The organism is Christiangramia crocea (assembly GCF_022410465.1).
In the GTDB taxonomy this organism is placed as follows: domain Bacteria; phylum Bacteroidota; class Bacteroidia; order Flavobacteriales; family Flavobacteriaceae; genus Christiangramia; species Christiangramia crocea.
Map to the genome: position 1 here is coordinate 1 of NZ_JAJSON010000005.1, position 57,671 is coordinate 57,671.

The 57,671-nt window shown below is 40.5% G+C and carries 54 protein-coding genes and 1 tRNA gene; 29 read left to right on the forward strand and 26 right to left on the reverse strand.

The window, feature by feature from the left end:
* Positions 1 to 193 precede the first annotated feature (193 nt).
* Positions 194 to 703, forward strand: coding sequence for a hypothetical protein (locus tag LU635_RS01200; RefSeq protein WP_240095359.1), 510 nt, complete (start codon positions 194 to 196; stop codon positions 701 to 703).
* Between the two features lie 3 nt (positions 704 to 706).
* On the opposite strand, the gene LU635_RS01205 is transcribed toward LU635_RS01200, so the two are convergent.
* The 10 genes from LU635_RS01205 to LU635_RS01250 all read right to left on the reverse strand — a co-directional run bounded on the left by LU635_RS01205 (position 707) and on the right by LU635_RS01250 (position 13,536).
* Positions 707 to 928: a DUF6095 family protein gene (locus LU635_RS01205; protein ID WP_240095360.1), complete on the reverse strand. Its 222-nt coding sequence runs from the start codon at positions 926 to 928 to the stop codon at positions 707 to 709.
* Between the two features lie 2 nt (positions 929 to 930).
* The gene (locus LU635_RS01210; protein WP_240095361.1) at positions 931 to 1,740 is read right to left on the reverse strand and encodes a DUF4249 domain-containing protein; all 810 of its coding nucleotides are present in this window, start codon (positions 1,738 to 1,740) and stop codon (positions 931 to 933) included.
* Positions 1,741 to 4,116 (reverse strand): TonB-dependent receptor, encoded by a 2,376-nt coding sequence (locus LU635_RS01215; protein WP_240095362.1) that lies wholly within the window; start codon positions 4,114 to 4,116, stop codon positions 1,741 to 1,743.
* 42 nt (positions 4,117 to 4,158) lie between these two features.
* Entirely contained in the window at positions 4,159 to 5,385 is a 1,227-nt protein-coding gene (locus LU635_RS01220) for a multidrug effflux MFS transporter (protein ID WP_240095363.1), read from the reverse strand.
* 140 nt (positions 5,386 to 5,525) lie between these two features.
* Entirely contained in the window at positions 5,526 to 7,754 is a 2,229-nt protein-coding gene (locus LU635_RS01225; protein ID WP_240095364.1) for an NADP-dependent isocitrate dehydrogenase, read from the reverse strand.
* A gap of 583 nt (positions 7,755 to 8,337) precedes the next feature.
* A complete protein-coding gene (rplS, locus tag LU635_RS01230; protein WP_240095365.1) occupies positions 8,338 to 8,688 on the reverse strand; it encodes a 50S ribosomal protein L19 in 351 nt (116 codons plus the stop codon).
* 117 nt (positions 8,689 to 8,805) lie between these two features.
* Positions 8,806 to 9,486, reverse strand: a complete 681-nt coding sequence (trmD, locus tag LU635_RS01235; RefSeq protein ID WP_240095366.1) for a tRNA (guanosine(37)-N1)-methyltransferase TrmD — start codon at positions 9,484 to 9,486, stop codon at positions 8,806 to 8,808.
* 43 nt (positions 9,487 to 9,529) lie between these two features.
* The gene (locus tag LU635_RS01240; protein ID WP_240095367.1) at positions 9,530 to 10,123 is read right to left on the reverse strand and encodes a hypothetical protein; all 594 of its coding nucleotides are present in this window, start codon (positions 10,121 to 10,123) and stop codon (positions 9,530 to 9,532) included.
* Between the two features lie 443 nt (positions 10,124 to 10,566).
* On the reverse strand, positions 10,567 to 12,015 hold the full coding sequence (locus tag LU635_RS01245) for a glyceraldehyde-3-phosphate dehydrogenase (protein WP_240095368.1): 1,449 nt from the start codon (positions 12,013 to 12,015) through the stop codon (positions 10,567 to 10,569).
* Positions 12,016 to 12,138: 123 nt separating this feature from the next.
* Positions 12,139 to 13,536 (reverse strand): S1C family serine protease, encoded by a 1,398-nt coding sequence (locus LU635_RS01250; RefSeq protein ID WP_240095369.1) that lies wholly within the window; start codon positions 13,534 to 13,536, stop codon positions 12,139 to 12,141.
* A gap of 133 nt (positions 13,537 to 13,669) precedes the next feature.
* On the opposite strand from LU635_RS01250, the gene dapF reads away from it, so the two are divergent.
* The 4 genes from dapF to LU635_RS01270 all read left to right on the forward strand — a co-directional run bounded on the left by dapF (position 13,670) and on the right by LU635_RS01270 (position 16,878).
* Positions 13,670 to 14,455: a diaminopimelate epimerase gene (gene dapF, locus LU635_RS01255; RefSeq protein WP_240095370.1), complete on the forward strand. Its 786-nt coding sequence runs from the start codon at positions 13,670 to 13,672 to the stop codon at positions 14,453 to 14,455.
* Positions 14,449 to 14,979, forward strand: a complete 531-nt coding sequence (locus tag LU635_RS01260) for a GNAT family N-acetyltransferase (protein WP_240095371.1) — start codon at positions 14,449 to 14,451, stop codon at positions 14,977 to 14,979. The genes dapF and LU635_RS01260 overlap by 7 nt, the downstream gene beginning before the upstream one ends.
* Positions 14,969 to 16,012, forward strand: coding sequence for an endolytic transglycosylase MltG (gene mltG / locus LU635_RS01265; RefSeq protein ID WP_240095372.1), 1,044 nt, complete (start codon positions 14,969 to 14,971; stop codon positions 16,010 to 16,012). The genes LU635_RS01260 and mltG overlap by 11 nt, the downstream gene beginning before the upstream one ends.
* A 197-nt stretch (positions 16,013 to 16,209) precedes the next feature.
* A complete protein-coding gene (locus LU635_RS01270; RefSeq protein ID WP_240095373.1) occupies positions 16,210 to 16,878 on the forward strand; it encodes a DUF2184 domain-containing protein in 669 nt (222 codons plus the stop codon).
* On the opposite strand, the gene LU635_RS01275 is transcribed toward LU635_RS01270, so the two are convergent.
* Genes LU635_RS01275 through dnaA form a run of 3 tightly spaced genes read right to left on the reverse strand, consistent with a single transcriptional unit; the run spans position 16,875 to position 19,505 of the window.
* On the reverse strand, positions 16,875 to 17,603 hold the full coding sequence (locus LU635_RS01275) for an SAM-dependent methyltransferase (RefSeq protein WP_240095374.1): 729 nt from the start codon (positions 17,601 to 17,603) through the stop codon (positions 16,875 to 16,877). The genes LU635_RS01270 and LU635_RS01275 overlap by 4 nt on opposite strands.
* A complete protein-coding gene (locus LU635_RS01280; RefSeq protein WP_240095375.1) occupies positions 17,600 to 18,067 on the reverse strand; it encodes a low molecular weight protein-tyrosine-phosphatase in 468 nt (155 codons plus the stop codon). Before LU635_RS01280 ends, LU635_RS01275 begins: the two co-directional genes overlap by 4 nt.
* Before the next feature lie 10 nt (positions 18,068 to 18,077).
* Positions 18,078 to 19,505, reverse strand: a complete 1,428-nt coding sequence (gene dnaA / locus LU635_RS01285) for a chromosomal replication initiator protein DnaA (protein WP_240095376.1) — start codon at positions 19,503 to 19,505, stop codon at positions 18,078 to 18,080.
* A 202-nt stretch (positions 19,506 to 19,707) separates the two neighbouring features.
* Here dnaA and LU635_RS01290 point away from each other — a divergent pair, with 202 nt between their 5' ends.
* Positions 19,708 to 20,106, forward strand: a complete 399-nt coding sequence (locus LU635_RS01290) for an acyl-CoA thioesterase (protein ID WP_240095377.1) — start codon at positions 19,708 to 19,710, stop codon at positions 20,104 to 20,106.
* Here LU635_RS01290 and LU635_RS01295 read toward each other — a convergent pair.
* From LU635_RS01295 to ribD, 4 genes are read right to left on the reverse strand one after another with little or no spacing between them, the layout of a single operon-like run.
* Positions 20,103 to 20,717 (reverse strand): IMPACT family protein, encoded by a 615-nt coding sequence (locus LU635_RS01295; RefSeq protein WP_240095378.1) that lies wholly within the window; start codon positions 20,715 to 20,717, stop codon positions 20,103 to 20,105. The two genes, LU635_RS01290 and LU635_RS01295, sit on opposite strands and share 4 nt — an antisense overlap.
* Positions 20,714 to 21,586, reverse strand: a complete 873-nt coding sequence (locus tag LU635_RS01300) for an EamA family transporter (RefSeq protein WP_240095379.1) — start codon at positions 21,584 to 21,586, stop codon at positions 20,714 to 20,716. The genes LU635_RS01295 and LU635_RS01300 overlap by 4 nt, the downstream gene beginning before the upstream one ends.
* Positions 21,583 to 22,191 (reverse strand): HAD family hydrolase, encoded by a 609-nt coding sequence (locus tag LU635_RS01305; RefSeq protein WP_240095380.1) that lies wholly within the window; start codon positions 22,189 to 22,191, stop codon positions 21,583 to 21,585. The genes LU635_RS01300 and LU635_RS01305 overlap by 4 nt, the downstream gene beginning before the upstream one ends.
* A complete protein-coding gene (gene ribD / locus LU635_RS01310; RefSeq protein ID WP_240095381.1) occupies positions 22,169 to 23,227 on the reverse strand; it encodes a bifunctional diaminohydroxyphosphoribosylaminopyrimidine deaminase/5-amino-6-(5-phosphoribosylamino)uracil reductase RibD in 1,059 nt (352 codons plus the stop codon). Before ribD ends, LU635_RS01305 begins: the two co-directional genes overlap by 23 nt.
* Positions 23,228 to 23,254: 27 nt before the next feature.
* On the opposite strand from ribD, the gene LU635_RS01315 reads away from it, so the two are divergent.
* The 21 genes from LU635_RS01315 to LU635_RS01415 all read left to right on the forward strand — a co-directional run bounded on the left by LU635_RS01315 (position 23,255) and on the right by LU635_RS01415 (position 47,240).
* Positions 23,255 to 23,740, forward strand: a complete 486-nt coding sequence (locus LU635_RS01315) for a GNAT family N-acetyltransferase (protein WP_240095382.1) — start codon at positions 23,255 to 23,257, stop codon at positions 23,738 to 23,740.
* Between the two features lie 64 nt (positions 23,741 to 23,804).
* Positions 23,805 to 24,653, forward strand: coding sequence for a peptide chain release factor N(5)-glutamine methyltransferase (gene prmC, locus LU635_RS01320; protein WP_240095383.1), 849 nt, complete (start codon positions 23,805 to 23,807; stop codon positions 24,651 to 24,653).
* A 5-nt stretch (positions 24,654 to 24,658) separates the two neighbouring features.
* Positions 24,659 to 25,261, forward strand: coding sequence for an LOG family protein (locus LU635_RS01325; RefSeq protein ID WP_240095384.1), 603 nt, complete (start codon positions 24,659 to 24,661; stop codon positions 25,259 to 25,261).
* Between the two features lie 2 nt (positions 25,262 to 25,263).
* A complete protein-coding gene (locus LU635_RS01330) occupies positions 25,264 to 25,935 on the forward strand; it encodes a VOC family protein (RefSeq protein ID WP_240095385.1) in 672 nt (223 codons plus the stop codon).
* Positions 25,936 to 25,951: 16 nt separating this feature from the next.
* Complete coding sequence (gene ligA / locus LU635_RS01335) at positions 25,952 to 27,946, forward strand: NAD-dependent DNA ligase LigA (protein WP_240095386.1); 1,995 nt, start codon at positions 25,952 to 25,954, stop codon at positions 27,944 to 27,946.
* Between the two features lie 8 nt (positions 27,947 to 27,954).
* Complete coding sequence (locus LU635_RS01340) at positions 27,955 to 28,632, forward strand: M15 family metallopeptidase (protein ID WP_240095387.1); 678 nt, start codon at positions 27,955 to 27,957, stop codon at positions 28,630 to 28,632.
* A gap of 152 nt (positions 28,633 to 28,784) precedes the next feature.
* Positions 28,785 to 29,483 (forward strand): hypothetical protein, encoded by a 699-nt coding sequence (locus LU635_RS01345; RefSeq protein ID WP_240095388.1) that lies wholly within the window; start codon positions 28,785 to 28,787, stop codon positions 29,481 to 29,483.
* Between the two features lie 120 nt (positions 29,484 to 29,603).
* Complete coding sequence (locus LU635_RS01350) at positions 29,604 to 30,116, forward strand: DUF6913 domain-containing protein (RefSeq protein ID WP_240095389.1); 513 nt, start codon at positions 29,604 to 29,606, stop codon at positions 30,114 to 30,116.
* Positions 30,116 to 30,991: a 4-hydroxy-tetrahydrodipicolinate synthase gene (dapA, locus tag LU635_RS01355; protein ID WP_240095390.1), complete on the forward strand. Its 876-nt coding sequence runs from the start codon at positions 30,116 to 30,118 to the stop codon at positions 30,989 to 30,991. Before LU635_RS01350 ends, dapA begins: the two co-directional genes overlap by 1 nt.
* Before the next feature lie 139 nt (positions 30,992 to 31,130).
* Positions 31,131 to 31,940 carry an outer membrane protein assembly factor BamD gene (locus LU635_RS01360; protein ID WP_240095391.1) on the forward strand — a complete coding sequence of 270 codons (810 nt, stop codon included), beginning with the start codon at positions 31,131 to 31,133 and terminating at the stop codon, positions 31,938 to 31,940.
* 11 nt (positions 31,941 to 31,951) lie between these two features.
* Positions 31,952 to 32,278: a DNA-directed RNA polymerase subunit omega gene (locus tag LU635_RS01365; RefSeq protein WP_240095523.1), complete on the forward strand. Its 327-nt coding sequence runs from the start codon at positions 31,952 to 31,954 to the stop codon at positions 32,276 to 32,278.
* A 14-nt stretch (positions 32,279 to 32,292) separates the two neighbouring features.
* Entirely contained in the window at positions 32,293 to 33,501 is a 1,209-nt protein-coding gene (coaBC, locus tag LU635_RS01370) for a bifunctional phosphopantothenoylcysteine decarboxylase/phosphopantothenate--cysteine ligase CoaBC (RefSeq protein ID WP_240095392.1), read from the forward strand.
* Positions 33,494 to 34,381, forward strand: a complete 888-nt coding sequence (gene porD, locus LU635_RS01375; protein WP_240095393.1) for a type IX secretion system protein PorD — start codon at positions 33,494 to 33,496, stop codon at positions 34,379 to 34,381. The genes coaBC and porD overlap by 8 nt, the downstream gene beginning before the upstream one ends.
* 58 nt (positions 34,382 to 34,439) lie before the next feature.
* Positions 34,440 to 36,092 (forward strand): DNA repair protein RecN, encoded by a 1,653-nt coding sequence (recN, locus tag LU635_RS01380; RefSeq protein WP_240095394.1) that lies wholly within the window; start codon positions 34,440 to 34,442, stop codon positions 36,090 to 36,092.
* Between the two features lie 235 nt (positions 36,093 to 36,327).
* A complete protein-coding gene (locus tag LU635_RS01385; protein WP_240095395.1) occupies positions 36,328 to 37,149 on the forward strand; it encodes an enoyl-ACP reductase FabI in 822 nt (273 codons plus the stop codon).
* Between the two features lie 99 nt (positions 37,150 to 37,248).
* Positions 37,249 to 38,265: a glycosyltransferase family 2 protein gene (locus LU635_RS01390; protein ID WP_240095396.1), complete on the forward strand. Its 1,017-nt coding sequence runs from the start codon at positions 37,249 to 37,251 to the stop codon at positions 38,263 to 38,265.
* Positions 38,266 to 38,290: 25 nt separating this feature from the next.
* Entirely contained in the window at positions 38,291 to 39,199 is a 909-nt protein-coding gene (locus LU635_RS01395; RefSeq protein ID WP_240095397.1) for a YbbR-like domain-containing protein, read from the forward strand.
* Positions 39,196 to 39,801 (forward strand): dephospho-CoA kinase, encoded by a 606-nt coding sequence (coaE, locus tag LU635_RS01400; protein ID WP_240095398.1) that lies wholly within the window; start codon positions 39,196 to 39,198, stop codon positions 39,799 to 39,801. Before LU635_RS01395 ends, coaE begins: the two co-directional genes overlap by 4 nt.
* 52 nt (positions 39,802 to 39,853) lie before the next feature.
* Positions 39,854 to 41,431 carry a sensor histidine kinase gene (locus LU635_RS01405; RefSeq protein ID WP_240095399.1) on the forward strand — a complete coding sequence of 526 codons (1,578 nt, stop codon included), beginning with the start codon at positions 39,854 to 39,856 and terminating at the stop codon, positions 41,429 to 41,431.
* Between the two features lie 4 nt (positions 41,432 to 41,435).
* On the forward strand, positions 41,436 to 42,158 hold the full coding sequence (locus LU635_RS01410; protein ID WP_240095401.1) for a response regulator transcription factor: 723 nt from the start codon (positions 41,436 to 41,438) through the stop codon (positions 42,156 to 42,158).
* A 210-nt stretch (positions 42,159 to 42,368) separates the two neighbouring features.
* The gene (locus tag LU635_RS01415; RefSeq protein ID WP_240095402.1) at positions 42,369 to 47,240 is read left to right on the forward strand and encodes an Ig-like domain-containing protein; all 4,872 of its coding nucleotides are present in this window, start codon (positions 42,369 to 42,371) and stop codon (positions 47,238 to 47,240) included.
* Here LU635_RS01415 and miaA read toward each other — a convergent pair.
* From miaA to LU635_RS01450, 7 genes are all read right to left on the reverse strand, one after another.
* Positions 47,230 to 48,138, reverse strand: a complete 909-nt coding sequence (gene miaA, locus LU635_RS01420; protein WP_240095404.1) for a tRNA (adenosine(37)-N6)-dimethylallyltransferase MiaA — start codon at positions 48,136 to 48,138, stop codon at positions 47,230 to 47,232. The genes LU635_RS01415 and miaA overlap by 11 nt on opposite strands.
* A complete protein-coding gene (locus tag LU635_RS01425; RefSeq protein ID WP_240095406.1) occupies positions 48,131 to 48,958 on the reverse strand; it encodes an ion transporter in 828 nt (275 codons plus the stop codon). Before LU635_RS01425 ends, miaA begins: the two co-directional genes overlap by 8 nt.
* Before the next feature lie 32 nt (positions 48,959 to 48,990).
* On the reverse strand, positions 48,991 to 50,364 hold the full coding sequence (locus LU635_RS01430) for an exonuclease domain-containing protein (protein ID WP_240095408.1): 1,374 nt from the start codon (positions 50,362 to 50,364) through the stop codon (positions 48,991 to 48,993).
* A gap of 15 nt (positions 50,365 to 50,379) precedes the next feature.
* Entirely contained in the window at positions 50,380 to 51,039 is a 660-nt protein-coding gene (locus LU635_RS01435; RefSeq protein ID WP_240095410.1) for a YggS family pyridoxal phosphate-dependent enzyme, read from the reverse strand.
* A 69-nt stretch (positions 51,040 to 51,108) separates the two neighbouring features.
* Positions 51,109 to 52,344 (reverse strand): DUF1015 domain-containing protein, encoded by a 1,236-nt coding sequence (locus tag LU635_RS01440; RefSeq protein WP_240095412.1) that lies wholly within the window; start codon positions 52,342 to 52,344, stop codon positions 51,109 to 51,111.
* A 120-nt stretch (positions 52,345 to 52,464) separates the two neighbouring features.
* On the reverse strand, positions 52,465 to 53,355 hold the full coding sequence (locus tag LU635_RS01445; RefSeq protein WP_240095415.1) for a 3-hydroxyacyl-CoA dehydrogenase family protein: 891 nt from the start codon (positions 53,353 to 53,355) through the stop codon (positions 52,465 to 52,467).
* A gap of 142 nt (positions 53,356 to 53,497) precedes the next feature.
* On the reverse strand, positions 53,498 to 54,463 hold the full coding sequence (locus LU635_RS01450) for a Gfo/Idh/MocA family protein (protein WP_240095417.1): 966 nt from the start codon (positions 54,461 to 54,463) through the stop codon (positions 53,498 to 53,500).
* A gap of 134 nt (positions 54,464 to 54,597) precedes the next feature.
* Between LU635_RS01450 and LU635_RS01455 the strand changes: the two genes are divergently transcribed.
* Positions 54,598 to 55,239 carry a protein-L-isoaspartate(D-aspartate) O-methyltransferase gene (locus LU635_RS01455; protein WP_240095419.1) on the forward strand — a complete coding sequence of 214 codons (642 nt, stop codon included), beginning with the start codon at positions 54,598 to 54,600 and terminating at the stop codon, positions 55,237 to 55,239.
* Between the two features lie 133 nt (positions 55,240 to 55,372).
* Here LU635_RS01455 and LU635_RS01460 read toward each other — a convergent pair whose 3' ends face one another.
* Both LU635_RS01460 and LU635_RS01465 read right to left on the reverse strand, forming a co-directional pair.
* Positions 55,373 to 56,395 (reverse strand): M28 family metallopeptidase, encoded by a 1,023-nt coding sequence (locus tag LU635_RS01460; protein ID WP_240095421.1) that lies wholly within the window; start codon positions 56,393 to 56,395, stop codon positions 55,373 to 55,375.
* 94 nt (positions 56,396 to 56,489) lie between these two features.
* A complete protein-coding gene (locus tag LU635_RS01465) occupies positions 56,490 to 57,113 on the reverse strand; it encodes an SGNH/GDSL hydrolase family protein (RefSeq protein ID WP_240095423.1) in 624 nt (207 codons plus the stop codon).
* Between the two features lie 235 nt (positions 57,114 to 57,348).
* On the opposite strand from LU635_RS01465, the gene LU635_RS01470 reads away from it, so the two are divergent.
* Positions 57,349 to 57,433 (forward strand) — tRNA-Ser (locus tag LU635_RS01470).
* Positions 57,434 to 57,671 lie beyond the last annotated feature (238 nt).

The window sequence follows — 57,671 nt, forward strand, 5'->3', positions numbered from 1 at the left end:
GTGGGAGAGTATGTCGCCGCCTTCTTCTTGAAAACCCCTTCAGTAATCCTGAAGGGGTTTTTTATTGGGGTAACTTGAGAATAAAATATAGACATACTAAATTGTAAATCAAATAATTAGGGTATTTTTCCCCATGGTGCTGTATTCTTTTTTGAGGTAAATTGACAACTTATCAATCAAAAAAATATGCATCATGAATTACTTTACAAAAACCACCGTTTACTGTCTCTTCGCTTTATTCCTTTTAATAGGATGTAGCGATGATGATAATCAAGACTTTTCGAATGAAATCTTTATGAGTGCAAAGATAGATGGAATAGACTATCGCATGGATTCTAAATCATCTATACTTACAGCAACCCGTATCATCGGACCGGCCGGTATTTTAAAATTAAAAGTGGAAGCGGTTACAGCTGATGGTCAGCGCCTGAGTTTTATCATACCAAAGTATTCAGGGCAAAATTTGTATATGATAGGGGATAATCCTATGCTTCCAAACATTATTGAATACGAAACTGCTGAACCTTATGGACACTGGTTTTGTAACCATCCCGGTCCAAACCAAGTGGAAAAAAACTATGTGGAAATTATTAGTGATGATGGAAAGATAGTCCAGGGCCTTTTCAATTTTGCCGGTCAGAACTTTGAGGATAATAGTATCCGGAGGATTACAGATGGAAGGTTTAGATTAATTACTGATTAATATTTAATCGAACATTGACTTTACCACAGTAAGTATGCCTTTGAACATTAGAAAAACAGCGGCACCTGAGGCGAGAATACCAAGAATCAGCACTGCAATATAGAGTGGTTTATCCTGATTATTGAATGCACTGAAAAGAATCGACGGACCAATCATTGCCAGAGGTAGCGCTCCGGCCAGATATTTGATCCCTTTTGAAAGTACTTTTTTGTTTGTATGCTTCATTATTATTCCACTGTATAGGTTGTAAAATCCATTTCAGATAACCTGAAATAACCAAAAGGATAATTATCACGATCAGACTGGTTGATAATATTTCCTTTTACGGTAGCAGGCATGGTTTCAAAGGGGCCTCCCTCATTTGTTCCAATTTGTGATCGCAAGATAAAAAGATATTCATAATAACTTTTAGAAATTCCCTGTAACTCAATTTCAATGAGATCACCAGGCTCAATGTCTTCAGTAGAATAATATCCAAAGATCTGGTTGCCATTCGTGAACTCATCTTCATAGAATTCAAGGCTTAGGTTTCCATTGCGAAATTTGAATAAATAATAGTTCTCTTCATCTGCAGGATCAGTATAATAAGCTTTGACCTCAATATCTTCGCCTGAAAAACCTCCTGTCTCTGCCTGTTCTACATAATCAATGTCTGTAACAGGAATAAGGCTTTCTGAAGCGGTATAGATCTCATTATTATGTACTACCTGGAGATTATATCCCATATTCAATTCAGGTTTAAATTGATTATTGGCATAAATACCGTTTTCAACATGAATAAAAGTGAACATTTCTCCATCATCAGAGGTTATCGTAACCTGGGCATCTTCAATACCTTCTGTCTCTTCTTCGTAGAAGGCCGTTGTTTCTGATATACGGATATTTTGATTTGCTCCTGTAGTCCCTTTTTCCCAGATAATGGATGCCTCAATTACCAGCCTTGGGTTACTCTTCTCCAGATCTACTTCAACTATGTCCTCACAAGATGTAAGAAGAATTATGGCAATTAAACTGGTATACTTCAAAAGTTCTTTCATCTAAAATTTGAAATTATAGGTGACCGACGGGATGATTCCAAATAGTGATAATCGTACCGCCTCATTTTTATTGGTATCGGCATTTTCCCTAAAACTAATAGAATAGGCGTTTTTCCTGTTATAGACATTGTAGATCCCGAAATTCCAATATGACCTGAAATCCCTGCTTTTATTCCTTTTTGGTTCGAAGGTAGCCGAAATGTCCAGACGGTGATATGACGGCAGGCGGTCTCCATTTCTTTCTCCATAAACCGGTATGGTTACACCTTCATATTCATACTGAGCGGTAGGATAGGTTGTTGCCAGTCCGGTTTGAAATATAAAATTGGTATTTATCTGCCATTTATCATTGATATCATAACTTCCTGTTAGACTTAGATCATGGGTTTTATCATAATTGGAATTATACCAGTCTCCGTTATTAATACCGGTTTCAAATTCTGTCCTGCCCGGGGTACGTTGTTCAGATCTTGAAAGGGTATATCCCAGCCATCCAGTAAGCCTGCCCGTATTTTTTCTGAATAATATTTCCAGGCCAAAAGCCCGGGACTCTCCGTTGAGTACCACTCGCTCTATGGCATTATTGGCGATAAGGTTAGCGCCATTTATGTAATCTATCCTGTTGTCAATTTGCTTATAGAAAGTCTCCAATTCAAGTGAATAAGTATTCTCCTTAAAATTTTGGAAATAACCTAAAGCATACTGATCCAGCACTTGCGGCTCAATAAATGGGCCGCTGGGAGTCCATACATCCAGAGGAGTGGGTGAACTGGTGTTAGATATAAGATGCAAATATTGTGTCATACGATTATAACTCGCTTTGACTGATTGCCTTTCATTCAGCGTATAGGCCAGAGCGACCCTTGGTTCAAGATTGGTGAAGGATTTAAGTATGTCGCTCCTGGAATAACTTCGGGTATCCATTATTTCCGCTTCCCTGTAGATTCCGGTATCCTCATTATATTCCACAGGTATATCATTTTCATAGATGTTCAGCTCCTTCTGGCCAAGCCGGAAGAAATTACTCAATCTTAGGCCATATTCCGCGGAGAACCTTTCACTCAAATCATGTTCGGCAGAAATATAAAAAGCATTTTCAAAGGCATATTTATTTATCAGTTTGAAATAATTAATACCAGACTCTTCATTTATAGGTTCAATTTCTCCAGGATTGAATTCATAATATGTATTCTGAATCCCATATTTCAGTTGAAGGGCATCATTGATATAATGATTAAAATCATATTTTAAATTCAGGTTTTTAATTCCGCTATCCCAGTTGAAGCCCACAAAATTTAAGGTTAATCCATAATAATAGTCACTGTATATGGCTGAAAGGTTAGTAAAAATATTATCAGAAAAAATATGGTTCCACCTGAGGTTTAAAACGGCATTTCCATAGGTGTTATCAAAGTTCTGACTGATTCTGAAAACATCACGGCCAAAATATCCGGATAAGAGAAGCTTATTGCTGCTGTTGATTTTATAACTAAGTTTCGTATTCAGATCATAGAAATATGCAGAGTTGGTATTATCTGTAAGTTTTAAGAAAAGGTGTGCGTAAGAACTTCTGCCTCCAATAAGAAAAGAGCCTTTGTCTTTTACTATTGGACCTTCGGCAAGTAACCTGCTTGAGATCGCTCCAATACCACCCTGCATTTTGAATTCTTTACTATTACCATCCCGCTGATATATATCCAGCACCGAGGAAACCCTTCCTCCATATTCCGCCGGGATTCCTCCTTTATATAATTTCAGGTCCTTGATTGCATCCGGATTAAAAACTGAGAACAGTCCGAATAAATGGGAGGAATTAAAAATGGTAGCTTCATCCAGCAAAATGAGATTCTGATCTACGGCACCGCCCCGAACATTGAATCCTGATGATCCTTCGCCGGCATTCGAGACCCCGGGAAGTAGGAGGAGCGATTTCACTACATCAACCTCTCCAAAAACCACGGGCATTCTTTGAATAGTGTTTATAGATAGCCTGTTCAGGCTCATTTCAGGTTTTCTAATATTCAGACCTTTGTTTTGGCTTGTTATAACCACTTCCTCCAGATCTTCCGATGAACGACTCAGCTGAAAATCCATTTTCTTATCAGCATCAAGATTTATTGTCGTTTGTATATTTTGGTATCCCAGGTATGAGATCTGTAAGTTATACTCGCCTTTGGGGAGCTTTATCGAGTAGTAACCATAATCATTGGAAATAACACCTGTATTTGCTTCAGGAATTATAAGATTCACCCCGATAAGCATTTCGTTGCTGGACGCATCGGTGATCAATCCGTTAAGCGTGAAAAGTTCCTGTGCAATAAGACCGGCAGGAAGACATAACAGAAATAGGAGGAAAGCAAAAAAGCGGAATTTCAATTTTTTATTCAAAAATAGAATTAAGTCCTGTAATATAAAAGTTTATGTTTCAGTAAGCCTAATACTTTTCTTTTCCTTCCGGTTGAAACGAAAAAGAAGCATGAAGCTTATAAGGAGGCATGAAAGCAGGATCAGTGCCAGTGGTACTGAGCTATTTGAATGAAAAAGACTTATCAGAAACGAAGTAAATGCGCCCAGGATCATCTTCAGGCTTCCTATCAGAGCAGAGGCTCTTCCGGCTTTTTTCTCAAATGGTTCCAGCGATAAAGCCGTGGTGTTCGGGTTCTGGAATCCAAGTAGGAAAAGCATCAGAAAAATAAGAACGGCTGTGGGAATGAATCCCATTTCCACTATAGAATTGATCAGGAAAAGAAATGACAGGATAACAAGTACTACACTGTTGAAAAGCGTAATCTGCAAAGCACTGAATTTTCTTAAAAAAAATCGGTTTATCTGGCTTCCCAATATCAATCCCCCCGCATTTAAACCAAACAACAGTCCGAATTCCTTCTGACTAAGATCGAAATTTCCCATAAACAGTTTCGGAGCACCCGAGATATAGGCAAACATGGCTCCTATAGCAAAACTACCGGCGAAAGCAAAACTCCAGAACTTGGAATGGGTAAGAATTCCAAAATATTTAATGGCTACCTGTTTTGGTTTTAGGTCTACCTCTTTATCTGGCACTATGCTTTCCGGCAGGAATCTGGTAACACTGATTATCATGAGAAGGCTAAAGCCTGCAAGAAAGAGGAATATCATTTCCCAGCCAAAGGCATCGATAATAAAACTTCCCACGGTAGGAGCGATGATGGGTGCACCTCCCATGATGAGCATTAGAACTGAAATTGCCCCGGCTACTTCATTAACCGGAAATATATCCCTTACCATGGCTTTGGCGGCCACCATACCAGCGGCTGCTCCAATAGCCAGAAAGAACCGGGAAACTATGAGCCATTCCAGATTAGGGGAATACATGCAACTGATTGCAGACAAAAAATAAATTCCTAAACCTATAAGTAAAGGCCTTTTCCTTCCAAATTTGTCCATTATTGGGCCGTAAGCAAGCTGTCCTATGGAAATACCAATAAAATAACTTGTCAGGGTAAGCCCGATCTGGCTTATGGAAGTGTTGAATTCTACAGCTATGCTTGCAAAACCGGGCAGATAAGCATCTATGGAAAATGGTCCCAGAGCAATAAGAGTTCCCAGAACCAGCAAAATGATATTTTCCTGTTTTTTATTTCTTTCTCCGGAAATCCGATTCATTTTGCAAATTTCACCAAACAGAATATCCTGTTCTAATTTCCCTGAGTGTTTAACGAAAGATTAAACTATTTCGATTTAGTGCTGATAAAATAAAAAGCCCCGCAATAAGCAGGGCTTTTCCATTAATATGTCTGTTAAGTTTAAGCAGATGTATTTAAAATACCATTGAACTTCTCACTTGGTCGCATAGCTTTTTTTGTAAGCTCTTCATCAGGGAAATAATATCCACCAATGTCTACAGGTGAGCCTTGCGCGTCCAGCAGGTCCTGAAGTATTTTCTCCTGATTGTCTTCCATCATTTTAGCAATCCTTTCAAAGTAGATATTCAGGTCTGTATTACGCTTTTGCGTAGATAGAGCTTCTGCCCAGTAAAGTGCCAGGTAGAAGTGGCTGCCACGGTTATCAAGTTCATTCACTTTTCTTGATGGAGACCTTCCTTCATTAAGGAACCTTTCAGTTGCTTCATCAAGAGATTCTGAAAGAGTAAGAGCCTTTTCATTGTCATATTTATTTCCCAGATGCTCCAGAGAAACAGCCAGGGCAAGGAATTCACCTAGCGAATCCCATCTTAAATGTCCTTCCTTCAGGAATTGCTGAACATGTTTTGGAGCCGATCCGCCTGCACCGGTTTCAAAAAGACCGCCACCATTCATCAATGGTACTATGGAAAGCATTTTTGCACTGGTCCCTAATTCCAGGATTGGAAAAAGATCAGTCAGGTAATCTCTCAATACGTTACCTGTCACAGAAATGGTGTCTTTACCAGCTTTAACACGTTCTAAGGTGTATTTTGTTGCTTCAGTAGGAGCCATGATTTTGATCTCTAATCCTTTGGTATCATGGTCAGGAAGGTATTTGTTCACCTTCTTAATCAACTCAGCATCGTGGGCTCTGTTCTCATCAAGCCAGAATACTGCCGGCATACCGGTAGCCTGAGCACGTGTAATCGCAAGTTTGATCCAGTCCTGGATAGGTGCGTCTTTTACCTGGCACATTCTCCAGATGTCTCCCTGTTCAACTTTGTGTTCTAAAACCGTGTCTCCGTTAGAATTGATAACCTTTACAACTCCATTTCCTGGAATTTCGAAGGTCTTATCATGAGATCCATATTCTTCAGCTTTCTGTGCCATAAGCCCCACGTTTGGAACAGTTCCCATTGTGGTCGGGTCAAAGGCTCCATGTTCTTTACAGAAATCGATAGTCGCCTGGTAAAGTCCCGCATAACTACTGTCAGGGATCACCGCCTTTGTATCCTGGGTTTTGCCTTCAGCATTCCACATTTGTCCGGAAGTTCTGATCATCGCTGGCATAGAGGCATCGATAATAATGTCACTCGGTACATGAAGATTAGTAATACCCTGATCTGAATTAACCATAGCGATATCCGGTCCATCTTTAAGGTCCTTTGAAATGGCCGACTGGATCTCATTTCTTTTTTCCGCTGGAAGACTTTCTATTGCATTTAGAACATCTCCAAGTCCGCTGTTGGCATCTGCACCAGCTTTTTCAAGCTCCTCTCCATATTTTTCAAATACATCTTCAAAGAATACTCTTACAGCGTGTCCAAAAATGATAGGGTCTGAAACCTTCATCATTGTCGCTTTCATATGAAGAGAGAAAAGAACATCTTTTTCTTTGGCATCCTTTACCTGTTCACGAAGGAATGATAGTAAAGCCTTTTTGCTCATAACACTGGCATCAACGACCTCTCCATTCAATACTTTCAAATTATCTTTGAGAATTTGCTTTTCACCATTATCTGAAGTGTACTCAATTTTAAGAATATCGTCCTTCTGCAGTGTAATAGATTTTTCATTGGACCTGAAATCCCCGCTGCTCATGGTTGCTACATGGGTTTTAGAATCGGAACTCCATTCTCCCATTGGATGAGGGTTCTTCTTGGCGAAATTCTTTACCGCTTTAGGTGCACGTCTGTCTGAATTTCCTTCTCTAAGAACAGGGTTCACCGCACTTCCCTTTATTTTATCGTAGCGGGATTTGATCTCATTTTCTTTATCGTTTGCAGGCTCATCCGGATAAGTAGGAAGAGCATAACCCTTTTCCTGTAGCTCTGCAATTGCATTTTTAAGCTGAGGAATAGAGGCGCTAATATTAGGTAATTTAATGATGTTGGCTTCAGGTTTTTTTGCCAGATCCCCCAGTTCCGCAAGGTCGTCTGAAACCTTTTGATCGTCATTAAGATAATCCGGAAACTGAGAAAGTATCCTGCCAGCCAACGAAATATCACGTGTTTCGAGACTAACGCCAGCAGCTTTGGTAAAAGCTTCAATTATTGGAAGGAATGAAAATGTGGCAAGCATTGGAGCCTCATCGGTCTTGGTATAGATAATTTTTTCTTTTTGTGACATTATTTATGTTTTTGGTTGCAATATATTTAAAGAAAGCCCCGGAATCACCAGGGCGCGTTATCACCCGCGCAATATACAGTTTTTGGGTCTTTTATCCTAGGTTTGAAGAGAGTCTAAGCTGTTAAGAAATCATAAATTAATAAATAAAAAAGCCATTTCATTTTAATAGCTAAAATGAAATGGCTTCTACTGAAACAGCATGTTATCACTCTGATGGTAGAAAGTAATGAAAACTTTCCGGTGTATGCTGCTTCGTATGATTCAGTTTTAAAGGTATTAAAAAAGAATCAAAGTGGGTTTTTATCTTTCAAACTGATTTTGACGTTGCAAAATATAAGGTGTTATATAGAAGATAAAAACCGTATGTAAAGAACTTGCTCTACAGGAAAAACAGGTCTATCAAGAAATCCTTTTGTCATTCTTTAACTTACCGAATTCCACTGATAAATATAATAAAAACTGTACGGTCCTGTCAGGAATTTAACGTTTAAGTTTTTAAGGAATTTTCAACCGGGGGCTATATTAGTCCATAAAAAAAGCTCCGCGAATCTCGCAGAGCTTTGTTTTATAACAGTTGTGAAAATTATCTTTTCGCTTCCTGAATACGTGCTTTCTTACCAGTAAGCCCTCTAAAGTAGAATATTCTTTTTCTTCTAACTTTACCGCGCTTGTTCACTTCGATCTTTTGAATAGCTGGCAGGTTAATTGGGAAAATTCTTTCTACCCCAACAGTACCACTCATTTTTCTGATGGTAAAAGTTTGAGAAGCACCAGTTCCTCTTTTCTGGATAACTGTACCTCTAAAGAACTGAGTTCTGGTTTTCTGACCTTCCTTGATCTCGTAATAAACTGTGATAGTGTCACCAGCTGAAAACTGAGGTAGGTCCTTTTTGTTTACGAATTCGTCCTGAACGTATTTTACTAACGATTCCATGTTTGAAAGTTTAATGTAAAATCCAAAACAACATTCACGGTTATCGCCAGAGGTTATTTTAGAATGAGTGCAAAATTAATGAATTTATATTACTGTACAAGCCTGTTTTTGAAAAAATTATTCATCTTCTAAAAGGTCAGGTCTCAGTTTTTTGGTTCTCTCATAAGCTTGTTCCTCACGCCATGTTTCGATTTTTGGAAAATTCCCCGATGTAAGTACTTCTGGAACTTTCCAGCCTTTATATTCAGCAGGCCTGGTATAAACCGGCGGCGCCAGCAGATTGTCCTGAAATGAATCGGTTAATGCCGAGGTTTCATTGCCTAATACCCCGGGAAGTAACCTTATAATAGCATCACTAAGAACTGCCGCTCCAAGTTCTCCTCCAGAAAGCACATAATCTCCTATGGAGATCTCTTTTGTGATGAACTGGTCCCGGACCCTTTGATCAACACCTTTATAGTGACCGCACAGAATAATGATGTTTTCGTGAAGGGATAGCCTGTTTGCCATTTTCTGATTAAGCCTTTCCCCATCAGGTGTCATATAAATAATCTCCTGATAGTCTCTCTCAGATTTCAATTTTGAAATGCATTTATCTATAGGTTCGATCATCATCACCATTCCGGCACCACCTCCAAACTGATAATCATCTACCTGCTTATAATTATCTGTAGTGTAATCTCTAAGATTGTGCAAATGCACTTCAACCAGCCCCTTTTTAATGGCCCTTTGGAGAATAGAAGCTTCAAACGGACTTTTAAGGATATCAGGCACAACAGTAATTATATCGATACGCATCTGGATAAGTTAAGGGTTCACAACTTGATTTCAGGTAAAGGAATTAGGAGTTTCCGCCCGACTTGTTGCGTTCATCCTGAAGCATTCTCCCAAGACGCTGTTCTTTTTCGAGGGCTTTGGTACGGTAAGCATCGAATTCTTTTTCTGTTTCCTTGAGTTTTTGCTTTGCATCACGAGTGGCAGCATGTGAGCTCTTGTACCGGAAAAAAAGTATAAGAAGTATTACAACCAGTACTGCTACTATTCCCCACATCATCGCTTTATAACCTCCTTTGCTGAAAGGCATTCCAAGGAACATCAGTGCATCTTTTTCTTCGCTTACTCTTTTCAGGTCTTCCTGGGTGGATTGCAACTGGGTTTTCAGTTGTTCGATCTCGTCATTTTGTTGATCTACTGTATTTTGTTGAACTATGATTTCCTCCTTTAGTTCAGTGACGTAACTCCTGGTAGTATTTCTAAGCTCTATAAGCTTGTCGTAATCTACCACCTTATATCCCTGGTAATTATTGGATTCTTCAATAAGTTTGGTGAATTCGTCCTGTACCGGGGTATCGGTCTTAAGACTGTCTGTCTGGGCATTCATCTGAAATACACTAACAAGAATAAAAACAGCAAAAATGTAATTTTTCTTACTCATTTTCTGGGCTTTGAATTTGTTTGGTTTCATAAACAACAACGAGCGAATGTATAAGTTAGTATTTCAGATTTTCGGGATGAAATTCGCCTTTTGTAGGTTTTTTAATTTGTTTTAAATCAGTTTTTTAATGTCTTAAAAGTGGCGCAAAAATAAAAAAACCTGTTGATATCTACAGGTTTTTCTATGCTTTCTTGGTTGAATTCATAACAAATTTATCTAATAAAGATGGTTAGTCACCTTTTTTATCCTGCTCTCTTTTGGCATCCTCAAATTCTATATTATGATCTTGTTTGCCCATAAAAGCATGGATATTATAGCTTTTTTCTTACCCGGCATAATTTTAATTCTGGGCAGATTAAAATTAGAAATTACATCTTTAAATAATTATAAAAAACCCCAATGTGATTAGCATTGGGGTTTTGGTTTAATGGAATTATTATTAACTAGTAATACGTATACCTTCTAACTTTTGCTATATACTTTGCCAGTCTTATTACCTGGTGGCTGTAACCATATTCATTATCGTACCATATATAAAGTATCACATTTTTTCCGTCTGCAGATACTATTGTTGCATTACTATCATAGATAGCCGGAGCAGAGGAACCTATAATGTCTGAGGAAACCAGTTCATTATCAACTGAATACTGAATTTGTTCAACCAAGTCTCCTTCAAGCGCATATTTTTTCAGTATAGAATTCACATTATCCAGGTTGGTTTCTTTTTCAACTTCCAGGTTCAGTATAGCCAGTGACCCGTTGGGAACCGGAACCCGAATGGCATTAGAAGTCAGTTTTCCTTCAAAGACAGGAAGCGCTTTTGAAACTGCTTTTCCGGCACCTGTTTCGGTGATGACCATGTTAAGTCCTGCAGCACGACCTCTTCTGTATTTGTTGTGCATGTTATCAACCAGATTCTGGTCGTTGGTATATGCATGTATAGTTTCCAGATGTCCATGAACGACTCCCAGAGAATCCTCAATTGCTTTTAGAACAGGGGTAATGGCATTGGTGGTGCAGGAAGCAGCTGAAAAAATATCAATCTCTTCAGGGCTGTATTCCTTTTGGTTCACACCGTGTACTATATTAGGAACTCCTTTCCCGGGGGCGGTAAGTAAAACTTTGGCCGCACCTTTTGAAGCAAGATGCCTGCTAAGTGCTTCTTTATCTCTAAAGGCTCCTGTATTATCTATTATAAGAGCGTCATTAATCCCATATTTAGTGTAATCTATATCTTCTGGCTGATTAGCAGAGATTATATGAACGGTAGTGCCGTTGATAATAAGGGCTGAATTCTCTTCATCGATATTTACAGTGCCGCTGAAAGGACCGTGAACCGAATCGCTTTTAAGAAGGGAGGCTCTCTTTTCAAGAACGCTGCGATCTACTTTTCCTCTTGTAACCACTGCACGGAGTCTTAGTTGATTTCCTTTGCCGGTTCTGGTCATCAATTCCCGGGCAACCAGCCTGCCAATCCTGCCAAAACCATAAAGTACCACATCTTTCGGGGTTACGGCTTCTGTTTTCTTGGCATTGCTTAGTTTATTCGAAACAAAAGCCATCGCATTGCTGTAGTTCTGGTCTTCCAGGTGATATTCGTAAGTTAACTTACCAATATCAAGTTTTGCAGGAGGAAGCTTGAGATCCTGGATCGCTTTGGCGATCTCTACAGAATCAAAGATAGAAATGGGCTTCCCTACAAACTCACCGGCATATTCATGCAGATCAAGTATATCGCTAACATTCCTGTTGATCAACTGATTCCTGAAAAGCACCAGTTCGATTGATTTGTCATACCAAAGGTCACTTACGATATTAATGAATTCTACAGTGGCTTTGCGGCGGTCTGCCTGGAAAGAAAGTTCTTTTTCGTAAACTTTATTAAAGTCCATGTTTAAGATGTGTTGTTATAAATTTCCGGCAAAAGTATATATTTCAAACGTTTTCGTAAAAACTTTTATGCATAAAAAAACCCTTCAGATTTTGAAGGGTTTTTATTCTTTTTAAAAGAATATTTATCTCCAGGCCATTCTTTGTTTTTCCCCATTATGATCATAATAGGTGATCACGATTGGATCTGAAGTCCGTCTTTCCTGGATAACTTCTCTTACATCTCTTATGGAGTTCACCTTTTGGTTATTTATTTCTGAAATGATTCCACCTACAAGATCTGCTGAAGGCAGATTTTCGGCCAGGGTACGGTTTATCTTAACTCCATTAGGAGCATTGAGGGCTTTTAACTCTTCTTCAGTTACATTAGCCACTTCAAGACCTATGGCAGCGATGCTGTAAGTTTCCAGTTTGGTAAGTTCCACATTCAATTCTTTTTCTTCACCGTCGCGAACGATCTTCACAAGAACTTTATCACCGGGTCTTTTCGAATTGATATATCCGGTAAGATCGGAGAATTTTGTGATCCTAATATTGTCTATTTTTTTGATGATATCTTTTTCCCTGATGCCTGCCTTAGCAGCACCACTACCCGGTGTTACATCACTTACGAAAACTCCCTGTGATTCGCTAAGCTCAAGCTCCTGGATTGCAGCCGGAGTAATACTTCCTCCTCTAATGCCGAGTATGCCCTGCTGGACATCACCATACTCCATAATATCCTCAACAATTTTTCTTGCATTGTTGGATGGAACGGCAAATGCGTAACCAATATAGCTTCCGCTAGGGGAGCTGATTGCGGTATTGATCCCAATAAGTTCGCCATTAATATTTACCAGTGCACCACCACTGTTTCCAGGGTTTATAGCGGCATCTGTCTGAATAAAAGACTGTGGCGAATTATCACGTGCGTTCAGGTCCCGGGCCTTGGCACTAATGATTCCTGCTGTGACAGTAGATTTCAAATTAAATGGATTACCTACTGCAAGTACCCATTCTCCCAGCTTTACATTATCAGAATTACCGAAAGGAATGTATTCCAGATCTTCGGCATCCACTTTTATGAGAGCGATATCAGAAATCGGATCACTTCCAATAACCTCTGCTTTATAGGTTTCATTGTTGTTTAAGGTCACCTCAATTTCACTCGCACCTTCAATCACATGATTATTGGTGACTATATAGCCGTCAGGAGTAATAATCACCCCAGAGCCGGCACCCTGTAAGGCACGACCTCCGCTATTTCCATACTGGTAGTATTCCCAGATGTTTCTGGGACCTTTAAAAACAGCCACATTTTTCACGTGAACTACAGCATGTACGGTCTTTTCGGCTGCCTCTGTAAAATCGGCGTTGGTACCATAAATACGATTAGAATTATTTACGGGTATGAAAGACTCCTGAGTTACATTATTTTCAGGAAGAAAATTGGTGGTTTCATCTTCTAAGAATAGCTTATAACTTCCTAATGTTATTATACCTCCCAAGACTGAAACCAGAATTAGACTTGCTATTTTTTTCATTTTCGGATGTTATTTAATTAATAAACCTTTTCTGTTAACTCATTATTATACGAAGCGTATAATTTAACGACCATTTAACAGCCCTTAATTCCTCTTCAAAATTGTATATTTGTGCCACTTTTGAAAAAGATTTATGAAACTGACATTCTATAAATATCAGGGTACGGGCAACGACTTTGTAATGATCGATAATCGGGATCTTAAAATATCCAAAAATGATACCAAATTGGTACGCAGGCTTTGTAACCGCAAATTTGGCATAGGGGCTGATGGCCTTATTCTTCTGGAGAATTCAGAAGATCCTCAGGACGATTTTAAAATGGTCTATTTCAATGCCGATGGAAATGAAAGCAGTATGTGCGGGAATGGAGGTCGCTGTCTGGTAGCTTTTGCCAGGTTTTTAGGTATAGTTGAGAATAAAGCCAGATTTACGGCTATAGATGGCCCACACGATGCTACAGTGAAAGATGGGATAGTAAGCCTGAAAATGCAGGATGTAAAGGATGTTTCTCAAAATAAAGACTTCCTGTTTCTGGATACAGGATCTCCTCACCATGTCATTTTTACTGAGAATATTGCCACAAAGGACATTAAAAGAGAAGGAGCGGATATCAGGTATTCTGATAGATACAAAGATGAAGGCACGAACGTTAATTTTGTAGAAGGTATTTCTGAGGATTCCTTTTCAGTAAGAACCTATGAAAGGGGAGTGGAAGATGAAACGCTTTCCTGTGGCACTGGAGTTACAGCGGTTGCCCTGGCGGCTTATTCTTCAGGGAAGACTAACTCTGAAAGGGTAAAATTGGTTACCCAGGGAGGTGAACTTTTTGTTGACTTCAAAAAAACTGAAGATGGTTTTTCCGATATTTGGTTGTCAGGACCTGCGGAACAGGTCTTTAAAGGGGAGATTATATGCTAACATTAAAAGGCCAAAAAGTATACCTGAGAGCCCTGGAACCCGAAGATCTGGATTTTGTTCATAAGATCGAGAATGATGAGGATTTCTGGGAGATCAGTTCTACGCAGTCGCCGTATTCAAAGTTCCTGATAAGACAGTATATAGAAAATGCACACAGGGATATCTACGATATCAAGCAGTTAAGGCTGGTCATCTGTACTAAAAGAAACAGACGGGTAGGTCTTATTGATGTGTATGACCTGGATCCCAAAGATCGGCGGGCAGCCATAGGTATTTTGATCGCCAGTAAAAAAGATCGTAAAAAAGGTTATGGTTCTGAAAGTTTGTCACTGTTGTGCGACTACTGTTTTACGCATTTGGGCCTTCATCAGGTGTATGCCAATGTTACAGCCAGTAACAGGGAGAGTATGCGGGTTTTTGAAAGTAATGGTTTTAGAAAAGTAGGCCTGAAAAAAGACTGGACACTTTTCAACGGAAAATTCAAAGATGAATGGCTTTATCAATTATTAAATAATGTACATTAAAAAAATACTTGTTGCTATCGCCATTCTCGGTTTGATAGCCCTTGGAATATTCAGTTATTACATTTATAACAGTATATTTTCTTCAAATACTGCTTTCGATGTCAAACAGGAAACGGTTTATATCCCAACCGGCGCTACTTTTCAAACCTTAAGAGATTCCCTCCGGCCTTTGCTGAAGGATATGGAGTCGTTCAGCCTTGTGGCTCAAAAGAAAGGGTATGCCAGTAATGTAAGACCTGGCAGGTATATCCTGAGAAAAGGAATGAACAATAATGAGCTGGTCAATGAATTACGCAGTGGGAATAAGCCGGTAAAGGTTATTTTCAATAATCAGGAAAGGCTGGAAAACCTGGCGGGCAGAATATCAGATCAGATAGAAGCTGACAGTACTGCTTTGCTAAACTCCTTTAAGGACTCTTCTTTTCTGAAGAAGAACAAATTCACAGAAAGAAATGCTCTGGGAATGTATATCCCTAACCAGTATGAGTTCTACTGGAATACTTCGGCTGAGGAATTCCGGGAGCGCATGATAAAGGAGTATGAGCGTTTCTGGAATGAAAGCAGACTTAAAAAGGCCGAAGAGATAGGTCTAACGCCTTATGAGGTTATTACCCTGGCTTCGATAGTTCAGAAGGAGACAGCAAAGGTAGACGAAAGACCCAGGGTAGCCGGAGTCTATATGAACCGTTATAAGAATGGATGGAAACTGGATGCCGATCCTACCGTGATCTATGCCATTAAGGAGAAAACCGGAAATTTTGATACCATCATAAAAAGGGTGCTTTACAAAGACCTGGAGCTGGATTCTCCGTATAATACCTACAAATATCGTCAGCTTCCTCCCGGTCCAATCCATATGCCGGATATTTCTTCCATAGACGCAGTGTTGAATTATGAGGATCATGGTTTCTACTATTTTGTGGCAGATGTGAATAATTTCGGCTATCATAAATTTGCCAAAACCCTGGCCCAGCATAACCGAAATAAGCAGGAATATGTACGCTGGATCAATAAGCAGGGAATAAAAAGATAGATCCCTTTTTCTTTAAGGTTTTTTAAGTATTTGAACCTCAGTAAGTTATTCTTTAGTTAAAAACACAATAACTTTAAAAAAGGATTAACAGGCTGTAGTTCAGATTATTGAAAATTGTTATACATTTGCCGGGCTAATATGAAAGGGGCACAGTCTAAATTTTTTAGGATGCCATTAACCTTTCAAAAACGAAAGCAATGAGAAAGAAAATTGCAAAATTTTCAATCTTGCCTCTTGCAGCGGGCTCAATTTTTTTTAGTTTTTCAACTAAGGATGCTGCTAAATTAAATCTGGAAAATTATTCTACCTATGATCTCGACCTCGAGTATACAGTAGAAGATCTAAAGGAGGAAGTCACACCGGATTTTGAAATTTCACACACCGCTCCCATTCTCGGGAAATCCTATGTTGGTTTTAAAGAAGCGCTTGCCTTTAAAGAGTCAAGAGGGGACTACAAGACCATTAACGAATATGGATATCTGGGAAAGTATCAATTTGGAAAAGGCACCCTGAAACTTGTTGGGATTTACGACACCGTTGGATTCCTTAACTCTCCAGCATTACAGGAAGCAGCATTCTATGCCAATGCTTCCCGGAATAAATGGATATTACAAAGGGATATCAAAAGGTTTGTTGGCAAGACCATCAATGGAGTAGAAGTAACCGAATCTGGTATTCTGGCGGCGGCTCACCTTGCCGGACCCGGAAGTGTAAAGAAATATCTTAGAAGCTGGGGTGCGCAGGCATTCAGTGATGCATTTGGAACCACCATTAAAACCTATATGAAGCGTTTTGGCGGATATGATGTTTCATTTGTGAAGACTGAAAAAAACGCCAGGGTAGATTTCGATAGAATTTCAGCCTAAAGATCTTTTTGAATGATAAATATAGCCGGTCTTTTATGAAGGTCGGTTTTTATATTTTTCCATTCTGATGCAGTAGCGGTCTTAATGAATTCTGACTCTAAAGTCAGATCAGATGCCACACAGATTCTTGTGGCAGGGTGAAGGTTCTGAACGAGGTCTTCCAGGAATTTCATGTTTCTGTATGGAGTCTCTATAAAGATCTGCGCCTGATTCTTTTCTACTGAAAGTCTTTCAAGCTGCTTAATCTCATGCTTTCTTTCCTTTTTATCAATAGGCAGATAACCGTGAAAAGTAAAACTTTGACCATTCATCCCGCTTGCCATCATGGCCAGCAGGATAGAAGAGGGGCCAACTAATGGAACAACCTGAATGTTATATCTGTGCGCAAGTTTTACTATCTCAGCACCGGGATCGGCTACTCCGGGACAGCCTGCTTCACTAAGCAGTCCTATATTCCTGCCTTCTTTGGCAGCATCCAGAAAATTTGGGATCTCAGCAGGATCAGTAAATTTATTGAGTCCTTTTAATCTGAGTTTTTGCTGAGGTTTTTCCGGTAGGATCTGTTTTATAAAACGCCGGGCTGATTTCTCATTCTCTACAATAAAATCATCAATACCTTCAATGATATTTTTGTTTACCGGTGGGAATACTTTTTCCGGGTTTGAATCTCCAAGCCCTACGGGAATCAGATAAAGTTTGCCGTAATTTTTATCGGCCTGACTCATAGTTCGCCATTGTTCAGTTTTTCGGCAATTTCTTCACAGGCTTCATTCAGCATTTGATATACATTTTCGAAGCCCTGCTCGCCTCCATGATACGGATCTGGTACATCAACATTTTCAGATGGGAATATCTCTTCCAGAATTAAACGTACTTTTTGACGGTCTTCGTCATTTCGTGCCATGGAGATAACGTCCCTGAAGTTGGAATTGTCCATCACGAAGATATGATCAAAATGGTCAAAATCCTTTTCTGAAAATTGTCTTCCGCGCTGACTGGTAATATCAAGATCGTATCTTCTGGCTGTAGCTATGGATCTTCTATCGGGTTCTGAGCCTATATGCCAGCTTCCCGTACCTGCAGAATCTACAAATACTTTGCTTTGATCTACTTTAGATTTAAGTATACCTTCGGCCAGGGGTGATCTGCAAATATTGCCGAGGCACACCATCAATACCCTGGTTTTCATAAAATGTATTTTATAATGTGAGCTTCTTGTTGAGGTCTTCAACAAATTTCTTGAATTGCTTATCGGTAGAAGCAAGGTTGTCTACCGTTTTACATGCGTGCAGTACGGTGGCATGATCCCGGCTTCCTATCTGGGAACCGATACTCGCCAGCGATGCTTTTGTGAATTTCTTCGCAAAGAACATTGCAAGTTGTCTTGCCTGTACTATATGTCTCTTTCTGGTTTTGGACTGCAACGTATCTACATCCATCTGGAAGTAATCGCTAACCACCTTCTGGATATAGTCTATTGACACTTCACGTTTTGTGTTCTTCACGTAGTTGTCAACAATCTTCTTTGCCAGTTCCAGTGTGATATCCTTCTTATTGAAAGAAGAGTGGGCGATAAGTGAAATGATCGCACCTTCAAGTTCCCTGATATTAGTCTTGATGTTGTTAGCCAGGAATTCTACAATATCTTCCGGCATTTCCACACCATCGCGATAAAGCTTGCTCTTTATGATAGAAACGCGGGTCTCAAAATCGGGATGCTGAAGTTCAGCCGAAAGTCCCCATTTGAATCTTGAAAGCAAACGCTGTTCAATATCCTGCATATCAACCGGAGCTTTATCACTGGTTAAGATAACCTGCTTTCCATTTTGATGTAAATGATTGAATATATGGAAGAAAACATCCTGGGTCCCTGCTTTGCCAGAGAGTAACTGGATGTCATCCACTACAAGTACATCTATTATCTGGTAGAAATGAATAAAATCATTACGATTGTTCTTCTTTACAGATTCGATATACTGCTGGGTAAATTTTTCAGCAGATATATACAGGACGGTTTTTTCCGGATACTTATCCTTGATCTCAACTCCAATAGCATGAGCAAGATGAGTCTTTCCAAGTCCAACGCCTCCGAATATTAAAAGTGGGTTAAAAGAGGTGCCTCCAGGCTTGTTAGCTACTGCTAAACCAGCAGATCTGGCCAGCCTGTTAGATTCACCTTCAAGGAAATTTTCAAAATTATAGTTGGGGTTAAGCTGAGATTCAATCTTCACATTCCTTATTCCGGGAATGATAAAAGGGTTCTTCAGCTCGGGACTTTTATTTTTAATAGGAACATCAACTTCCTGTGAAGCCATTTGAGATCGTTGAGTACTTGGGATCTTTTCGGTAAATGGAAGCTTGTTACCATAAGTGTTCTCCATCTTTATCACATAAACCAGTTTGGCCTTTTCACCAAGTTCACGTGTGAGAGAAACCTTTAACAGCTTAACATAATGTTCTTCCAGCCACTCGTAGAAAAATTTCGAAGGTACCTGGATGCTTAAGGCACAATCTGTAAGTTTCACTGCTTGGATAGGTTCAAACCATGTTTTGTAAGCTTGAGGGGTAATGTTATCCTGAATAAATGAAAGACAGTTATTCCAAACCGATTGCGCAGTTTTTGACATTATTAGTTAAACTTAATTTAGGTTAGTAGTAAGTTCTTTGGAAGCCAGCTAATTGAAATTTGCTGACTCGAGCGGAACAAATATGTGAACAAAAAATGTAAAAAAAAAACCATTTTGGGGTTGAATTTTAAGAAAAATTTGCGCATACTTACTTCCGAGTCTGAAGATAAAAAACCTTTCTTAAAAAGGCTATTTTTTTTACATGAAATCACACGAAACTTTTGTTAAAGTCCGATATGCCGAAACCGATCAGATGGGTGTGGTGCATCATGGCAATTATCCTCAGTACCTTGAAATAGCCCGGATAGACTGGTTAGAGTCTCTTGGGATCTCGTACAAAAGTATGGAAGAAGAAGGGATAATGTTGCCGGTATTCGAATTAAAATTGAAATATCACAAACCCGTCACTTTTCATGAAAACCTTAAGGTAGAAACCCGTTTGAAGGAAATGCCAAATGTTAAAATTATATTTGACTACTCCGTCTTTAACTCAAATGGTGAATTGGTGACTTCAGCTACTTCAGTTTTGGTTTTCATGGATGCGAAAACAAGGAAACCTATTCGCTGCCCTGAATATATATTAGAAAAACTGAAGGACTAATCTCTGAGTTTTGTTATTTCTACTTTATAAGTATTGTCAAATTTTGAATAGATCTTTTCTGCATCTTTTTTTCTTACCGAAATAAAAACCTTACAGTCTATTTCAAGTTTTTGGTCTATTACATTCAGATTATTCTGTTTTATCACCTGCATCACCTTATTCATTTCAGGATAATCAAATTTCACAACGAAAACTTCATCGATCGTCCTTTTTATGATATCCGATTCTTCCAGAGCCATTTGTGCCGAAGTTTTATAAGCGTTTATGAGTCCGCCAACTCCCAGCTTCACTCCGCCAAAATACCTAACAACAACTATAAGTATATTGGTTAAATTAAAAGACTGTATCTGACCATAAATTGGCATTCCTGCCGAATTGGATGGCTCCCCGTCATCATTGGCGCGATAACGGAAGTTTTCCTCTTCTTTTCCCAGTTGCCAGGCATAACACCAGTGACGGGCCTTATGGTGTTTTGCTTTTAGTTCATCAATATGTTCATTGGCCTCTTCTTCAGACTTTATAGGGAAAGCATATCCAAAGAACTTTGAATTTCTGTCCTTGAAGAGCACCTCGGGAGAAGGTTTGGTGATGCTTTGATAAGTGTCTTTCATATCGCAGAATTTGCAACCAGGATTATACTTATTACAGCTATTGCGAGCCCAATCCAGTTCTTCTTTAAGAGCTTTTCCCGGAACAGAAGGATGCCAGTGAGGGTAGAAAGAGTCACAATGGCTACATGGTTTATGGTGAAAATAGTGGAGCTTTCAAATCCATTGCTCCTCAGGGCCATTACCAGGAAATAAATGGAATAATAGTTTGGGATTCCAAGGGCGATTCCGCCAAGAATATTCCGAAAGCTGATTTTTAGTTTTCCTAAGAATGCCTGTACTATCAGAATCAGAACTCCCAGGGCTCCGGCCGTGGCAAAAATGGTAGAGGAGAAGAGACCTACATCTTCTTCAGCAACATAACTGGTTTCAAGGTATTTTAGACTGGTGTCTATGATCCCACTTCCTAAAAATACGAGCAGTGGAAAAATTAGATTTTTACTCTTTATAGTTAAACCTTCCCTGGTTTTTATGGAGGTGAGGTAAACTGCTGCCAAAGCCAGTACAATGCCTGTTAGTTTCAGGGCTCCTGTACTCTCTTTGTACAGGAAGATTCCGAATAGAACCGGGATGGCAACCGACATCTTTGTAGCTACCGCGACCACCGAAAGTCCGCTTTTTTGTGTGGTGATCGCTGCAAGATTGAAGACGGTAATGAAAAGAACACCAAGCATCAGGGCACCGGGAAACCAGTTTTCTGAAGGGACATGGCTAAAATCTGAACCCTCTATATAACCGAAGAAACCAACCGTACAGGCAATAAAATAATTAACTATAATCGCCTGGAGTGTATTTACGTTAAATCTTGTGTAAAGCCTGAATACCACAAAAATTATGGTAGATGATAATACACTCAGAAGCAGGTAGATCAAAATAAATCACTTTTAGTGGTAAACAGGTCTATTACGTCTTCCCTGGTGGGCTCAATATTCCAGGTGTTAAACCCAAGGCTGGCGGCCGATTCGGTATGCTCAGCGGTGTCGTCAATAAAAAGGCAGTTTTCCGGTTGAAGTTCATGTTGATCCAGGATGAATTCAAAGATCTCAGGATCCGGCTTGCGTAATCCTATTTCATGGGATAAATAGAAGGCGTCAAAACAATTCCTGAAATCTTCAAAAAAAGTAACATTGCTCTTTATATGTTCTATGTGGTTTTCGTTGGTGTTGCTTAAAAGGATAAGTTTATAGTCCTTTTCTTCGGCAAGCTTCTGAATGAATCTGAAACGATATTCCGGAAACTCAAGGATCATTGCATTCCAGGAGTTCAGGAAATCATTAGTTTGCAACTGCGGAAAATGTGCACGATAATGTTCAGAGATCTCATCAGAAGTAATAAAACCCTGTTCATACTCTTTGTTTTTCGCCATTATTGATTCCGGCAGTTTATCGATATCCATTTCCTTCAGCCTTTTGCTGGTTGCATCTTTATCCAGATTGATAAATACGTCTCCAAAATCAAAAATTATTGCCTTGATCATTTCTGTAAATTTTTAAATTATCGTTTGCGATCATCAACTCTTTTTCCAGTTTTCCAGTTAGCAAAGGAGCCTTCAGCCCCTTTTTAAAACGTGACTTTCCGGTAAAAATTCTGGCTTCATCCCAGAGGCCGGTTTCTATAAACTGTTTTAGGGTATTGGTTCCGCCTTCTATGATCACCGACTGCAGCTCATGCTTATAAAGAATTCTGCAGATATCCTGCGCTATATTTTCTGAAAAAACTATCTCTTCAAAGATCAGATTATCTTCTTTTGAGGTTTGGTTGTTTTGCCCGCAAATGATAATGGTTTTTTGTTGGTCATTATATATCGAAGCATCTTTTGGGATCTTGAGGGACTTATCTATAATGATCCTCACTGGGTCTTCACCCGTCCATTTTCTTACATTCAGGTTTGGATTGTCTTCAAGTACAGTACTGGTGCCTACAAGAATGGCTGCCTCTTCACTACGCCATTTATGAACCAGGGTGCCCGAATATTTATTGGTGATCCAAACAGGTTTCTTTTCTGCCTTTGTTTCCGGAGCAATAAAACCATCCTGCGTCTGTGCCCATTTCAGTATTATATAAGGCCGCTTTTTGTTATGAAAAGTGAAAAATCGTTTATTCAGTTCCAGGCATTCTTCTTCCAGCACTCCAACTTTTACCTTACAACCTGAATCCATCAGTTTTTTGATTCCACGACCTGCCACCTTGGCAAAGGGATCCATAGTGCCGATGACCACTTTTTTGATTCCTTTTTCAATAATCAGGTCACTGCAGGGAGGTGTTTTTCCATAATGACTGCAGGGTTCCAGGTTAACATAAATCGTTGCATGTTTAAGCAGGGCCTCATTCTTCACTGAATTGATGGCGTTCACCTCGGCATGGGGCTCTCCGGCCTTTTTATGCCAGCCTTCTCCAATGATCTTTTCTTCATGAACAATTACACTTCCCACCATTGGATTTGGATAGGTAGTTCCAAGGCCGTTTCGGGCAAGTTCTATGCAGCGTTTTATGTATTTTTCGCTTATATTCACCTCACAAAAATAGAATAATTAGCCAGAATGAATACATGGAAAATCCGACAGATAAAACCAGAAGACAATCAGCAGGTTAAAGACCTTATTAGAAGTGTGCTTGTTGAAATGGGTGTTCCAAAGGTTGGTACTGCTTACGAAGATAAGGCGCTGGATGACATGACCCAGACGTATAATGATGAAAGAAGTGCCTACTTTGTGGTTGAAGAGGATACAAAAATTATCGGCGGAGCCGGGATCGCACCTTTAACAGGGTTGGAGGAAAAAGTTTGCGAACTTCAAAAAATGTATTTTCTTCCTGAAGCCCGGGGAAGGGGGATAGGGATGAAGATGATCACCCAGTGTCTTGATTTTGGAAGGAATAAAGGTTTCAGAAAGTGTTATATCGAGACCCTGCCTTATATGGAAAACGCCCGTCGTTTATACGATAAGAACGGCTTTGAGGTAATTGATAAACCGCTTGGTGATACCGGTCATTATAATTGCACGGTTTTTATGACAAAAGAACTCTGAGCTTAGAACAATAAGCCTAAAGCAAGGACTCTAAACTTTTAACTTAAAATAATCAGCTTTAAAAATGCTTCTATCTCATTTAAGAATCCAGTTCATTGAACGGTTAAAGGACGATTATCCCGCCACCGAAATAGAATCGTTTTTCTATATTCTCACCGAGGAATATTTAGGAATGACCCGGCTGGAAGCTGCGTTAGACAGAGATTTTGAAGTATCGGAAGAACAGAAAGCCTGGTTTGAACATGCTCTGCTTCGGTTGAAAGATCATGAGCCCATTCAGCATATCACCGGAAAAGAAGAATTCTTCGGGATGAATTTCAGGGTGAGTAAACATGTGCTTATTCCCCGGCCGGAAACCGAAGAGCTGGTGGAGTGGATAGTAGCTGACTTTGAAAAAGAAGAGAAGAAAATAAGGGTACTCGACATCGGGACTGGTAGCGGCTGTATCGCCATAAGCCTGGCAAAGGCGCTGAAGAATGCTGAGGTCACTGCCTTTGATGTTTCAGAGGAAGCTTTGGAACTGGCAAAAGCCAATGCAGCGGAGAATAAGGTTATGGTGAACTTTCAGAAAATGGATATTCTCGTAACAGAGAGCCTTGCCGGAAAATTCGATATCATCGTTTCCAATCCTCCGTACGTTAGAGAACTCGAAAAGAAGGAAATGGATAAGAACGTCCTTGGCCATGAACCTGAGAAGGCGCTGTATGTAAAAGATGAAAACCCTCTGATATTCTATAAAAAGATCGCCGGCCTGGCCATGGACTTTCTGGAGCCCGGCGGATGTTTATATTTTGAGATAAACCAGTACCTCGCTGAAGAAACAAAAGAGCTGGTGGAAAATTTTGGTTTTGAAACCGGGCTGAAAAAGGATATTTTTGGAAACTTCCGAATGCTTAAGGGTATTAAGAAATAGAGAAAATGAGTAATACATTCAATAATCTCCATAATCTGGCCGTATTCTGTGCCAGTAGTGATGGCAACGATCCAGAGATCTACAGAACCGCTTACAATGTTGGAAAAGTGATTGCTCAAAATAATATCAGGCTCGTGTATGGTGGAAGTAAACTTGGCTTAATGGGGCAGGTGGCCAAAGGAGTGATGGATTATAATGGAAAAGTGACGGGGGTAATCCCTGATTTTTTAAAGACGAAGGAAGTGGTACACCCAGGACTGGACAGGCTTATTACCACCAATGATATGCATGAGCGAAAGCTTTCCATGAACGAACTTAGCGACGCATTTGTTGCTCTCCCGGGTGGCTTCGGTACTTTTGAAGAGCTCTTTGAGATCGTTACCTGGGCACAGCTTGGTCTGCACAGGAAGCCGATTGGATTACTAAACATAGGAGGTTTTTATGATGATCTGGTAAGTATGTTCCAAAAAATGACTTCAAAAGGACTGTTGAAAGAGGATAATCTTGATATACTCCTGGTTTCAGATGATTTTGAAAAGCTTCTGGAGTTGATGAGGAAATTCGAACCGAAGCCGGTCCCTAAATGGATGAATAAGAATCAGACCTGATCATGAAAATAAAAAAGCTTACGGTCTACAGCAGTAATATAAAATCCCAACTTAAATTCTATCGTGATGAGTTGAACTTTAAGGCGAAGAATTACTCCGAGAAAAGCTTCGAGCTGGTCGCGGGATATTCAGTTTTAAGGTTTGAATTTAAGGAAAATGCGACTCCATACCATATTGCCCTTCATATTCCAGACAGGCAGGAGGAAGAAGCCCTGGCCTGGGTAGAGAATAAAATGGTCGCTCTTCAGAATAACAGGGAAAAGATCATCGATTTCAGTAACTGGCAGGCAATGTCAGTTTATTTCTATGATAAGGATAAGAATATAATGGAGTTCATTTCCCGCAGGGATTTCAGTAAACCGGAGTCTGCGATCTTTATGCCTTCCAGTATAGTTGGCATAGCCGAAATAGGCTTGGTGACCCATAATGTGAGGGAAAAATTTAAAGAACTCAACCTGGAATGCGGACTGCATAAATTTGATGGTGATTATGAACGTTTTTGTGCAATTGGAGACCCCTCAGGCCTGATCATTACGATCAATAATGATCTAAAGAACTGGTTCCCTACCGGTGATAAAGCCTGCGTGTCTGACTTTAAACTGGAATTCGAACATGAAGGCGATTATTTCGATCTTAATTTTAATGATAACCAACTGGAAATATCCAAAAAATAATACCAACTGATTATACATGGACGTCGAAAAGAAAATTCAGAGTCTACGAGAAGAACTGCAACAGCATAACTATAATTATTATGTACTTGATAGACCTCAGATAAGTGATTATGAGTTCGATATGAAACTTCAGGAGCTTAAGGAACTTGAAGAGAAACATCCTGAGTTTTATGATGAGAATTCTCCGACTCAGAGAGTTGGCGGGGCGATTACCAAGAATTTCGAGACCGTGGTCCATGAACACAGAATGTATTCGCTTTCTAATTCCTATTCTAAGGAAGAGCTTAAAGACTGGGAAAAGAGGATTAGGAAGATCGTTGAAGGGAAGGTACAGTATGTTTGTGAATTGAAATATGACGGAGCCTCCATAAGCCTTACATACGAGAACGGAAGGCTGAAGAGAGCCCTGACTCGTGGAGACGGATTTCAGGGAGATGATGTCACCAATAATATAAGGACCATTCGCTCTGTTCCTTTAAAACTGAAAGGTGATTATCCTGCAAAATTCGATATCCGGGGAGAGATCATTCTGCCTTATGAGGGCTTTGCTAAAATGAATGCAGAGCGCGTGGATCTCGGCGAAGAGCCATATGCGAATCCAAGGAATACTGCATCCGGCAGTTTGAAACTTCAGGATAGTGCTGAGGTTGCAAAGAGGCCTCTGGAATGTCTCCTTTATAGTATTGCAGGAAATGATACCGGGATCACTACTCAATTTGAGGTGCTTGAAAAAGCCAGGGAATGGGGTTTCAAGGTGCCTGAAGAATCGGAGCTCAAGGATTCCATAGAAGAGGTGCTTCAGTATATCAACTACTGGGATGAGCATCGTCACGATATGCCTTATGAAACCGATGGGGTGGTAGTCAAGGTAAATAACATTCATCAGCAGGAAGAACTCGGGCATACCGCGAAATCTCCAAGATGGGCAATGGCATATAAGTTCAAGGCAGAGCAGGAAAGTACCAAACTGAAAAAGATCACCTTTCAGGTGGGCCGTACCGGTGCTATAACGCCTGTGGCCAACCTGGAACCAGTACAGCTGGCAGGAACCATCGTAAAGCGGGCATCCCTGCATAATGCCGACCAGATAGAAAAACTTGATGTGAGGGAAGGTGATACGGTATTTGTAGAAAAGGGAGGTGAGATTATCCCGAAGATTGTGGGAGTGGATTTCACAAAACGAGATCAGGATTCCGAACCAACTCAATATATTACCCATTGTCCGGAATGTGGAGCCCAGCTGGTTCGTAATAAAGGAGAAGCCCAGCATTACTGCCCCAATACAAATGGATGCCCTCCGCAGATCACCGGTCGTATTCAGCATTATATCTCCAGAAAAGCGATGGATATTGAAGGTTTGGGTGGTGAAACTGTAGCACTTCTTGTAAATAATGAGCTCATTGGAAACTATGCCGACCTTTATACCTTAAAAAAAGAGGATGTGCTACCTCTGGAAAGAATGGCCGAAAAGTCTGCAGAAAACCTTATTTCCGGAATCGAGAAGTCCAAAGAAGTTCCTTTTGAAAGAGTATTGTTTGCGCTGGGAATCAGATATGTGGGGGAGACAGTAGCCAAAAAACTGGCTAAACATTTTAAAAATATTGATGCCCTTATGGCGGCATCAGAGGAAGAGCTGATCAATCTTGATGAGATTGGAGAACGAATCGCCTGGAGTGTGGTGGATTTCTTTAAAAATGAGGAAAACAGGGAAAATGTTGAAAGGTTAAAAGAATATGGTATACAACTTGAGATATCGGCAGAGAAACTTGCAAACCAGACCAACAAACTTGAAGGTAATACTTTTGTAATTTCAGGGGTTTTTGAAAAAGTTTCCCGAAATGAGCTGAAGAAGCTTATAGAAGATAACGGAGGTAAGGTTTCGAGTTCAATTTCTTCAAAGACCAATTACCTTGTGGCCGGAGATAATATGGGACCAAGTAAGCTGGCCAAAGCTGAAAAGCTTGGAACCAATATTATTAGCGAGGACGACTTTCTTGAAATGCTTAATTGAATCTGGGTTTGAAGTTTAAACTTGTTCTTCTTTATTTATTTATAGGTATCGGGATATCTTTTTCACAGGCTAACCCGTTACCGGATGGTTTTGTTTATATCGATGCGAAAATCCCTGGAGTGGTATATGAAATTCGTTATGCAGGCAGTAATAATTTCATTGGAAAACCGGTTAGAGGCTATAAAGCAGCACAGGCTATTTTAAGCGAGCCCGCTGCTCGGGCTCTGGCCAGGGTTCAGCAAGAGTTCATCAGAAAAGATTATATGCTGAAGATCTTTGATGCCTACCGGCCACAAACTGCGGTCAACCATTTTATAGAATGGGCACGGGACAGGAACGATACTCTTATGAAATCGAAATTCTATCCGAAGGTTGCAAAAAAAGACCTCTTTGAATTTGGCTATATAGCTTCTAGATCGGGACATTCCCGGGGGAGTACCGTTGATCTCACAATTATCCATGTTGAAAACTGCGAAGAGGTAGATATGGGAAGTAGCTATGATTTTTTTGGAGAGATCTCCCATCATAATACCAGCCAGATTACAGAAGAACAAAGAAAGAACCGGGAATTGCTGAAAAGCATAATGAGAAAGTACGGTTTTCGATCTTATTCCGAAGAGTGGTGGCATTATACTTTTACTCCTGAACCTTACCCTGATACTTACTTCGATTTCCCTGTAAAATAATTCCGGTTCTTTTCGAAAATGAATCTACGGAATTTGAGAAAATCTCAATTTTTTACTCCATATACTATTTTTATTAACAAAAAAATATGGTTTGTTTGATATATTGGTAATATTTGAAGATATTTCGCCCCCAAAACGCCCTGCATTGAAATATGAAATATAGCCGGATCTTTATATTGGCCTGCCTGCCTATTTTGGCAGTTAATCTGTTCTCTGTGGCCTATGATATTGAATGGATGGTGAACACTACCGAATTTCTGGTTTATTTTCCGCTATTCGTTGGTTTTTACAAACGACTGGATTTTGCCAATTTCAATATTATCGCTTTTCTGGGCCTAAGCCTGGTAGCAGCAATCTTCAATTTTTTCCATGAAGCGAGACCGATCTATTTTATAGCGATGTTCTTCAGCATGACGTCCTATTTTTTTCTGATCAGGGAGGCGGTTAGATATACTCAAAGAGAAACGGCCAATAAGTTCATGCTGTTTTTCTTTTTTATTCTGGTAGCCGTAAACATCTACTTCCTTTTCCAGCATTTGCGGCAAATGGAGATGCATTTAGCTGGAGTAATTGAGGTGGGCTTTTATTCGGCCTACTATATAAACCTGCTGGTTCTTGCCATTGTAGCCCTCATTTATTATCTGAACTCCTATTCCAGGAAGTCGGTATTTTTTATCAGTCTGGTAATGGCAGTGGTAGTTTCTGATGTTCTCAGGGATATGGCAGCTTTCTATCTTCGTGATACCAGTGTCCTTATTATAGAGAGTATTCTAAGGTTTACCGGTGTAATCCTGGCTTTTCAGTTCTATGCGACCGAAGAAAAGAAGCTTAGGTTGATCAATCTGGTATGATACCGGCATTTCACAAAATGTACAAAGCTGTTAAATTCCAATGGTAACCTATGTTCACAGATCTCAAACCTCTTTCTTGTTGTGATAAATTATTTACATTTGCGCCACTAAAATTAATAGATGATCTCCGGTAAGCTGAAAAGTTATTTCTGTTCAAAAAAGATACACCGTGCTTTGACAGCAAAGAGAATATCTTTTGGGGAATATTCAGGAAAAGCCGGTTTGATAATTGATGCTGAAAATTTTGACGAGAACTGGAAATTGGCAGAATTTTACAAGTTGCTTCAGCTTAAAAAAGAGAACTTTAGTATTGCTGTTTGTGGTTCCCGGGAAAGTTTGCCTGAAGATCTGGATGCAGCGATTCTGGATCCTAAAGAGATCTCGGCGATGGGAGAGTTCAAATCTGAAGGGATAAGAAGTTTTGCTGAAAATAAATTTGATTTTATCATCTGTCATTTTTCAAAGAACACTTCGGCTACCGCTTTGCTTTCGGCTGTAGCAATAGCTGGCGTGAAAATTGGTAATACCCCCGATGAATATGGTATCTATGATGTGGAAATAGATTCGGGAGATATTGAAGTTTTTCAGCAGGAAGCATTGAAATATTTAAAAATCTTAAAAAAGAATAACTGATGGAAGCCTTTGTTGGAACTGGAGTGGCTCTTATCACTCCATTTAAAGAGGATTTAAGTGTGGATACTGAAGCTTTGGCCGCTCTTGTCAAAGACCAGATCAAAAATGGTATCGACTATCTTGTGGTGCTTGGAACTACGGCTGAAAGCGCTACCCTTACTTCAGAAGAAAAGGAGCTGATAAAATCTGAAGTGAAAAAGGCGAATGATGGTAAACTTCCTTTGGTATTGGGTATTGGAGGAAACAATACGGCTGGGGTGGTAGACGAGATAAAGTCTGCAGACCTGGCTGGTTTTGATGCCATACTATCGGTTTCTCCATATTATAACAAACCCACTCAGGAAGGCATTTTTCGTCATTTCAAAGCAGTTTCAGAAGCGTCGCCACTGCCGATTATCCTTTATAATGTTCCGGGCAGAACCTCTTCTAATGTTTTACCCGAAACCATTAACCGTATTGCCCGGGAGCTGGATAACGTGATAGGAGTAAAAGAGGCGGCTGGTGATATTGTACAGGCCATGAAACTTATTAGCCTGGTGCCTGAAGATTTTAAAGTGATCTCCGGAGACGATATGATCACCCTCCCCATGACTCTTGCAGGGGGACAAGGTGTGATATCTGTGATAGGCCAGGGACTTCCAGGAGAATTTTCAGATATGGTGAGAGCAGGGCTGGAAGGCAGGGTGAAAGAAGCCTATGAACTTCACTATAGGATAGCTCCTTCCATAGAGCTTATTTTTGCTGAAGGGAATCCGGCAGGGATCAAGGCTTTATTATCAAAAAAGGGAATGATAAGCAATGTTCTGAGACTTCCGCTGGTAGAGGCCAGTGAGTCTTTACAATCAAGAATAAATGCATTTGTGGATAAATTCTGATAGCTCAGGGATCAGAATTTTTCAGAAAAGGACCTCCCGGACTACAATAAACCCTTAAAAACAGGGTTATTTGGCTAGTTCAGGAAAGTTTTTTTTATAGTAACAAAAAATGTATTTTTGCCAGATGTTTTTACGTATCATGAAAAAAGGAATTCTCGTTTTAAGTTTGCTAATGCTAACGCTGTCCTGCGGTGAGTATCAGAAATTACTTAAGAGTGATGAGACCGCTGCGAAATATAGCACGGCAGAGGAATTATATAACGAAGGCAAGGAAGAAGACAGTAATAAGAAGCTGAGAAAGTCTTTAAGATTGCTGGAACAGATTGAGCCTCAATTCCGTGGGAAGCCTCAGGGCCAGAGAATAGTTTTCCTGCTGGCAGATACGTATTACCTTCTTGGGGATTATTACCTGTCTCCTTTTCAGTTTGAAAGATTCCTTCAGCTGTATCCCGATAGCGAAAAGGCTGAAGAAGCGGTTTATAAAAGAGCAGCCAGTTTCTATTACCGATCTCCAAGATATAATCTTGACCAGACAGATACCCATAAAGCAATTGAAGAATTACAGGTCTACCTGAATAAATATCCTGATGGGGAATTTGTAGCGCCTGCCAATGAAATGGCTACCGAGCTCAGGATCAAGCTGGAGAAGAAGGCATACGAGATCGCCAAACAATATCACCATACCGAATATTACAAGGCGGCAATCGCATCCTTCAATAATTTTATCGCTGATTATCCCGGATCTCCTTTTAGAGAGGCAGCATACTACTACAGGTTCGATTCGGCCTATAAACTGGCGATCAACAGTTTTCAGGTTTTGATGGAAGATCGGTTAAAAGAAGCAAGAGAATTTTATAATTCATATAAAAAATACTATCCTGAAGGGGAGTATATTCCGCAACTGGAAGAATCCTTATCAGATATTGACAAAAGGTTACAAAATTTTTAATTTTAGGAATGATGGATTTTAAGAAAATTGACGCACCGGTAAACACTACTACTATCGATAGAAATAAAGTAGATGAGCCAACCGGTAATATTTATGAAGCGATCTCGATAGTTGCGAAAAGAGCTACCCAGATCAATGGGGAGATCAAGAAGGAATTATTGGAAAAACTTGATGAATTTGCAACTTATAATGATTCTTTAGACGAGATCTTTGAGAATAAGGAGCAGATTGAAGTTTCCAAGTTCTACGAAAGACTTCCAAAACCACAGGCTCTTGCGATCCAGGAATGGCTTGAAGACAAGATCTACTGGCGTAATACTAAAGATACCGAAGAATAGAATCGGGCTCGAACATGTCTGTACTTAAGGGCAAAAAAGTTTTGTTAGGCATTACCGGAGGTATTGCCGCTTTTAAGACTGCCGCATTAGTACGTCTGTTTATCAAATCCGGAGCTGAGGTTAGAGTAGTTATGACCACGGCCGCTAAAGAATTTATCACTCCGCTTACCCTGTCTACACTCTCAAAAAATGAGGTTTATACATCATTTACCGATGAGGAAGACGAAAATGCGAAATGGAATAATCATGTTGAACTCGGCCTATGGGCCGATTTCATGCTTATAGCCCCTGCTACAGCAAATACACTGTCTAAAATGGCCTCTGGAAATAGCGATAATTTTCTACTGGCCACCTACCTTTCGGCTAAATGTCCCGTGTTCTTCGCTCCGGCGATGGACCTGGACATGTATAAACATCCATCTACCAAAAATAGTTTTAGGATCCTGCAGGAATATGGTAATATCATGATCCCGGCGGGAGAAGGAGAGCTGGCCAGCGGTTTACATGGTGAAGGCAGAATGGCCGAGCCTGAAGAAATCCTGAAATTCCTGGAAGATCATTTTTCTGAAAATCTGCCACTAAAAGGTAAAAAGGTGCTTATCACAGCAGGTCCTACATACGAAGCTATAGATCCTGTACGTTTTATAGGAAATCATTCTACCGGAAAAATGGGATATGAGCTTGCTGAAACAGCTCATAGACTTGGTGCGGAGGTTACACTTGTCTCGGGCCCCACTCATTTGACCATAGATGAGGAAAAGATCAATTTGGTAAGGGTAACCAGTACCCATGATATGTACGAAGCCGTAGGTGCAAATTTCAATAATGCCGATGTTTTCATCGCTTCGGCCGCTGTCGCCGATTACAGACCTAAAACAGTGGCAAATGAGAAAATAAAAAAGACAGATGATTCGCTTAGCCTTGAGCTCACAAAGACGGAGGATATCCTGGCCAGTATGGGAGAAAGGAAAAAGCATCAAAAATTAATTGGCTTTGCGCTGGAAACGACCAATGAAGTTGAAAATGCAAGAAATAAGCTGAAAAGAAAGAATCTTGATTTTATTGTATTAAATTCACTGAATGATGAAGGTGCCGGGTTTAGGACAGACACCAATAAAGTAAGTATTATTTATCCTGACAGAAAAAAGGATTTTGAACTTAAACCCAAGAAAGAAGTTGCCCGGGATATTTTAAACGAGATCATAGAATTGCTGAATGCGTAAGATTTTAAGTATCATATTTGTTTTTGTGGGATTGCAGTTTAGTAATGCCCAGCAGCTTAATTGTGAGGTGATCATCAATGCCGAACAAACAGGCCAAACAAATCTTTCAGTATTCAAAACCCTTCAAAGGGCTTTGAATGAGTTCGTAAATCAAACCAGTTGGACAGAACAGGATTTTCAGAGTCATGAGCGTATTAACTGCAGCATGTTCATAACCATCTCCAGTTTTGAAGGCGAGAGTTTTAACGGTAGTATCCAGGTGCAGTCTTCCAGGCCGGTTTACGGAACCTCGATGATCACTCCCGTTTTTAATTTTAATGATGAGCAGTTAAGTTTTAACTACAGGGAATACCAGCCATTAAACTACAGTCAGAATACTTATACTTCAAATCTTGTTTCGGTAATTTCATTTTACGTTTATACTATACTCGGGCTCGATGCAGATACCTTCGCGCCTGAAGGAGGAACCCCTTACTTTGAGGAGGCAAACAGGATTGTCACTACTGCCCAGCAGGGTAATTCGCAGGGCTGGCGTGGAGCTGATGGGCAAAGGTCCAGATACAGACTCAACGCAGATCTACTTGCCAATACCTATGCCGAATACCGCGATGCCCTTTACGAATATCACCGGTTAGGACTAGATGTAATGCATGAAGATGTGCTTGCGGGAAAGGAAGGCATCGCCGAAGCCTTGAAAAAGCTTGAAGTGATGAACCGTAGAAGGAATAACTCCCTGTTGCTGCGTGTCTTTTTTGATGCCAAGGCTGATGAGATCTCCCAGGTATATTCGGGAGGACCGGCCATTAATAGTGATGAGCTCCTGCAAACACTCAACAATATTGCCCCAAGGTATTCCAAAAACTGGAGAAATATTCAGTAGCCTTTTTGGTTGATTTCAATTTTTTTCTCCCGTATATTTAGCACAAATTTTAACCGATTTGCTTACATCCCTTTCTATAAAGAACTATGCGCTAATTGAAGATATCAATATAGATCTTCAGTCCGGATTTACCATAATAACAGGAGAGACGGGGGCGGGAAAATCAATTATGCTTGGTGCTTTGGGCTTGTTGCTGGGAGACCGGGCCGATTTTAGTTCTATCAGGAATTCAGAAAAGAAATGCGTGATAGAAGGGAATTTCAGCATTTCTAATTATAAACTGGAGAATTTTTTTAAAAAGGAAGATCTGGATTATGAGCCCGTTAGCATCATCAGGCGGGAAATATTACCTTCCGGAAAATCAAGAGCTTTTATTAATGATACTCCGGTTAAGATCACGGCACTTCAAAAACTGGGTGGCTATCTTATAGATATACACAGCCAGCATGAAACCCTGAGTCTGGGGAATTCAGATTATCAGTTCGAGGTAATAGATACCATCGCTAAAAGTGAGGCTCTTATCATCCAGTATAAGAAGGAGTTAAAGGAATACAAAGCCTTGCTTGCCCGTTGTGAAGAATTGAAAGAGGAGCAATCCCAGGCTGCTAAGGAATATGATTATAATCTCTTCCTTCTTAACGAACTTGAAGAAGCTGGTCTTAAGTCAGGAATGCAGGAGGAGCTGGAAGAAAGGTACGAGGAGCTCAACAATGTAGAGGAACTTACCGAAAACCTCAGTTCAGCCATTAATTATTTGCAGCAGGAAGAGATAGGTAGTCTGGAGAGTTTAAAGTCTGTAAGGACTAATCTATCCAGGATCGCTCAGTTTTCTTCCAATTATGAAAATTTCTATGAACGTATACAGAGTGTGATCATAGAACTCGATGACCTCGAGGCCGAGATGACCAGTGCACTGGAAAGAATAGAGGCTAATCCCGAAGAACTCGAGGTGGTGAATCAGAAACTTCAGCTTATCTATAATCTCCAAAAGAAGCATAATGCGGAGGATGTGGACGAACTCATCAATATCATGAATGAACTTCGTGAAAAGGTGTCGGTAACCGAAAACGCCGAGGCACTCCTTGATGAGGTTCAGGCCGCCATTGGGGAACAGGAATCTGTACTTTCCAGAACTGCGGACGAACTACATCAGAAAAGGGAAAAGATTGTTCCTGCCTTTATTGAACAGACCGAGCAGATACTTAAAGATCTCGGGATGCCAAACGCGAGGCTTAACATTGAACTGGAACAGGGAAAGGATTTCCTTTCCAATGGACGGGACAGGCTGGAATGGTACCTTGCAGCTAACAAGGGAGGAAGTTTTAAAGAAATAAAAAAGGCAGCTTCAGGAGGGGAACTTTCTCGTATCATGCTCGCTGTGAAAAGTATCCTCGCTGCTCAAAGCAACCTGCCTACTATCATTTTTGACGAGATAGACACCGGTGTTTCGGGAGAGATCGCCCAGAAAATGGGAGAGATCCTTCAGAAGATGGGTAATAATATGCAGGTGGTCGCGATCACTCATCTCCCGCAAATAGCAGGAAAAGGAGCTACTCATTTCAAGATCTTCAAGGAAGATAACGAGCAGGTTACACAAACCAAGATCATCAGGCTGGAAGAAAAAGATAGAATAGAAGAGCTTGCTCTCATGCTGGGCGGTAATACCAAAAGCGATTCGGCCAGAGCACACGCAAAGGCGTTGCTAAATTAGTATTGGGATATCACAAATGAGATGTTAACCCGGCACAGCCTTTCAATTTTAAGAATAAGTATCTGAGATTGCCTTGTTTCGCTCCGTCACACTCCGCTCGCAATGACTCTTAGTTATAAAAACTTATTAGTGAAGTTTTTTGATCAGTTTCATTTTCTGATAACTGATAACTGCAAGAAGCCATTTCAAACAACTTTGCTATATTTACAGCCTACAACCACAAAATATAAATCACATGTCATATAACCTGCTTAAAGGTAAAAGAGGAATCATTTTTGGAGCCCTGGATGAAAATTCAATCGCCTGGAAAACTGCCGAAACAGTACACGCTGAAGGTGGAAAATTTGTGTTAACCAATGCGCCTATCGCAATGAGAATGGGAAGCATAAAGGAACTTGCCGAAAAGACAGGCTCTGAGATCATTCCGGCCGATGCGACGAATGTTGAAGACCTTGAGAACCTGGTGGACAAGGCTACAGAGGTCCTTGGCGGGAAGATAGATTTTGTTCTTCATTCCATTGGAATGTCTGTGAACGTTAGAAAGGGAAATCATTATACCAATATGAATTATGATTTCACTACCAAGGGATGGGATGTTTCTGCCGTTTCTTTCCATAAGACCATGCAGGTGCTTTATAAGAAAGATGCCATGAACGAATGGGGTAGCATCGTAGCCCTGAGTTATATGGCAGCCCAGAGGGTATTCCCTGATTATAATGATATGGCAGATAATAAGGCATACCTGGAATCTATTGCACGAAGCTTCGGATATTTCTTCGGAAAGGATAAAAAAGTAAGGGTAAATACCATTTCCCAATCACCAACACCAACTACTGCAGGGCAGGGGGTTAAAGGTTTTGACGGATTCATTTCATTTGCAGAAAAGATGTCTCCGCTGGGGAATGCAACTGCCCAGGAATGTGCCGAATATACCGTGACTATGTTCTCTGACTATACTAAAAAAGTGACTTTACAAAACCTGTTTCATGATGGTGGTTTCTCTAATACCGGAGTAAGCCAGGAGGTGATGGAGGCCTTTATAAAAGACGAAGAATAAATTACCAGAACCAGCTGAAAAAAATCCTTTGTCACTTCGAGCAGAGTCTGGAAGCAAGACAGGATAATTCTTCAGCTGGTTTTTTTATAACTTGCTTTCATGCAGCCCGAATACTCATTCATCATTCCGGTTTATAATCGTCCCGAGGAGATAAGGGAACTGCTGGAAAGCATGCGAAAACTTCCTGCTACAGTTGCTTTTGAAGTAGTGATCATCGAAGACGGCTCCGATCTTAGTTCAGAAGAAGTAGTAAAAGAGTATTCAAACCAGTTGAATATTTCTTATTACTTCAAGGCAAATTCGGGTCCCGGTGATTCCCGTAACTACGGGATGAAAATGGCTGAAGCAGACTATTTCCTTATCCTTGATTCTGATGTTATCCTCCCCGAAGATTATTTGCAGAATGTACATGAGTTCCTTTCTGCTAATTCGTGTGACTGTTTTGGAGGTCCTGATGCGGCGCATCCTTCTTTCAGCAATGTTCAGAAGGCCATAGATTACAGTATGACCTCTTTTTTTACCACCGGTGGTATAAGGGGTGGCAGGAAGGGAGTGAACGAATTTCAGCCACGTAGTTTCAATATGGGTATTAGCCGGGAAGCTTTTGAAAGCAGCGGAGGTTTTGGCCAGATACATCCCGGCGAGGACCCCGATCTAAGCCTGAGACTAAAGAAAGATGGCTTTAGCATTTGTCTTATAGCCGATGCAAAAGTATTTCACAAACGAAGGATAGACTGGAATAAGTTCTATATTCAGGTGAAGAAATTCGGCCTCGTGAGGCCTATATTGAATAAATGGCATCCCGGTTCGGCAAAGATCACCTACTGGTTCCCTACTGTATTTATTTTAGGTTTACTCTTTGCTACTGCTATGGCAGCTTTAGGAGAAGTTTTCTATATTGGTCTTTATCTTATTTATTTCCTAATTATTGGCATGGATGCTGCGATAAAATATAAAAGTATTTATATTGGGCTACTCGCTATAAGGGCTGTGATCGTTCAATTTTCGGGATATGGTGTAGGTTTTTTAAAGTCTACCATTAAAACAGGGATTATGAAAAAACAGCCTGAAAAGGAGTTTCCCCAGTTATTTTTTAAAAAAAGTACAGGTGCTTAAGAGACGAACTTTTAAAAGATCAAGTTTGAAGACCTTCAGTTTTTTTCTGGGGTTTGCAGCTGTTGTATGGGTACTGGTTCAGTTTTCAAAGACCTATACTCAATTGATAGAAGTGCCTCTTAATTATATAAATGCACCGCTGGATAAGAGTATTTCTGATGAAAAACCAGACCATGTGGATCTGCAGTTACAGGACAATGGTTTTAGCATCTATTATTATAAGATATTCAATCCCGGGCTTACCGTAGACCTTTCAAAAGCCAGGGAAACCGAAGATAACCTAGTTTACCGTCTCGAAAATCATCTTTCGGAGATAGAAGAACAGCTGAAGATAGATTTTGAAAAATCCAGGATCATTCAGGAGGAGATTCTGATACCTTTTCAGTTTAAAAAAGAGAAGATGGTGAAAGTGCTTCCCAATATTGAGGTGAACTATGCGGTGGGATATTCAGCCAGCGAGCCGGTTAGACTTGAGCCCGATTCCGTTAAGGTGAGTGGACCCAGGAAGATCATAGACAGCATCATTACAGTTCCCACTAGAACTATAAAACTTAACAGAGTGAACCAGGACCTTAACGGGACTGTGGAGATCGATACTTCAGATCTCGGAATGCTGAGCTTTTATGAGAATACGGTGAATTATTACCAAGAGGTTAGTAAATTTACTGAGGGTAGTGCCGAAATTCCGGTGGATGTCATCAACGTTCCTGAAGGTTTGAATCTTGCCTATTTTCCTAAAACCGTGATAGTATATTACCAGGTTAACCTGAAAGAGTTTGATAATGTAAGCGCTGCAGATTTCAGGGTGGTCTGTGATTATGAGAGTGTCTCTGAAGGGGATGATTACATGATGGCCCAGATAGTGGAAAAACCCGGGTTTATCAATAACCTGAGGCTTAATGAACGCAGGATACAATTTGTTATCAAAAGATGAAAATAGTAGGTCTTACCGGCGGAATTGGAAGTGGAAAAACCACGGTGGCCGGTTTTTTCAGAGACCTGAATATTCCTGTTTATATCGCCGATGAAGCCGGAAAAAGATTGATGAATAATTCTTCACAGATCCGTGAAAGCATTATTTCGCTTTTCGGGGAGGAATCCTACAATGGAAATAGCCCTAACCGTAAACTTATAGCTTCCCGCGTTTTTGGAAATACTGCGCTTTTAGAAAAACTCAATAATATCATACACCCGGCCGTGGAGGCCGACTTTAAAAAATGGGTCCAGGAACAGTCTGCAGATTATGTGATCTATGAAGCCGCCATTTTATTTGAGACAGGCAGTTATAAAAAATGCGATCTCAATATTTTGGTGACCGCTCCACGAAAGTTAAGAATAGACCGACTTCAGAAAAGGGATCATAGCTCTAAAGAAGAAATTCAGCAAAGAATGGACAACCAGTGGAGTGATGAAAAGAAGAGGGGACTTGCCGATTTCATAATAGAAAACGAGGAATTACAGCATACCAGACATCAGGTTGAACATATTCACGGGGAAATCTTAAAAGGAGGCAAAAATTGCCAGAAGTTCTGTTAACATTTGGTTAAACACTTTAATGTCTAAATGTTAAAATACTACTTTTGAACGCATGAATAAGAAGCTTTTTGTCCTTCTCGTTGCCCTGATGAGTTTGTCCCTAATCGGTATCATTTTTGTTCAGGGATATTGGATTAAAAGCACGATAGATGACCGGGAGCAGCAGTTTTCTTATAATGCAAAACAGGTTTTATTAAGTGTTTCGGAAGAGATCCAGAACAGGGAAATCGAAAATTATTATTTTCAATTCAAAAATCCTGACAGCACTAACAGTAAACTTAGTGACAAGACATTAACGGAATATTTTTATTCCCGTAAAGGAATTAACCCAAACGAGACCTATTTTAATTCTGAAACCATATTAGAAGAAGATTATAAAGTCACCTCTGGTTTTTTGCAATTTGCCCAGGACAGTATACAGTTCACCAAAATGATCAATAAGAGGATGACTGATATCGTGAACACTAATCGGCTGGATGGGGATAATCTAAGCGCAAGGCAGCGAATTGAACATATAGAACGTATTTCACGGATGGAAGAGGTGGAAAAGGATATTCTTCGTTCCGCTATTTCTGAACTTGTGGCAAGACTGCCTGTACATAAAAGGGTTTCTAACGAAACTATTAGAGAGTTACTGAAAGATGAACTGGAAGGCAGAGATTTAAAGAGTGATTTTGAATATGGAGTCTATAATAATTCCATAGAAACCAATCTGCATTCAGATAATTTTAGCCTTAATCATCCTGCAACCTATGCTGTGCCATTATTTATGGATAGTGTAAGCAGCGGTAGTTATCAATTATTGGTTAACTTTACTAATAAGAAAGAAGCGGTATTGTCATCAGTAATCCTGATGGCCTGTCTCTCGATTATATTTACACTGATCATCGTGATCGCATATTCAAGTGCACTTTCGCAATTGATCAAACAAAGACAGATATCACAGATAAAGACAGACTTTATAAATAATATGACCCACGAGTTCAAAACGCCTATTGCAACAATCAATCTTGCTCTGGATGCGATCAAGAACCCTAAGATCATGGACGATAAGTCTAAGGTCTCAAGGTATCTGCAGATGATAAAGGATGAGAACAGGAGAATGCATGCACAGGTAGAGAATGTGTTGCGTATCTCCAAGCTGGAGAAGAATGAACTCGACCTTAAAAAGGAAAGACATCAGTTACACGATCTAATTCTGGATGCTATAAGTCATGTTGAACTCATCGTTGATGATCGTGGTGGCTATATACAGACTCATTTTGGAGCTCTACGCTCCTCGGTCCTGGCTAACCAGGATCATTTTACCAATGTGATCGTCAATATTCTGGATAACGCCATTAAGTATTCAGAAGGCGCTCCAAAGATCGATATTTATACGGCCAACGTTAAGAACTATATCTATTGTGAAATCAGGGATCAGGGAGTTGGAATGAGCAAACTGGTTCAGAAAAAAATATTTGAAAAATTCTATCGTGAACACACCGGTGATATCCATAATGTGAAAGGTCACGGACTCGGTCTTGCATATGCAAGGCAGATAGTGGAAGACCATCACGGGCAGATCACCGTGAATAGCGAAAAAGGAAAAGGAAGTACTTTTATTATTAAACTACCACTAATATCTTAAATACATGGAAACTGAAAACAAGAAAATTCTGTTAGTAGAGGACGATCCGAATTTCGGAACAGTTCTTAAAGACTACCTCGCAATGAACGATTATGAGGTGACTCACGCCAAAAATGGAATGGAAGGATTTGAAAAGTTCAAAAAAGACGATTTTGACCTTTGTATCCTGGATGTGATGATGCCTTATAAGGATGGCTTTACCCTGGCAAAGGAAATACGTGATAAGAATGAAGAAATACCTATCATCTTTCTTACCGCCAAGGCGATGAAAGAAGATGTGCTGAAAGGATATAAAGTAGGGGCAGACGACTACCTGAACAAACCTTTTGACAGCGAAGTGCTTCTCATGAAAATAAAAGCTATCATGCAGCGTAAAGCGACTGATAGTGTTGCCGACAGCAAACAATTCGAATTCGAGATCGGTGATTTCCACCTGAACTCAAAACTGAGATTCCTTACCTTCAGGGATGAGGAACCACAAAAGCTTTCTCCAAAAGAGAATGAACTGTTAAGATTACTGGCATTACATGAGAACGATCTTATGCCAAGGGAACTGGCACTTACCAAGATCTGGAGAGATGATAACTATTTTACTTCCAGAAGTATGGATGTGTATATCGCCAAGCTTAGAAAATACCTGAAAAAAGACGAGAATGTGGAGATACTGAATATCCACGGAGAAGGTTTCAGACTTGTTGTTAAGAACAAGGAGGAGACCCAGGCTTAAAAGTTTATTTCAGTTTCCGGGAGAGATACTGCATCGCGGGACAGAACGTGATGCAGTATAGCTTTCGCTATATGCTTTTAAAGCAGGTGATTTTCCCGGTTATTTTTCTTTCCGGTCTGTTAAAGACCAAAAAATCCAATCTTAGCATAATTTTAAGAACGGTTTTCCTACAATACTTATCTTTATGGCGTTCACCAAATAAGCCCGGATTTGATAAGTGCAGCCGAGATATGTTATTCCAAGGGCTTTCCGCTACGGAAGGCTTGCGCTTTTCTATTTCTTTTTTTTACCGTTACATTATCTTTTTCCCAGCAGCCTTCTTACACCTGGGCGGATGGTACTGATCTGGAATTTATAAATGTTAGGTTTTCTGATCTTTTGAATTTTGAAGCCAAGAGTGACAGGTTAATTATTGCAATTGAAACAAATCCGGCGGGGGAGGTGTATTTTCTCACTTATGGAAATGGGATTAAGCATATCGATTCAAATGGTAATATTGAAGACTTTATTAGTGGAGATCGCCTTACTGCACCCATGGATTTTTCTATTAATAGTCAAGGAGAATTTTATGTCGCTAATAATGCTCCATTGGAAAGACAGATTATAGTTTATTCCAGTACTGGGGTTTATCTACCGGGTAAAACAATTGGAAACGGAGAGTATGGAATAGGTCCGGACAGATTCAAAGGGCCGATGAGTGTAGCTTTTGATTCTGAGGACAACCTTTATGTGGCAGATCATTATACGGGAGATAATGAGGAAGCCACTGATAAAAGCCACGTTAAAATATACTATACTGATGGTAATTTTGTTGAATTTGATAATGTGGAAGGAGCAGCAATTAATTTTCCCTATCGGATTGCTGCTGATAATCAGGGAAAAATTTATCTAGCGGATCTAGGATCTGGTAATGGTAGATTACAGGTAATTGGAATAGATAAGAATAGTGACCCTTATATGCCCTATTCAGAAGGAATAATTTCTAGTTCTAACTTAGGTTCTCCGGGTGATATTGTAGTAGATTCTAATGGTTATGTTCACGTTGCAGATTTTGGTAATGATATCAATCTTACAGCGATTCTGGGTGCGGCGGATGATCCATCTCAGCTTGTCGATGCATTTGATATTATCAAAAACGGTATCCAACAAAATAAGTTCGATATTGATGTATTTGCTCCGGATAGAACTTATAAATTTTCAATTACTGAAGAAATTGACCTGGCAATTGATCTGGCATTAGATTCATGCGATTCATTTTATGTGAATAACTTTATTTTGTCAGGAACAAAAGGGACAGCATGGTTATTTTATGCTGATATGAATGCAAATCTGGATTTTGATTTGGAGATTTATAAAAGGTCTCCCAGTAATGATAATGTTGAACCTATCGCCCAATGTGTGGGTAATTTTGACTTGGTACTTGTAGACGGTTCAGCATCGATCAGTGTACCTGATATAAATAATGGTTCTAGTGATAACTGCGGGATAGCAAATATTAATCTTTCTCAAACGACTTTTACAGAAACCGGTGTCTATGATATAATAATGACGGTTACTGATAATGCAGGGAATCAAGATACCTGTCCGGTACAGATTACGGTTACAGGGGGAGAAGAACCTACCCTGGATATTGCCTGTTTAGAAAATAAAGAAATACAGCTTATAGATGACCAACCGGTCACTGTCTTCGCAGAGGACCTTGTTAATAGTGACACTTCTGGTTTATCATTTAGTCCTGCAAGTTTTGAATTTAACTGCTCAGATATTGGAACTCAAAATATCAGTGTTAATGCAACTGATGATGAAACCGGTGCAACCGATTCCTGTGTGGTTGCTATAACAGTGAAAGATGTAGCAGAACCTATAATTTCGAATTGCCCTGACGACAGAACTATTCCTCTCGTGGAAGGTGAAACCTATGTAGTGCCTAATTTTAAATCTGAAGCTACTTTCTCGGATAATTGTTATACAGGGCTTTCTTATTCTCAAGTTCCTGCTGCCGGTAATGAAATAAATGAATCCACACCGGTTACAATTAGGGTCACAGACGACTCTGGCCTTTTTGATGAGTGTACTTTTCAGATTACTATAGAAAGACAGCAACCACCTGTTGCAGAATGCAATGACTTTGAAATTGTGCTGGATGAAAACGGAAATGCAAACCTAACAGCCGAACAGGTGTATTCCGGAGACAATGAAGATTTACAGCTAGATATTGATAGGGATAGTTTTAATTGTTCTAATCTTGGTGAGAATTCAGTTCAGCTTACCGTTACAGATCCGAATACTGGACTTACAGACACTTGTACTTCAACGATAACCGTTATAGATTCTACAGCCCCGGTATTTACAGATTGTCCAGCCAGCAATACTACTATTAGTTTAAATGAAGGAGAGACTTATACAGTCCCGGATTATAGTACTCAGTTAAACTATGTTGACAACTGCGATTCAGAGCTTACATATTCTCAAATACCTTCTCCAGATACTGAAATCTCTGAAACAACTGCGGTAATGATCACCGTCACCGATGATGCGGGATTAGAATCACAGTGCTCTTTCGATATTATTATAGAACGGGTGGAAGAATTTAGCATTCAATGTGTTGAAAATTACACCGCAGAGTTGGGATATAATATTAATACCGTCGAGATACCAACAGCTGATATGATAGTTGGAGATACTTCCGGAATAGAATTCGATATTGAAATCCAGCAATTCTCCTGTGCAGATATTGGTGAAAAAAGTATAATTATCAATGCCACTAAAACTGAAACCGGGGAAACCGCCAGCTGTACCGTAGATGTAAATGTGGTAGATAAGGGAAGACCTTTGATTGTGTGTCCGGCAGAGGCTCAATACAGAGAAATAGCATCCAGTGGAGTTTTTGTATTACCCGAGGTGGTAGGTCTTGGCGGAATTGCAGACAACTGCTCTCCAGATGAAGACCTTGTAATTGTACAGGATCCGCCGGCTGGAACCGAATTTACCGAGGAAGGTGACTATAGTATTGATGTTAGCGCAACAGATCCCTATGGTAATGAGGAAACCTGTACGGTTGTATATAGTTTATCCCGGGCCAACTCCCTGTCATTAAACTGCCCCGGCGACTACGAAGTATTTGCCGATGAGAATTGCCAGTATTTTGTTCCCGATTTTTCAGACATCGTCCAGGTCTCACCGCCAGGAGCAACCATCGAACAGTCCATAGAACCCGGCAGCACGACCATCACAAATGCCGATCCTTTTATCACTATTACGGCAACCTATGAAGATCAAGTGGAGAGTTGCGATATCTACCTACTATTAAAAGATGAAATTGATCCGAGTATTAACTGTATTGCAGACCAGACTGTCACTATCAACGAAGGTGAAACCTATACCTTACCCGATTACAGGTCTCAGCTGCAGGTAAGTGATAATTGCAAGAATTACCAGGTAGTTCAGGACCCGGCAGCCGGCACTGAAATCACCCAGGATACCGAAGTGGCATTTACGGTGACCGATCAGGCGGGGAATATGGATACCTGTAGTTTTCAGCTTAACCTGATAACCGAAGGAGCGCTGGCCATAGGCTGTCCTCCGGATAAAATAGTATCTCATGAGGCCTGTCCATACTCAGTTCCCGATTATACAGATGAGGCAGAGGTAGTAAACGGTGACGGAGCGGAAGTAACCCAGAATCCTTCACCAGGTAGCGTGATAAATGGTTCAGAATACGAGGTGACACTAAGAGTAGAAAAGAATGGGGAGTTTGCTGAATGCAGTTTCCTTGTGACAGTTGTGGATGATACAGCTCCCGAGGCAATCTGCGTCGAAAATTATGAGATAAGCCTTAATGAAGGGGAGACGGTGACTCTTGCTCCTTCCCAGATAGACGATGGTTCTACAGATAGTTGCAGCGCGGTAAACCTGAGCCTAGATAAAACAGAATTCACTTCAGCCGATGAAGGAGCCAATACGGTGACCCTTACTGTCACCGATGAGGCTGGAAATGTGTCAAGCTGTGAAGCTACCGTTCAGGTGACTGTCACTAACATAGATGTTAACCAGCCGCCGGTGGCTTATGACGAGGAATACACCACGGAGATCAATACAAGCTTGAATGTTCCCGCTTCTAATGGAGTCCTCGTAAACGATACCGATCCTGAGAATGATGAGCTTACAGCAGTCCTGGATACGGATGTGGAAAACGGAACACTTCAGCTGAATGCTGATGGTTCCTTTACTTATACACCAGATACTGACTTTGTTGGTCAGGATTTTTTCACTTACAAGGCCAATGACGGAGAGTATGATTCGAATACCATTTTTGTGTCTATCAACGTGGTGGATAGCAGCGGCGAGTTTGGATGTACTTCACAGGTGGTTCTGGGGCTTGGGACCGAAGGGGAAGCCAGCCTGGATATAGGGCTGCTTTATCATGGAAATGCGGAAGGTATCGTATTAAGTGCCGATCAGCTTTTATTTGACTGTGATGATATAGGGGAAAACACGGTGACCCTTACCTATACCGGAAGGCTGGATGGAACCTGTGAGATCCCGGTAATGGTGGTGGATGACGCTCCACCGGTTCTGCAGCTCAGGGATATTAGTATAGATCTTAACCTGCAGGGGGTTGCCACTATCAGTTTTGAGGATATCAATAATGGATCTTATGATGAATGTGATGTGGATGTGACCTATACATTGAGCAAGATGGTTTTTAGCTGCAAGGATCTGGGAGAGAATATCATTCAGGTAACTGCAGAAGATGAAAGCGGGAATACTGCAACTGCTTCAGCTATCGTAAGGGTTTTTGCTGAAAAAGAGATTTGTACCGATCCGCTTCCCGGCCCGGAATATATATTTATCTATCCTAACCCGAATTCCGGAAGTTTTAAGGTAGCGACACCCGGAGATGTAACCATTCAGCGTATCGAGGTTTTCGATAAAAGGGGCAGGTTCATAACGGCGAGGAATTATGCAACCACCGATACCGAATATGCCATGCACCTGGTTCCTTTACAGGAAGCTGTTTACATACTGAAGCTGGTAACCAATGAAGGGATTTATATAAAGAGAATGATCTTTAAGCGTTGATCTGTTCTTCCAGGTAGTTGAAGATTTTCTGGCGGTCTTCATCAAACTCAAACCATTTTATCTCAGGATCTTTTCTAAACCAGGTGAGTTGTCTTTTGGCAAAGCGCCGCGTATTCTTTTTGATCTCCGAGATTGCTGTCTCCAGATCAGTGTTCCCGTCAAAATATTGAAAAAGCTCTTTATAGCCTACTGTATTCAGGGCATTCAGCTCACGTTTTGGGTAAAGTTTTTTAGCTTCTTCAACCAGCCCGTTCTCAATCATCATATCCACCCTTTTATTGATCCTGTCGTAAATGATCTCTCTCTCAGCAGTAAGTCCAATACTAATGGTCTTAAAATCACGCCCGGGTTTTTCTTTGTTCAGGAAAGAAGAAAAAGTCTTTCCCGTGGCCATACATATTTCAAGCGCCCTTATAAGGCGATGAGGATTCTGTTCATCTATATTTTTATAATGTTCGGGATCCAGGGCGAAGAGCTTTTGCTGTAGCCAGTCTATCCCGTCTTCCTCCAGGTGACTGTTGAGCTTTTCTCTTATTTCAGGGTCAACCTCCGGAAAGTCATCCAGGCCTTCGGTCACGGCTTTAATATAAAGTCCGCTTCCTCCAACCATAACAGCAACCTGTCGTTTCCGGAATAATTCATCCAGTTTTTTGATCGCATCCCTTTCAAAATCACCCACAGAATATTTTTCTTCCACTGAAATATGCTGAATAAAATGATGGGGTGCCGCCTCTAATTCTTCAGTTTCAGGGACCGCGGTACCTGTCTTCATCTCCTTGTAGAACTGCCTGGAATCGGCCGAAATGATCTCTGTATCAAAATGTTTTGCCACTGCTATCGCCAAAGAGGTCTTCCCTATGGCAGTAGGGCCAATTATATTGATGAGAAAATTACTCATTTAGTTTATATCCGCAGTTATGACAGAATTCGGAATGGTCCAGGTGGCGGGCCTCATTGCAATTTGGGCAAACCTGGGTATTGGTGATGGGTTTATCGGTAGTTTTGCTGAATTCGGCACTTACTATTCCTGTTGGTACAGCAATAATGCCATAACCGGTGATCATAATTACCGAAGCGATAAGCCTGCCCAAAGGTGTAACCGGAGCAATATCACCAAATCCGACGGTGGTTAGGGTCACTATACACCAGTAAATACTGAGGGGAATATTGTCAAAACCGGAAGCTTTGCCTTCTACCAGGTGCATCAGGGTTCCGGCTATGATACAAATGATGAGAACTGCAAACAAAAATACCAGGATTTTTGCTTTACTGTTCCTAAGCGCGAGCATCAGTTTTCGTGATTCGCCAATATAACGGGTGATCTTCAAAACCCTGAAAATCCTGAGAAGTCGCAGAGCTCTAATAGCGAAAAGAAGGTTGGTCCCTCCAAAGATGAAACCTATATAACTTGGGAGTGTGGAAAGCAGATCTACGATCCCGTAAAAGCTGAAGATATATCGCTTGGGCTTATTAATCGCGATGATTCTAACAATATACTCAATGGTGAATATACCGGTGATGATCCACTCTGCGATATAGAATTGCCAGGCATACTTGTAGAGAAGACTGGAGATACTCTCCATCATTACCAGTACAACACTTATAATGATAACTATGAGAATAGCAATATCAAAAAACTTACCCGCTGGCGTATCTGCTTCATAAATCACTTCATGAAGCTTAAATTTCCAGTGGGGGATTGGTTTCTTTTCTTTCACGTTAGGTTAAAAGTATAAAAAATTCCGGAAGATTATTCCTGAATAGATAGTTGGATGATCCGGAAATTATGCTTTTTACGCAAAAAGCTCTGAATTATATGCTGGGCGTCGCGATTATTATTCATTGGTGTAATAATGGAACGTATAATATCCAGGTTGTTTATCTGGTGATTGAGGTTGAAATAACCTACACCCTTAAATTCACCATCCTCGATAAGTAAAGCACTCTTCTCATCAACCTCGCGGCCCCTGCCTATTAACAGCATATTCTGGTTCTCATAGGAATGTTGACCAATAAGTTCCATCACCCTTTCATTATATTCTTGCGGGCTTTCTTCTTCAACACAGGCACCAAAACAGCTTTTTATAGTATAACCAAAGCAATTGCCAGTGCCGCCATGTAAGCCTGCGAGCCTTTCACAGAGTTCAAATTCCTCTACCCATTTGGTGAGGGAGTTTTTTGCAGATCTCAGGCTGCTGAAAGTGGTGATATTCTTCTTATTCTTACTGGCTCTCCCAATTTTAAGGTTCACATAGCCATTCTCGTCGGTGAACTGATAAAGAGCATGACTGAAAATATCCCGTTTCAAAGCACGATTATATCGTGGTTTTATTTCTTTTATTTCCTGGTTCTCCTTTAAGAGTGCAATAAGTTCATTTCCCGTAAGCTCATAGGAAACCGAAACCACTTTGCGCTGCATTTCCTGTGATTTTGGATTATCGTTGGTGAAATGCTGGTTCACTCTTTTTTTAATATTCCGGGATTTACCTACGTAAATAATCTCTCCATTATCGTCATGAAAATAATAAACCCCGGTAAGTGAAGGTAACTCTTCCAGGATATACACCAGTTTGGTGTCCATCATTCGTTTTGGTTCCTTGCGAACATATTCTTTCAGGATATCTTTTTCCACATCCTTGGCAAGAAGCATTTTAAAAAGTTTGATGGTTGCCTGGGCATCTCCTGCTGCCCGGTGGCGATCGCTTAGTGGAATACCGAGTGACCTAACCAGTTTTCCAAGGCTATAGGAAGGAAGTCCCGGGATGAGTTTTTTGGATAGTTCTACCGTGCACAAACTTCTCCTTTCAAAGTCGAAGCCAAGCCGGCGGAATTCGGTTCTCAGGATTCTGTAATCGAATTTAGCATTGTGAGCCACCAGGATACAATCCTGGGTGATCTCAACAATTCGTTTGGCCACCTCATAAAATTTAGGTGCATTGCGAAGCATCTCATTATTGATACCGGTAAGGTTCACCACGAATGGCTGAATGGCCTGCTCAGGATTCACGAGGCTAATGAACTGATCTGTTACGGTATGACCGTCAAACTTATAAATCGCAATTTCGGTGATCCCTTCTTCATTGTATTTACCACCTGTGGTCTCTATGTCTAATATAGCGTACAAATACTTCTCTCTTCGTTAATTATAATTTCGGGCGCCAAATATACTACTTCCAATCCGAACCATAGTCGTCCCGCATTCCAGAGCAATTTTGTAGTCGCCGCTCATTCCCATTGACAGTTCTTCAAGCTCGGGAAAGTCCATCTTCAATTCTTCAAAAACCGATTTCAAATACCGGAATTCTGATTTTACCTGGTCTTCATCATCGGTGAAGGTGGCCATTCCCATCAGGCCAATGATCTTCACATTTTCCATTTTCGCATAAGCTTCTGAAGCAAGAATCTCTCTGGCTTCTTCATCAGAAATGCCAAATTTGGAGTCTTCTTCGGCAATCTTTACCTGTAGCAGGCAGTTAATCACCCGGTCGTTCTGTTTTGCCCGTTTGTTGATCTCCTTCAGAAGTTTCAGGCTGTCCACGGCATGGATCAGTGACACAAATGGTGCCATATATTTCACTTTGTTCCTTTGCACATGGCCAACCATATGCCACTCGATATCCTGCGGGAGTTCTTCCCATTTATCGGTCATTTCCTGGATCTTGTTCTCGCCAAATATTCTTTGACCGGCCCGATAAGCTTCGAGAATATCTTCGTTAGGCTTGGTTTTGGAAATAGCTACGAGCTTCACACCTTCGGAAAGCTCGTCTTTATATTGTTTGATATTTTCAGAAATGTCCATCCTTTATTCTTTAAGACCAGGATTTATTAAAATTGTAGCGGCCGTGGTAGTACCTGTATTGAGTCCTGTTCAGAACTCATATATCGTAAGACCGCTACGTAATTTAGGTTCAATATAAGTACTTTTTGGTGGCATAGTCAAATTTTCATCTGCAATTTCCTTAATTTCTTCAATTCCAGCCGGAAGCATACCAAAACCGACTGCAAATTCCCCATTGTCAACTCTTGTTTTAAGCTCTATGAGGTCATTGCGGCCATGTATATATGCGATTCGTTTATCATGCCTAAGATCTTCAATTCCGAGTATCGGTTTCAGAATCTTTTCATATAGGATATAAGAATCCAGCTGGCTTAGTGAGTCGGTGAACTTATACTGAGTCTTACGAAGGTAGAGCGAATAGTATTTCCCTTCCAGGTACATATTGAAATGATGCTTTTTGGAAGGTTTATAAATTTCATGTCCGCGATCTTCTATTCTGAACCATTCATCCAGCAGGATGAGGAACTCTTCTTTGGAATGGCCATTAAGATCTTTGATCAGCCTGCTGAATTCATAGATCCTCAGGTTACTTTCTGAAATCAGGTAGCTCATAAAGAAATTATAGGTTTCTTCTCCAGTATGATCAGGATTATTTTCACGGCTTTCTTTGGCCAGTAAATAAGAAGAGGCACTGCGATGATGCCCGTCTGCGATGTAGATCTTTTCCAGGGCGTCGAATTCGGCCTTTATCTTCTCTATATTTTCAGGCTTGTCTATTAACCATAAGGAATGTAACTCCCTGTTATAGGTAGCGAATTCATATTCCGGTCTAGATTTCATTCGCTCTTCAAGAAGTTCATTAATCACCGGATTATCAGGATAAGTAAGTAAAACCGGTTCTGTATTGAATCCCACGACTTTCAGGTAATCCTTGAATAGTTCTTCCCGGTGAGCAATGGTATCTTCGTGCCGTTTTATAAGATTTTTTTCATAATCTTCAACGCTGGCAGCAGCAATTATCCCACAACATGTGGCTTCCCTGCTTTTTATCTGATAGATATAATAACAGGGACTTTTATCCTGGATAAGCGTATTCTCTTCCTTGAATTCAAGGTAGCGGTTCCTTACCATCCCAAAGCGTTTCTCTCCGCCAATCTCATGCTGAAATTTATAGCCGGGATTTATGATGTGTAAGAATGAATAGGGATTGAATTCCAGCTGGGCACGAAGTTCCTCTTCACTATAATCTTCATAAGAACGTGAAGCAACCAGGCCCGCATAAGCCGGCGCCGGCCTTACTGCCTTAAATGGTAGGATCTTTGTCAAATTATTCTTAATTTATTTTGAGTGTGAATAATAGAATTCTCCCTGCGGTCGAAATGACGATCTAGAGGTTTCATTTCGAGGGAGTCCATCTAGACGATCGAGAAATCTCATTCTTAGATACTATCTGCTAAACTGAGAAGAAATCTTTTCAGCCTTTTTGCTTTCAGAATAGTCATAGAATCCTTCACCCGATTTAACACCAATCTTTCCGGCTCTCACCATATTGGTCAGAAGGGGGCAGGGTGCATATTTTGGTTTCTTGAAGCCGTCATACATCACCTCAAGTATGGAATGGCATACATCAAGCCCTATAAAATCGGCCAGCTGAAGTGGTCCCATAGGATGCGCCATTCCAAGTTTCATTACAGTATCTATTTCATAAACTCCTGCTACTCCATTGTAAAGCGTCTCAATAGCCTCGTTGATCATTGGCATCAGGATCCTGTTGGCCACAAAGCCCGGATAATCGTTTACTTCTACAGGTACTTTATTTAGTTTTTCTGACAGTTCCATCACCGTTTTGGTCACTTCATCGCTGGTATTATAACCGCGTATGATCTCTACGAGTTTCATCACAGGTACCGGGTTCATAAAATGCATTCCTATCACACGCTCCGGTTTCGATACCGCCGAAGCGATCTGGGTAATAGAAATGGAAGAGGTATTAGTAGCAAGAATAGTGTCTTCAGAAGTATGCTGATCAAGATGCCTGAAGATCTTGAGCTTTAGCTCGGTATTCTCTGTGGCTGCCTCTACTACCACACTTGCAGATCCAACTCCTTCTGAAATATCCGTATAGGTAGTGATATTTTTCAGGGTTTCGGTTTTTTGTTCTTCAGAGATCTTTTCTTTGGCCACCATACGGTCCAGATTTCTGGAGATAGTGTCCATACCTTTTTTCAGACTTTCTTCAGAAATATCTATTAACTGAACTTTATAGCCGTGCTGCGCAAAGGTATGAGCAATCCCATTCCCCATGGTTCCGGCTCCAATTACTGCAATGTTTTTCATTTTGTTGGTTTTTAATTTTCAAAGTTGCCGTCAGGCTGAACTCGTTTCAGCTTCTATATTAACCTGAAACAGATCATGAAATCGAAGATTCAACAGGGTTAAACAAGTTCAGGATGACGTATTTAAACTTCATATTCATTATCTATATATTAAAACCGGCAATCACCTGGTTTGCCACTTTCAGTGCCCTGGCTCCCTGCTCCATGGTAACCACCGGCTCTTTACCATTTTGAATGGCATCAGCAAAACTCTCGAGTTCGTCCAGAATGGCATTGTTAAGGGAAACCTCAGGATTATCAAAATATATCTGCTTTTTCACTCCTTCGGCATTCTGAAGTATCATGGCATAATCATCAGGTTTTTCAGGAGCATCCTTCATCTTAACCACTTCACATTTCTTATCCAGGAAATCTACTGAAATATAGGCATCCCTCTGAAAGAATCGCGATTTTCTCATATTCTTCATAGAGATCCGGCTGGCGGTAAGATTGGCCACACAACCGTTCTCAAATTCTATCCTGGCGTTAGCGATATCCGGAGTGTCGCTGATTACCGAAACTCCACTGGCATTGATTTTTTTAACTTCAGATTTCACCACACTTAGCACCGCATCTATATCATGGATCATCAGGTCCAGCACCACCGGCACGTCGGTTCCTCGAGGGTTGAATTCAGCCAGACGGTGAGCCTCAATAAACATTGGGTTTTCTATACGATCGGCCACTGCCTGGAAAGCAGGATTGAATCTTTCCACGTGTCCAACCTGGCCTTTTACATTGTGCTTTCTGGCCAGTTGTATCAGTTCCTGCGCCTCTTCGAATGTATTGGTGATGGGTTTTTCAATAAAAAGATGCTTTCCCGCAGAGATCACTTTTTTTGCAACCTCAAAATGGGACAGGGTGGGAGTCACCACGTCTATCATATCACATTGGGCGATAAGATCGTCCAGATTTTCGAACATTTTGTAGCCGAATTCAGAAGCTACTTTTTCGGCATTTTGCCTGTTGGCATCATAAAATCCGATCAGTTCATATTCTTCGGACTGTTTTAAAAGTTTCAGATGGATCTTTCCAAGATGGCCTGCGCCCAGGACTCCCGCTTTCAGCATATTTTGCATTTTTCACAAAAATAGCATTTTGATATTAAATACTTTATAAAATAAGGCCAAATCCCGGGAGTCTTTTGCTTGGGATAAATCAGCTTGTTTCCCTAATTTTATAGCCTGATTAAAGCATAACCAAGTTGAAAGATACCTATAGACATCAGGGCAAGAGACAGCAATTGGTAAAGACCGTAAAAAAGAAGGGAATTACTGATGAAAAGGTGCTTGCTGCCATAGGAAAGATCCCGCGCCATCTCTTTATGGACAGCAGTTTTGAAGATCATGCCTACCAGGACAAGGCATTCCCCATTGCGGCCGACCAGACTATTTCCCAGCCCTATACCGTGGCATTCCAAACCGAACTTCTGGAAGTAAAAAAAGGAGAGAAGGTCCTGGAGATTGGTACGGGTAGCGGCTATCAAACGGCGGTGCTCTGTGAACTCGGTGCAAAGGTATACAGTATAGAACGCCAGCGGGAACTGTATAAAAAGACCAAGAGCTTTCTTTCAAAAATAGGCTACAGGCCAAAGCATCTAAGTTTCGGCGATGGATATAAGGGCCTTCCTGAATATGCTCCTTTCGATAAGATCATTGTTACGGCTGGAGCTCCCGAGGTTCCAAAAGAACTGCTTGGACAACTTAAGGTAGGGGGCAGAATGGTGATTCCCGTTGGCACTGAGGTGCAAACCATGACCCTCTTTATAAGAAAATCTGCCAAGGAATTTGACAGGAAGGAGTATGGAGCCTTCAGGTTTGTGCCCCTTCTGGGAGATAAGAACTAAAGCTAAGCAGAATAAAGAATTTCAATGCTGGTAGTTTCAAACAATGAGACTCTTCACTTGGCTCAGCGTTTACAGGGAGGAAACAAAAAAAGCCCCGAAATCCGGGGCTTTTTTATTTATAAATTCTAATTAATTATTTTCCGGTGGTATCAATAGCTTTATCAACCACAAGTCTTTCATCCCTGTTTGCGATTTCCCAGGCGGTTAGAAAGACCAGCTTTGCTCTTTTCGCTAAAACCTCATACTCGATCTTATCTGGAGTATCGGTTGGTTTATGATAATCGGCGTGAGTCCCGTTGAAATAGAAAATGATCGGGATGTTATTCTTAGCGAAATTGTAGTGGTCACTTCTGTAATAAAAACGATTAGGATCGTTCTCATCATTATAGGTGTAATCCAGGTCAAGGTTCATATACCTGGCATTTACTGCTTCGCTTAAATGATGAAGTTCTGTACTCAGCTTATCGCTTCCAATAAGATATACATAATTGTCATTTCCCTCATGCTGTGGATCTATACGGCCAATCATATCAATGTTAAGGTTGGCAACTGTATTTTCCAGAGGGAAAATAGGTTCATCTGTATAGAATTTAGAACCTATAAGACCTTTTTCCTCTCCGGTAACGTTAAGAAAAAGTATGGATCTTTTTGGGGTGTATCCATCTTTGCTGGCTTCAACAAAAGCTTCAGCGATCTCCAGGATACCAACGGTTCCCGAGCCATCATCATCGGCCCCGTTATGGATATTACCGTCTTCATCTATACCCACGTGGTCGTAGTGAGAAGAGATCACAAGAACTTCTTCAGGTTTTTCTGAACCTTTAAGGAAAGCCACCACATTTTCGGTAGGTTTTACATTTCCTCTTTTAAAGTAACTTGTGGGAACCTCCTGGAAATAATCGTCCCCTCCAATAGGGGAAACAAGCTCAAGCTCCTTATACTCTGTTTTAAGATATTCAGCGGCTTTTTTCTGTCCGGGCTCTCCAGTCTCACGACCTTCGAATTCATCACTTGCAAAAATGTAAAGATGTTCTTTTAATTCAGTTGCAGTGATAGTATTTGCATATTCCATAGGATCTGCATTCTCAATTTTCTTATTTTGAGCACTGCAGGCTGTAAGGATGGCCGGAATGACCAATACAAGTATATTTTTCATTTTAAGTTTGAATTTTATTTTAATGCCGGGCAATATAGCAGATTTAACCTGAAAAAGCGGAAACCGAAAGCCTAAAAAACCTATAAAAATCCACTCACTCTGCCAAAGCCTTTTCTATAGCCTTCTGTACCAGGGGCTCCATCACATCATAACCTTTTTCGTTAGGATGGACCCCATCTTCTGAAAATTCCTTTTTCATTCCCCCATCCTCTCTGGCCATATGGCTGAAATAATCAAGATAGATATGTCCGTTTTCTTCGGCATAAGTCTTAAGCCAGGAATTGATTCTGGCGATCTTTGAGACCGGTTCCAGGCCGGGACGCCAAGGGTAATCGTAAACCGGAAGCACAGCACTTAATATCACTTTTATATCTTTTTGTTTTGCCAGCACGGCCATGGCTTTGATATTATCAGTAATCATTTTTACAGAAGAGAAACCTGTATTACCTGCAATATCGTTAGTGCCTGCCAGGATCACCACGGCTTTGGGATTCAGGTCCAGTACATCCGGGGTGAACCTTATAAGCATCTGTGGGGTGGTTTGCCCACTAATACCTCTGCCTGCATAATTATTCTTTTTAAAGAATTCAGGATGCATATTTTTCCAGCCTTCGGTAATAGAGTTGCCCATAAAGACTACCGCAGGCCATTGGGAATTCTTTATGATCTCCTGATTTTCGTCATGATAGCGTTTTAGCTCAGCCCAGTCCTGTTCCATTAATTCCTGGTAATCTTGATTTTGTGCGTTTAAAGAAAGAAAAATTAGAAGAAAGCAGGTGAAAGAAAGCAGATATTTTAGCATGAATAGAGATCTAAATAGGTTGAACATATATTTTAAAAGAGTAAAAATATCAAAAAAGCTTGAAATAGAAGCGGCTATGGAAAAGCCTGAAAAAAGTTTGGGAATTAGTTGTTGTAAATTAGAAAAGCTTATTATATTTGCAACCGCTAAAGGAGAAATGGCAGAGTGGTCGAATGCGGCAGTCTTGAAAACTGTTGAGGGTCACACCTCCGGGGGTTCGAATCCCTCTTTCTCCGCAAAGAAAAAACCGCAACGGATGTTGCGGTTTTTTTGTTTTAAGTCAGTTTCAGATCTGGCAGATCCGTTAGAAAAATTGAGATACTTCATTTCTTTCTTCTAAACATATTGTCAACATTCACAACTGATGCTTGTAGTTATTTTCGATGCCATCTTCTGGTAAACCAACAAACACATAATTGGAGGAATACAGTTAGTAATATGGAGATGAGTAAATGTTGCAGAATAAGAGATGTG

Bases quoted from the DNA above. Each gene is read 5' to 3' on its own strand.
- prmC (WP_240095383.1), top strand. From the start codon at position 23,805: ATGCTTCTATCTCATTTAAGAATCCAGTTCATTGAACGGTTAAAGGAC.
- LU635_RS01350 (WP_240095389.1), top strand. From the start codon at position 29,604: ATGATCTCCGGTAAGCTGAAAAGTTATTTCTGTTCAAAAAAGATACAC.
- LU635_RS01365 (WP_240095523.1), top strand. From the start codon at position 31,952: ATGGATTTTAAGAAAATTGACGCACCGGTAAACACTACTACTATCGAT.
- LU635_RS01290 (WP_240095377.1), top strand. From the start codon at position 19,708: ATGAAATCACACGAAACTTTTGTTAAAGTCCGATATGCCGAAACCGAT.
- LU635_RS01200 (WP_240095359.1), top strand. From the start codon at position 194: ATGAATTACTTTACAAAAACCACCGTTTACTGTCTCTTCGCTTTATTC.
- LU635_RS01210 (WP_240095361.1), bottom strand. From the start codon at position 1,740: ATGAAAGAACTTTTGAAGTATACCAGTTTAATTGCCATAATTCTTCTT.
- LU635_RS01325 (WP_240095384.1), top strand. From the start codon at position 24,659: ATGAGTAATACATTCAATAATCTCCATAATCTGGCCGTATTCTGTGCC.
- LU635_RS01305 (WP_240095380.1), bottom strand. From the start codon at position 22,191: ATGATCAAGGCAATAATTTTTGATTTTGGAGACGTATTTATCAATCTG.
- LU635_RS01260 (WP_240095371.1), top strand. From the start codon at position 14,449: ATGCTAACATTAAAAGGCCAAAAAGTATACCTGAGAGCCCTGGAACCC.
- LU635_RS01220 (WP_240095363.1), bottom strand. From the start codon at position 5,385: ATGAATCGGATTTCCGGAGAAAGAAATAAAAAACAGGAAAATATCATT.
- LU635_RS01225 (WP_240095364.1), bottom strand. From the start codon at position 7,754: ATGTCACAAAAAGAAAAAATTATCTATACCAAGACCGATGAGGCTCCA.
- ligA (WP_240095386.1), top strand. From the start codon at position 25,952: ATGGACGTCGAAAAGAAAATTCAGAGTCTACGAGAAGAACTGCAACAG.
- coaBC (WP_240095392.1), top strand. From the start codon at position 32,293: ATGTCTGTACTTAAGGGCAAAAAAGTTTTGTTAGGCATTACCGGAGGT.
- LU635_RS01240 (WP_240095367.1), bottom strand. From the start codon at position 10,123: ATGAGTAAGAAAAATTACATTTTTGCTGTTTTTATTCTTGTTAGTGTA.
- dapA (WP_240095390.1), top strand. From the start codon at position 30,116: ATGGAAGCCTTTGTTGGAACTGGAGTGGCTCTTATCACTCCATTTAAA.
- dnaA (WP_240095376.1), bottom strand. From the start codon at position 19,505: ATGTCAAAAACTGCGCAATCGGTTTGGAATAACTGTCTTTCATTTATT.
- LU635_RS01330 (WP_240095385.1), top strand. From the start codon at position 25,264: ATGAAAATAAAAAAGCTTACGGTCTACAGCAGTAATATAAAATCCCAA.
- porD (WP_240095393.1), top strand. From the start codon at position 33,494: ATGCGTAAGATTTTAAGTATCATATTTGTTTTTGTGGGATTGCAGTTT.
- LU635_RS01295 (WP_240095378.1), bottom strand. From the start codon at position 20,717: ATGAAAGACACTTATCAAAGCATCACCAAACCTTCTCCCGAGGTGCTC.
- LU635_RS01450 (WP_240095417.1), bottom strand. From the start codon at position 54,463: ATGCTGAAAGCGGGAGTCCTGGGCGCAGGCCATCTTGGAAAGATCCAT.
- LU635_RS01315 (WP_240095382.1), top strand. From the start codon at position 23,255: ATGAATACATGGAAAATCCGACAGATAAAACCAGAAGACAATCAGCAG.
- LU635_RS01245 (WP_240095368.1), bottom strand. From the start codon at position 12,015: ATGGACTTTAATAAAGTTTACGAAAAAGAACTTTCTTTCCAGGCAGAC.
- LU635_RS01280 (WP_240095375.1), bottom strand. From the start codon at position 18,067: ATGAAAACCAGGGTATTGATGGTGTGCCTCGGCAATATTTGCAGATCA.
- LU635_RS01465 (WP_240095423.1), bottom strand. From the start codon at position 57,113: ATGGAACAGGACTGGGCTGAGCTAAAACGCTATCATGACGAAAATCAG.
- dapF (WP_240095370.1), top strand. From the start codon at position 13,670: ATGAAACTGACATTCTATAAATATCAGGGTACGGGCAACGACTTTGTA.
- LU635_RS01345 (WP_240095388.1), top strand. From the start codon at position 28,785: ATGAAATATAGCCGGATCTTTATATTGGCCTGCCTGCCTATTTTGGCA.
- coaE (WP_240095398.1), top strand. From the start codon at position 39,196: ATGAAAATAGTAGGTCTTACCGGCGGAATTGGAAGTGGAAAAACCACG.
- LU635_RS01405 (WP_240095399.1), top strand. From the start codon at position 39,854: ATGAATAAGAAGCTTTTTGTCCTTCTCGTTGCCCTGATGAGTTTGTCC.
- LU635_RS01270 (WP_240095373.1), top strand. From the start codon at position 16,210: ATGAGAAAGAAAATTGCAAAATTTTCAATCTTGCCTCTTGCAGCGGGC.
- LU635_RS01445 (WP_240095415.1), bottom strand. From the start codon at position 53,355: ATGAAAAACATTGCAGTAATTGGAGCCGGAACCATGGGGAATGGGATT.
- trmD (WP_240095366.1), bottom strand. From the start codon at position 9,486: ATGCGTATCGATATAATTACTGTTGTGCCTGATATCCTTAAAAGTCCG.
- LU635_RS01360 (WP_240095391.1), top strand. From the start codon at position 31,131: ATGAAAAAAGGAATTCTCGTTTTAAGTTTGCTAATGCTAACGCTGTCC.
- LU635_RS01275 (WP_240095374.1), bottom strand. From the start codon at position 17,603: ATGAGTCAGGCCGATAAAAATTACGGCAAACTTTATCTGATTCCCGTA.
- rplS (WP_240095365.1), bottom strand. From the start codon at position 8,688: ATGGAATCGTTAGTAAAATACGTTCAGGACGAATTCGTAAACAAAAAG.
- LU635_RS01435 (WP_240095410.1), bottom strand. From the start codon at position 51,039: ATGGACATTTCTGAAAATATCAAACAATATAAAGACGAGCTTTCCGAA.
- LU635_RS01460 (WP_240095421.1), bottom strand. From the start codon at position 56,395: ATGAAAAATATACTTGTATTGGTCATTCCGGCCATCCTTACAGCCTGC.
- LU635_RS01385 (WP_240095395.1), top strand. From the start codon at position 36,328: ATGTCATATAACCTGCTTAAAGGTAAAAGAGGAATCATTTTTGGAGCC.
- LU635_RS01410 (WP_240095401.1), top strand. From the start codon at position 41,436: ATGGAAACTGAAAACAAGAAAATTCTGTTAGTAGAGGACGATCCGAAT.
- LU635_RS01390 (WP_240095396.1), top strand. From the start codon at position 37,249: ATGCAGCCCGAATACTCATTCATCATTCCGGTTTATAATCGTCCCGAG.
- LU635_RS01250 (WP_240095369.1), bottom strand. From the start codon at position 13,536: ATGAAAAAAATAGCAAGTCTAATTCTGGTTTCAGTCTTGGGAGGTATA.
- mltG (WP_240095372.1), top strand. From the start codon at position 14,969: ATGTACATTAAAAAAATACTTGTTGCTATCGCCATTCTCGGTTTGATA.
- LU635_RS01205 (WP_240095360.1), bottom strand. From the start codon at position 928: ATGAAGCATACAAACAAAAAAGTACTTTCAAAAGGGATCAAATATCTG.
- miaA (WP_240095404.1), bottom strand. From the start codon at position 48,138: ATGAGTAATTTTCTCATCAATATAATTGGCCCTACTGCCATAGGGAAG.